We start from the raw sequence: 40,579 nt of genomic DNA on the forward strand, positions 1-40,579 counted from the left end.
ACTCAAATCAATTGACGACGACGTTACCGAATTGATGATCGCAAATCCTGAGATGTTCACTGCCGCTAAAGTGAGCCAGGTGGTTGAGCACATCCGGGACTTCCAGACAGCCGGAGTGGTCGCATTTGCCCGCGGCTGCCCGCTTTACGCTCAGAAACCCGGTCGCCTCGATGTTATGGGGAAACGAGTCCAAGTTAAGGGCGAGTACTTGGACTTGTGCGTCGAGTCAATGCAGGAACTCGTAGACGCCCTCTGATCGCGCTTCCAGGTGTGGGGCCTTCCCGGCGGTTGCAGGGAAGGCCCTTTTTCTGAGTAGCCATATAGCTCGGAACCAAATCAGGAATGTGTCCCCATCGATGTAGGTGACTGCAAAGCGCCTGTCTTCCGTGCCGACATCGCGCTGCAATCCGGAGGAGAAGTGCGTTGTCTTCCAACAGTCGGACGATCAGAAGAGTGATAGGCAACGTGTCAGTAGCGCGTCTGTCCCAAGGCGACCTTGACGGCGTCCCTGTACACGTTCGCCTCGGGAAGCTCAATGTTGTTGAATCGTTCCTGCAGTTTGTACACAGTCGTCGTGTGCTGGACCTCCAGACTGAGCGGCATAGGAACGCCCGGCTGCGCCAAGGAAGGATCGGCGTAGTCATATGCCATGAATGTAATAGCGGCAGGCTGCAGGGTCACCGTAGTCAACCCGGCTTCGCCGCCCAACCGGTTCATAACTCTGTTGTAAACGGGCGTGGGGCAGACGAAGAACAAGCCCTTCTTGCAATGCTCCTCTCGCTGGAGGACCTGACCCTTGTAGATCAGCTGAGGCAAGATTCGCTTGTTGACATTTTCCCAGTTCAGTCCGGTGACGCTTTCCGCGATGTGTCGCCCAGGTTGAAGCAAAGCAGTTCGACTCGCCCGGTAATTGCCGGTCGTGTCGATAGTTTGAACCTCGATCGCGACGAATTCCACTAGGCCCATCGAGGGGTCGACTAGGGCAAGAACCCAGTCTACGAAGTACCCTCCGGTTCCTTGTCTCTGAGGTAGTCGAAGTTCGCCGCCCCAGCGCTTGCCGAATACAGCAACCACCTGCTCACCCAATCGCTTCGCTTCAGACTGGGCTCTAGAGCCTGCGACTAGCTGGAGTCCTTGGGAGAACGCCTTCTCGGCAACGTCGCTGAGAATTCGATAGTCATCGGCGTAGAGCCTGATCGGGCACGAAATAACGGGCCCCGACGTAGCAGGCTTCATTGCACAGGCCCCGGAAATTAGTCCGTCGCTCAGTGTCTTTACACACGCTCCGTCGAGATGCGGGCAACGGCGCTGCTCGGCCGCGGCTAGGGCAGGGGCGGACTTATCCGTAGCCAGATATCCGAAGAATTCGGAGATGTGTGCCATGCGCTCAGACCGCCCGAGTCAAAGTTGTCTCTTTGACGCCTAGGGCGTTGGAGATCGACCGGCCAACGGCAGCGGCCAGTAGTGGTGGAACCGCATTGCCGACTTGCTCATACTGCTCAATCCGGGACCCTGTGAACGTGTATGAGTCCGGAAAAGACTGGATCCGAGCTGCTTCGCGGACGGTGAAGGTGCGGTCTTGATCATAGTGAAAATATGCGCCCCAGTGCGGATCGCACTTCGTCAAAATCGTTGATGCAAGGCCATCAGGATCGACACGACCGTATCGCTTGGTGTGGTCTGATCGACGGGCTTGTTTCATGCCGGCTGGTAACAGTTCGAACGGGATGTCTGTCCAGTTTCCACCGGCCGGAATGTGCGCAAGGCGGTCCAAATTGACCTTGCCTAGTCTCGGGGCATCGTGGTTCCGAACACCATCTGAACCGGCACGCAACAGTTGCTGGTAGGGATTCTGAGGAGCCAAACGGTAGGCTTTTACGTCGTTGCCGGTCTCCCCGTTCAACAGTTTGGGGAGGTCGCCGATCGCGTCTTTGACGGTGGTGTGAGGGGGCAGCGTGACCGACTTGGGCATGGCTACGATGTCTCGACCGGCAAACCGAGACGTGAAGTTAACCCGCATCGGCGCATTGTGGATAGGGTCAGGGAACGCTTCGCCAGCTTGGCCCTCCCGGAGACCGAGTACAATAGTGCGCCAGCGAGTCTGAGGCACTCCGAACAAGGGTGCGTAGAGGATCTGCACATCGGCGTCATATCCGAGGCCGCGCAGGGATTCAAGGATGGCTTCCAGCGTCGCTCCGCCTTCGAACGAAACGAGCCCAGGCACGTTCTCAATGAGAACCGCACGAGGCTGGAATTCCTCAACGAACCGCAGATACTCACGAAACAAGTGATTGCGTCGGTCGTCGCTACTGCGCTTTGGAGCGTTAATACTGAAACCCTGGCAGGGGGGACCCCCGGCAATGAGCGATAGCTCGCCGGGGGCCAGATTCAGACGGCGCCGCACGTCAGAAGCATCCACCGACCTGATGTCTTCGCTCTCAACGATCGTGTCGGGATGGTTCGCTGCGAATGTTTGCGCATAGGTGCCAACGAGCTCATTCGCGTACAGACTTCGAAACCCAGCCTCTTGAAGACCTTCGGAAAGACCGCCAGCTCCGGCAAAAAGGTCAATCATTGTTAGAGGGCTGGGAGGGCTGTTTCGGGTCCGAGGCATGGGAACGATTCTACAGAACCAGACATCGCACGCTTGACCGGACTCACCGTCAGCGAATTGGATTCCCTCGGTCAGAGACGAGTATTAGCCTGATTCGTCGTCCACGGGACAACCGTCGAATTGAAGGTCCCCGCGGGCTGGTCCAGGTGGCGGAGTTGTTCGACGACGCCGGTGTTCGGACAAAAACGACGGCAAGGTCCGCATGCCGTTTCGGAAGAACACCGTCCTTGGCTTGCGTTGTCCGTCACATTGGTCGACCGGTCCAGGTTGGTGTCACGACTTGCTCAAATTTGGTGAGTGAAGGGGGTCTCCATCGATCCAATGAAGCATCAGTCTAGAGAAGGGCCAACCGCTGGAGCCCGACGGTCCGCACGACGGGTCGCAGTCAGTGTTCACATCGTGAGCCATCGGCGGGAAGGAGACTGTTGGTACCAAACTGTGCTCTTCATCGATGTCATTGTGGTCCGACCGAGCAACCCATCTTAGGGACTACATCGACAGGCTTCGTGCAGATCGACGTCGGCTGCAGAGAGCTGGTGACTGTCGTGCTGTCTCGGGAGTCCTTCAAGCTCATAGACCAACGGGTCGATCTGTTTCTCCACATAGCGAAGGGATCGTTTGTGTCTGCGCCATTCTGGGGCAACCATTAACTCGATAGTGGAGGAGGTTTTCCTTATGTCTATTCGCAAGACCGACCAGGGACGCTGGCGGGCAACGTTGAAGAGCGGGGGCGACTACCTTGCGTCCCGCACTTTCGACCGTGAGGCGGACGCAGTTTCTTGGCTGGACGGCGAACGCAGGCTGCTCGGGGTTAGTGAGTCGTCGATCTCAAGAACGGCAGAGAGCGGTTCCGCGTTACGCCCTGCAGTAGAAGCCGTAGCGGACAGGACTTACCCAACTTGCGAAGGTCGGGACTTGCGCCACTGACGCGGCCTGCTGCTTTGCATCTCCGGTCGGGCCGCCAATATGCCCCCTCGTCCATCTCTCGATTCATAGAAGAGCCTGCCAATCTGGGGAAACACATAACAGGACTTCGCTGTGGCGACGAACGCGTGGCGTACGTCAACAATCTCGGTTGACTGAAATTGAGGGATGGATTGTCGAACTTCGTCTACGATCCCGGTAGGTCGACCATCGATTGCCGCTTCGTACCTAGGACGTCCGAAAGTCTTCTCTCTTAGATAACACTTCGTTTCTACGACCGTTCGTTCGGTGGTTTCCAGCGGCGCCATAAGTAGGCAAGTGCTATATCCTGGCTGAATGATTATGGGGGAGACCGGGAAACCATGGACTGACGATGAAGTTAGCGCAACGGTCAAGAAGTACTTTGACATGCTCATGATGGACGTTCAAGGGCAAAGTTTCGTCAAAGTGGCCGTTTATAGGGAGTTATCTTCCGCTTTTACTTCGCGAAGCTTGAAGTCAATTGGACTCAAGATGAGTAACATTAGTGCAGTTCTGGTTGGATTGGGTTATCCGCATTTGCGTGGTCTATCTCCCATGACTAATTATCAAGGAAGTCTAGTGGAGGCCGTGCTTAGCGAATTGAGCCGTCGCAAGTCACTCGATGCAATTCTTGAAGTATTCCTCCTCGACACGGCCCCGGTGGGATCAATTGACATTGTGAAGGAAGTTGGGGCGCCGCCGGAGGTAATTACGGATCTTCAGCATGACCAAGGAATCACGCGGATCTTTAAGCGCGACTACCTTGAGTTGGAAGCGGCCAACCGTGCCCTCGGTCTCGCGGGTGAGCTGGCTGTGGCAAAGCGTGAGCAGACTTTTCTGCACAGTGTCGGGCGGACAAGGCTTGCCGATCGTGTGGAGCACGTGGCGCAGACGAAGGGCGATGGCCTCGGTTACGACGTGCTTTCATTTGACCGTGAAGGGCGTGAAAAGTGGATCGAGGTCAAGACTACAAAGTATGCGATTGATGTGCCCTTCTTCGTAACACGGGGGGAAGTGCGGGTGTCACGCGCCTCCCCCGAGTTTTACCATCTCTATCGACTGTACGGATTCGGGTCACGTAGTGGGACGGGTCTTTACCGACTCCAAGGAGACCTGGAAAAATCTTGCAACCTGGACGCTCTCTCATATCAAGCGGCGCCAAGGCAGCCGCTGGGTGTCTGAAACATGTGTGTTCGTGTATGACTCGGTTGTTATGCCTCAGCCCTTAGCAGATTGACGAAGCTATGTTGAGGGATAATCGGAAGCCCACATGTTAGGCAATTCGGTCGCGAGAGCGAACGTGGCAAGATACCTACATGGAAAAAAAGAGGACGTTACGGTACGGCATCGCGGAATGGTATGGGCATCCGATTGATTCACTCGGGAGCGCAGAGAGGAAGCAGCTGGCAGCGCTGGCCAGTGGTGATGCGGTGAAGGGCTCGGATAAAATCAAGGCGAACCTGCCGTGCAGGTTTGCTAGCAAAATTAGAAAAAATGCTATGTGCAATAAGCCTGGCGGCGTATGTTCCATTAGACCGTACTGGATGGATGCTGAATCATCAGTTGTCGCATTTGATGACAGGCCCGTCACGATATGCCCGCGACGCTTCCTGGAAGAGGATTCTCTGTTTCAATGGGTCGCTGAGACGATGTTGGGTCGACCGGATGTGACCGTAATTGGTGAAGTTTCCCTTTTGCGCAACGCAGGAGCAAACAATACGAACACGGATGCCAAGTCTGGCAGAATTGACTGGCTGTTAATTGATACCGACACTAGTGAGCCCTCTATGGCTGCTCTCGAAATGCAGAGCCTGTATTTCTCTGGCCACAGAATGACCGACGATTTTAGACGCTATGAAACGTCTGACTCCCTTATTTATCCGGAAACATCTCGACGACCAGATTATCGATCCGGTGGCCCCAAGCGACTCGCTCCACAGCTGAGTGTAAAGGTGCCACTACTTCGAAATTGGGGCATAAAGACTGCTGTTCTTGTTGATCGATACTTTTTTGGGGAAATGTCCACCTTCAACGAGACCGTCGGCGATACGCTGGAGGATCGATTGGCGGCCTCGGATATCGTATGGTTTATTGCTGATTACAGTGAAGGAAAACTTATCCCTGGCGAAATCAAATTCGCATCCCTCGACGCATCGATCAAAGCCTTGAGTGCGACCGAAGTTATGTCTAAGGCAAAATTCCAGGAGAACATTCAACGTACCCTAAGCCGAGCGGCATATCGGCTGATGGTTGACCCAATAGATTTGATCGGTGTCGATTAGAGGAGGACTCCAACGGCTAAGACGCTCATCTAAGATTGACTCTGCTGCCCAGCTACTTTTTCCTGTTGGTGCTGGTCGAAAGCCACGCTTAAGTTTAGAGGAATACTATCGTGCAGCTTTCGCCGGGACGGCAGAAAGTGTGCGCCGCGGTATTCAACGCTTCGAGAACCTCGGATGAGGGGTGTCTCAGCCCGAGTCACTAATCGTTGTACCTGCGTTCCCAAGAATTGCGTTGCCGGCAGCAGCCGCCGCGGCTCGCTCCGGGGTGTCTAAGACACCAGCTCGTGAGGAAGGCCTGATTTTGCGATAAAGCCGAGAGTGTTGGAAATCGATCGACCAACCGCAGCACCTAGCAGGGGAGGGACAGCATTGCCCACTTGTTCGTACTGTTCACTTCGTGATCCAGTAAATGTGTAGGAGTCGGGGAACGACTGCAGCCGCGCGGCTTCACGAACGGTGAAGACGCGGTCCTGAGCGTAGTGAAAGTATGCTCCCCAATGCGGATCGCATTTGGTGAGGATAGTCGACGCTAGTCCATCGGGATGGACTCGGCCATATCGTTTAGTGTGGTCGGTTCTGCGCGCACGCCGCATGCCTGGCGGTAGCATTTCCATTGGAATATTGGTCCAATTTCCGCCGGGTGGAACATGACTAATTCTCTCGAGATTGACATGTCCGAGCCGAGGAGCTTCGTGGTTTATGACACCACTTGATCCGACGCGAAGTAGGCTTTGATACGGGTTCTGTGCGACCGTACGATACTCCTTAACCGAAGATCCAACTTCTCCGTTGGTGAGATGAGGTAGATCGTCAATTGCTTGGCTGACCGTTATGTGAGGAGTGAGGTTACTACAGTTGGGCGGAGAAAGTAGACTTGTACCATTGAAGGTTTGTTTGAAGTTTACATGGAAGGGCGCATCATAAGTGCCCTGGGGAAAGCTGAAATGCGCATTCGATGAGCGCCTAGTTCCGATAATAATGGTTCGAGAGCGTGTTTGCGGTACCCCGAAGTATGGCGCGTATAGTATCCTAACTTTTGCTGTATAGCCTAGATCATCCAGAGCTTCAAATATCGCCTTTAGGGTACCGCCCTGATCAAATGACACAAGCCCTGGCACATTTTCGATCAAGGTTACGCCGGGTTGGAATTCTTCTACGAAGCGAAGAAACTCGCGAAAGAGGTGATTCCTCCTGTCTTCGGTTGATCTAGCTGGTGCATTGATACTGAAGCCCTGGCAGGGCGGTCCGCCGGCCACAAGATCGAGTTGGCCCCTATCGAGTCCCAGTTTGCGTCGTACAAACGATGCATCAACGTTTCTGATGTCATTGCTATCGACGAATGTGTTCTGATTGTTCAGGGCGTACGTTCGGGCGAATTGGTCTTGGAGCTCATTGGCATAGAGGCTCTTGAATCCGACGGACTGAAGTCCCAGGGAGAGTCCTCCTGCACCTGAGAACAAGTCGATCATGGTCATCATTTGTGTAGCACTCCTATAGTTGATGGTGTGAATGGCGGTGCAGAGCGGCCCTTGCTTTAGCGCCTCTTGGAAGGATGTTCGGCGGGAGCAGGGCTCGAGCTGTCGCGTAAACTTGCCGTTCGGACATGTACTCGATTATGTACGGCACTACCGACAGTTCGACGTCCTCTATGGGTTCTCCTGCGACGACTGCGCGTCACCGACAGCCGCTGTGGAAAGCCTATTCTCGGGGGCGTGTATGAGACGTCCCCCGGCGTCGTTGGCCGGGAACCAATTAGCTAATGAACAGCACCCGCCTCCAACACGTTTTGCTCGCTGGGAGTGGTCGGCCTGAATACACAGGGGGCGGCTAAGTCAGCTTCGCCCATGGCAAGGCGACCGTCGCAGCGGATAAGGGTTCCCCAAACTTGGATCTCAAGTCAGCTACTCGAACCTGCGATGTGAAATCTGATTAGTACGGTGTCAAGCGAGCAGCTCGTGGGTGGTCCTGGATCAGCTGGTCTCAGTGGTCCTGAATCAGGTTGACCTACTCATATGCCTGTCCAACCACCAAATCACTGGGCCCCTCACACGCTTCTCTGAACGCTCCGCTCCTCGGAGGGCGCACCGTCATCCCCCAGCACGCGCCAGACAGGACTCATAGCCCAGCTAGGCGCAGCACTAAGACCGGGGCGGCAGACTGTGGGATAAGCCAAAGATTCGACGTCAAACGGGCCTCTGGCTGCGCCATCACATCACCTTTCGTCCAGTCTCAAGCAGACCGGCGGAGGTTCAAGCTTTGATTCCCAGGCTTCGGAAGAGATTGAGGACATGGCTTGGCTTGCGGTCAAGCATGAATGTATCCACGTAGACCACTCCAACCAGGTTGGGGTGTTCCGCGTTAATTTGTGCTGTTGCCTTTGCTAGCCTGTCCGACATCAGGGCAGCTTCTCCTGATTCCAGGGGATGCCGCAGAATCACCGCGATCCGGCCCTCGGCTGGTTTGTCCCACAATGCGCAAGCGGCAAAGTTGTTCTCTAGTATGGAGACGTTGTAGACGGCCGCCCAGTTCGTGATTGCCTGCCGCTGCTTGTCCAGCTCAATGGTCAAGTTCCGACCGTCGAGTACACCTTTCAGGTCTTTAGCCAGGCGCCAGTCAAGAAGTGCGTGGTACGCCATGTTCGAATAATCGCGCAGGCAGCGGTAGCAGGAAGACGAGCACTCCAGGGAGTGCTCACCTGCCAGTTCTTCCAGGTAGGTGTCAATTTCAGCGAGGTATTCGTGAAGGATCTCGGGTCTTCCCAGGTGGCTGCTGAAGCCCGCACCGTTCTCCAAGGTGTCGGCAAGGAAAGCGAACGTGGTTGGCTCGCCGTCCTTCAGTCCGGTATAGATTCCGGCGTTGAATTCTTGGGACTGAATGTCTAGTTTCTTCGCGGCCACCGTCCTCATCAGGAAGCTCAGCGAGTACCAAGCGGCCCGGCGGCCTTGAATAGAGTCATATGCGCCATGTTGTTGAGGCGTTCCGGTATTCAGATCCAGCCGTAGCCCCGCAGGCTTGATTACTGCTGACTGCGGTCCGTAGAACAGGAAGTCCGTCGGTTGAATAGTTCCCAGCGCAGCAGCGATGGAAGGTTCGGACTGGTCGGTGTGCACGGCGCTCGTCCCATCAGGAGCCATGGCTATGTAGCCGCCCCAGTAATCGTTCGGGAGGGCTTGCTTGAACTGGAAGGATTTGCCGGAGTTGTCATTGATCACATACCTCTTCCCGCGGCCCGAATATGCGACTGAACCGGGGAGGGATACGGGTAGCAGTTTTTGGAGGTCGGCCACGGCCCGGGTAGAGGTCGACTTGGGTGACCAGGAGAAGTTGCCGTCGAAGTCTCGGGGGGTGCCTGCGCGATATCCCTGGGGCTCCCGGAGATCGATGGTACTGAAGATTCCGGGGTCGGCTCCACACTGCGGGCAAGAGCCTGCTGCGTATTCTGAGCCTGTTGGTTTTTCTTCCACGTATGCACACTGCCTGCATACATCGATTAGTCGTTCGTCGCCCAATGCATTGTCTTCAGCCGTGACTGCGCGACCAGCGGGGTAGAAGGAGGCCAGTCCGATGACAGGATAAATCTTCCCGTCGCGTACCAGCTCACTGCCGGGAGCAAACTGGTTAACTGCCATCGCTGCATCGCGGTCAATCACATTGTCCGGCGGCCAGGGGAAAGCGGAGCTTGGTTTCTTGAGATAGAGGTCCCGAACCTTTGAGGGGAACCCGAACATCGGCAGGAGACCGCTTTCGGCCAACCGCTGACTAAGGTCGGAATGGCCGGGCATGTCACTGAAGGCAACCACGGAAATATCCTCAGCCAGGGAGACGATACTCGCACGTGCGATGTCCAAATCATTCTGGCTTAGGTTCGTGTACGTCGCTAAACCTGTCACAGCCTCCTCAACTGTTGACCAGTTGTCATTGAGCCATTGACTTAGCAGCGGCTTCACCCTGGCCCAGTCCGACACCAACCCGAACTGGCCATGTGTGTTGTTGCCTAATCCGGAGAATCCGTCATCCAGAGAAAGGGCGTCGGTGAAGGCGATGAATGCACGCCGAAGCGTTTCACTTCTCAAAGCACGTGTATAAATTTCGGGACGGTTAAGGGCCAGGTAAGGCTGGGGTGTTGGTTCATTGGTGATGAGTTCAGGCCGTCCAAAGTAATACTCATCGTGGCTGCGCCCCCTGCACACGGTGAGTGACACCGCCATGGGCGTTAGACGTCGGCCGGCACGCCCTACGCGCTGCTGGTAGTTGAAGCGGGTAGGTGGCATGTTGGCCAAGATGACGGAATCGAGGGCGCCAATGTCGACGCCCGCTTCCATCGTTGTGGTGACAGAGAGTAGCTCAATCCCATCGGACTTCTTGTTCTCTGTCTGGTTGAGGAAAACATTCTGGAACCGGGCCTGTCGGGATTGGGCGGCGAGCCGATCGGTTTGGCCGGTCAGTTCAGCCGCTGTGAGACGGAATTGGCCCTGTCCATAAGTGGCCTTATGCCCGTAGTAATCAAGATCTGTCCCATGAGCAGTTGCCTCTGGGAGGTCCTTACCGCAGTACGTGCACAGCCCGCACCCGTATATCAGGTGCCGCCGTCGGCAGTTCTGACATGTCCATTCGCTGCTGGCGGGCTGGTAGATAGTTGCCATGTCGGCGTGGATGAGGAAGTTGGATTCTGCGTCGCCCCATACCTTCCGGACCGACGTCTGAACGTCATCAATGTCCATGTCGAACTTCGCCGCGACCGCCTGCCAGAAGGTCTTCAGCTTCCTCGGTGGCGTGTCGGATACGTTTCGCATACCCGCGAATCGGCGCATGCCTGCAAGAATGCGCAGGCTGGACTGTGCGATGGCAGCCGGAGAGGATGGGACATTTTGAGCGGTGCTGAAAGATTCTACGAGTCCAACCCAACCTAAACCCAGAGACTCATAGTCGCGTCCTACCCCAGAAAACAACCCGTCAATGATCTCCTTCTGCAAGTTTTTGTCTATGGCATCCTCGAGCTTCTTCTGGGCAGTGGATAGGTCTGTTTTTCGTGCTGGTGAAGGATCCCAGCGGTAGATAAGCGACCAGGATGAGGGGGCCTTCTCGTCAGTTTGCTGGAGGGAAGCCGATGGACCGCCGGGATTCATACCCATCTCCACCAGCCGCTGACTAACACGGTCAGTGAGTACGGGAAGTGAAGGAGATTGAGCAAGCTGGCGGATGGCTTGCGTTTCCGGCACGTCACTCTCAAGGTCCCACACGTCCTGCAGGAGGGTGAATGCGTTCAGATCCTTGGCGCGCAGGCGTTTGATCGCTTCCTTGGACTCTGCGGTCTTCTTTCCGTCGACGATATGTTCCTTGGCTAAAGGAATATCGGCTGCAACCTGATCTGATGCCGCAAGTTCTGTACGGAGGAGCAACCGCAACAGATCCTGGTAGTGCCGGAGGCTGATTCCGGACGATAATTTGGCGGCGTCCTGTCGGCTGTCCGTGAAGACGATGGTTTTCCGGTTCGCGGGCTCGAGGTCTTGGAGCAGTTCTGTGATGAGCACCTGATTTATTTTTTCGAAACCGGTGCGCATGGCCCGAATGGGTGATCTTTGACGTTTTTTGTCTGACGCCGGCACGATCCCATCAGCAGTGTGGGTTATCTCCCAGTCATCGGCGCAATTAGGGCACCGCGTAGGGAACGGCGACAACTCCTCGGGGTTCCGTTTGAACACACCCGAGTTCTGGCCGCGCTTGCCTGCTGGCGTGGCTACCTGGAACGTCCAGCCTGTGTGGTCATTGCTACCGGTCGGACGGAGCTCGCCCGTCTCGGGCCTGAGGATCGAGCGTCGGAATGCGTACTCTACTTTTTTGCCGTCGGCAGTCCATTCTCGATCCTCCAGATCCGGGTTCTGCTTCTGGGGCCAGTAAAGAAGGTAGTTATTGGCTGTCCGTTCGAGACCCACCTGATCGGGTAGGTGTTCTATGTCGGACAGGTCCGCCAACAGGGTGAGTGACTTTCCCGGAGGCTGGGTCGAACCGGCGGGTACGTACCCTCCCAAGAAGACGTCTCCACAATTTTGGCAGTACAGGAATTCCAGTACTCTGGAGCCGCATAGGCACCGGCTGACCGGTTCGGAGTACAGGCGCCCTACAGGACGCTTCTGACTGCCTCCTTCTTGAACTTCAGGGCACGCCGGGTCGGTGCAGGCCCACATGCCCGGTACGTTGCGGAAAAAAAGATGGCTTCGTAGTAAAGGCCATTTGACCCCGCCTGTTTTTTCCGGAGGTGCTGCGGCGGCTTTCAAGAGCTTCTGTACTGCCTGACGGCGTGATCCTTCAGGCAGCGCTGGGAATAGATGATGTTCCATCTGCTGTAGAGACTTCGCCTGCGGTTTTGATTGGGGTTCCCCGTTTTCGGCCAGGAAGAAGACGTTACTCAGGGCACTGGATCCCGTGAGCTCGTCTGTGTGGCCCGGGACTCCCTCCGGGCTTGCGAATCCCGTTTCCGACAGGTCAAGAGACGGATCCTCTGCGCGAATGAGTTGTCCGGAAAGGAAGTCGAATGATTCGCGTGGAACACCAAAGAATTCCTCGACGAAGGCTTCGTCCCGGTTGGATTCCAAGGAGGCTGAGGCGGCGATGACTTGGAACTGGTCGGAGTCTTCAGCCAGTCCGAGCCTCATCTTCAGGTTGCGGATGAGCAGCGCGACTTCGGTGCCGGCGGTACCCCTGTAAGAGTGCAGTTCATCGACGACGAATGTGAATCGATGCTCAGAACTGGCTTGAAGCCACTCACGGGTTGAGTCGAAGTACCGGCTGTCACGCTCGCGCAGGAGCAGGACATTGAGCATCGAATAATTTGTGATGAGAATATCGGGGGCAGCGTGGGCCATGTCCCACCGGGAGACCATTTCAGCTCCGCCCAGATGAGGCATGAAGTACTTAGCTTCGTCATCGAGCTGCTGCATCTGCGTGCTGCGATGATCAATATCTTGAAGGTAGGAGCGTAGATTCCCCACAGCAACGTTGTTGTCCAGTGCTCCTGTGACGGGCGTAGCTCCGGTATACCGGCCGAAGTAAAAGCGGTGCCCGCGCCTGTTCTTATCCAACCATGTCCGGGCCGCGTCACTGTCCAGTGCCTTCCGCAGCCGGATGAGCTGATCATCAACCAGCGCGTTCATCGGATACAAAATGATGGAGCGGACAGCTTTGGTGCGTCCAATCTCTGTCTCCCGCTGTGGCACGAACGGACTGTTTGCCCCTCTCCACCATGTCGAGAAAGATGATCCATGACCGGTCCAAGAGGTTGATTCGGCCAGAAGGTTAGACATTAGAGGCAGAAGAAAAGCCTCGGTCTTACCTGCACCGGTGCCTGCGGTCACCACCACATTGCGTTTCTCCTTCACTACGGATATCAGCGCTGACTCCTGGTGGGTGTACAGGTCCCGACCGGCAGGGATGAGACCGGTCCGCGCGAACTCAACCAGGTCCTTCGATGCATGGGCCTTTTGGACTGAGTCCTCGAAGGACCGAGTGGACGCCACGTATTCGGGGCGCAGTTCGATGAAGGGTTCCCGATAGACGCCGTTGTCCTTGTCGAGGATTCTGCGTCGTTCCGCTTCGAGGTTTTTGTCAGCGAGTCCGAACGGTGTGTCGTAATAGCGAAAATACGACTCCCGCAAGTGGTTAAACGTCTCGACTATGTCCAATGGCACGATGTCGGCTTTCTGTAGAGAGAGCGGGAGCGCTGCAAATTCTCTAGCGCACTTGCAGGTGTTGATGAATCGATCGAGCGACGGCCAGAGCAACAGAGTTGGGCACATTCTCGTAGGTCCACGCTCGGCCCGGAGTCTTGACGGGGCTGACCCCGCTGCACAGGGCCAGCGCCTGCCGGTGTTGCACGGGAAGCGGCAGGGTGGCATTAACACGGAGTGTCCCGATGGGATCTTCGACATCTTCGAGGATCTTCAACTGGAGACACTTGCTGTCCACCTCGGACATGGTCAGGCACATACCTTCCGCGTAGCCGACTGAGGACCAGAAGCCAGATCTGAACAACCAGTATTGCCACCGTCCGTTCACCGTTTGCCTGAACAGTCCATCCCGGCGGAAAGCCTCAACGCGAGTGAACTCCCGGTGGAAGACGTTGAACATCTCAACTGCTGACCCATAAGTGTTGGGTCCCGCTGATCGAGGTCCGGGACCGAGCAGAGGAAGATTCGCGGCCACCGACAATGCAGCACAAGGGATGAACGATGCTCCTGCGTGGGCGGCAACCTCGATGAGTTCTGCTTCACTGTCGTATTCAAGGAGAAGGATCCCTGGGTCGCCGAGCGACGCTGTCCCGGTTTTCGTGGGTCCCACCTTGTGCAGCACAACCTCCGCTTCGAGCCGGTCCTCTAGTTCCCCTGTTCGTTCGCCTATGACCAATGCAAACGCCGAGGACCCTGGAAGTTGCGTCAACACTGTTGGCCGAATTCGCCATTTGCTCTCCGACCACAGCAAGTCCAGATGCCCCAACACTTCCAAACGCCGCAAATACGCTCGAGCCGCCTTCGTTCTGGCCCGCGGATGACCGTCCATCAACGCGGCGACTGATGACGTCACGTCAGAAAGGCGGCCATGACCACGAAAACTCAACCACTCCAGGACGCGATCACCGTCCATAGATGCTGTCCTCCATTGACTGTGACAAATACGATCTCCACAAGTGGTCCGGGTTACCGATGGTTTCCCTAGCGGCCCGGCGCCAAAAAGCCTGGGCCGGGCCGTCTATGAATCCGAAGTTCGGTGGATCAGCCGCAATCAGATGGGGCTGCGATAACTTTCCTGCCCGTTCAGTCAAAACCCACGTTGTACCCTTCGGGACAGAGATTTTCCACTGGTAGGACTCAGAGAATCCGAGCCCTGTAATGAAGGGGGGAATAGGAGGTTCGCCACACCTTCGCACTAGTCCCGAGGGCGCTACGAACCAAACAGCGGCATCCCGTCCTCGTCTACAAAGCACATACTCGGGAGCTCTCACTTCTGACACGGGAGCCGGAGGAACGACATCGTCGTGACCTTTGGTGTGGGCCGCCTTCCACTGAGCGGCAGAACCGGTGGAGTGGACGAAAAAATCCAAGGTGAAACCAGCGACAGAAACAGTGTGCTTCCCCTCCGTAAACGGCCCGGCGAGCCGAAGAGGAAAGAGCGAACCGTTGGCCTTCACTCGTGTGCCAGGCAGTCTGTTGTCAAGGACAACGTGAACGTACTCGTCAGAAGATTCCTCTGGAAGCCGCACATCCGGCTCTCCCCCGAGGAGGTAGTGGCGGCCCCCGACATCCGTCCGCAATTCAAGACCGTTCGCAAGTTTGGGCCGCGAGCTGGGAGTTGCCTTCAGGAGCTGGCCAAGACTGTTGAACGACCCTGCCGCTGACAAGTCAATCGGCTCCACCAAGGACACATCTACATATACGGTCCATCCTGGGAAGACCTTGCCGCGAAGCTGCCAGTACCCGGACGCGGCACTTTTGGTGAGAAGCTCGTCCATTTCGGCTACATCGGTGTCCTGCACAACGAACAGATGGGGCTCATCCGGAGTGGCCTCCGGCACCGACTGCCAGTGACCCGATGAAGGATCGATGCGCAAGATCCACATTTGATGCACATTCTTGGTCAGGACAGCTCTGCCTCCTGTTGCCCGAAAACGGTGATTAATCAGAGAAGCGACTTGGGGGAGGCTGCCCGTTACAACGTCGTAGACAGATCCGTAGTCGGGTTTTCGGATCGAGAATAGTGAACCGTTGTCCTGCCTAAGCTCGTCCGTTTCCAACCGCGAATCAACAGGGATCACCCAGCTGATCGACCAGTCCTCGGGGTCAATACACATGCTCAGGTCCAGCCGCACACGGCCCTTGGCCGCAGTCGGCTCGGAACTTTGCTCGGCTGCCAATTTAGCAATCACCGCCAAGAGCAACGGATTTCCCGAGCCCTTTTGAACAAGGTCCACGAATGCCGTCGAGAATCCCCGCGGTTTGTCCAGCCACAGGCGGAGTAAGGCCAACAACTGATCCGGTGATGACCCGGAGCTCCGATCAACACGGAGCCGGTCAAGAAAACCGGACAACCGATCCCGGTCGGACGCTTTCAGCACGGTTTGAGAAAGAGGATAGCCGATTCTGTTGAAGGTCTCATGAGTGCGGATAGTGCTCGGGCCTAAGAGATCGTGGTTTCTTTCTATCCAGTCATCGAGCGTTTGCCACATCTCAGCAACTACATCGAAGTGCTTATGAATCCCGGTGGCGGTGAGTCTGTTTTTACCCGACGTCATCAGGCTGACCAGCCGAGGGTAATAAGCGGCAGAGGAGAATTTCCCGTCGTTGCGCATTTTGGATCCTGCGATGACGGTGACGGCCAACAGAGGCAAGCATGGTGGGGGTTGTTCCTGCGGACCTTTCCTCCAGGAGGCGAGCCGCCGGTCAATAGGCTCGAATATTGTTGACTTGTCGGTTTGCCGGAGCTCCGCGAGAACAGCCGAGCGCAGCGACCCCACGGGATCAGGTAGGAGAGGGCAAATCCGCGCCATTTCCTCATCATCGAGAAACATGATGACAGGTTCATCGGGTTGGTTCATCGGGAAAAATTCATCGGACAGCTTCGACTGCCACCTGTCGTAGTCCATATGATTCCCCAAAAGTTCCTTGTCCCCCACGTCATGATTGTATTCACGTACCCGAGAAACAATGCGGAACGGCGCGAGCTTCTGGCTTGGATAGCCGCGGAACCTTTGCGGGCGGGGGAGAACCTCACTGAGTGGCAGGTCAATGAATGCCTGCTGAGCCACCGCAACCCCCGGGCCCCGAAACCATTGCACGCGGGAGACTCATTGTGCTGCCGGCCATGTCAGGGGAACTGTAGAAGCCGGGGAGGACCACGGAGTTGCGCACGTTTAGTCCACCCAGCCTTGCACGATCCGGTGGTGTGACGCGGCGTGGCCGTCGCACCCTTCCATGGAGACCTCGTCGATCTCCGCCCCTGCTTCCTGCCCTTTCGGCGCAGAACGTCTGGTGGGACAGGATGTCCCGGCGCTGGGTGGGTTGCCAAACGCCTCCTGTTGGCAGCCCCGCAGCCGGATCTGACGGTGCCGGGCTTCGGACTGATGGAGGTTCCGCACCAGCAACCTCCGAGGACGACCGATCTCGGCGGCGCCCACACGCGTCTCCGTACTAAATTAGGGCGGCATTCGGGGAAGAATCCGTTTGCTTCAACTGACAGTTGCTCGTCCCGGCTGAATTGGGGCGATCACCCCGCCGGCGTGGACATCGTCGGAAGTGCTGGCTTGATCAACGCGGCGACGCCCTGATGGCGCGGAGATCGGCAATACTGACCTTGACGCTTTTTCGAGATCTAACAGACCAAATACCCGGAGGCTATCTTGGAAGCCCTAAACCGCCCACTCAAGACGTGGTTCGAAGCCATACAAGGTCGACGACTACGGTTGCCTCGCTTTCAGCGGTTCGAAGCCTGGAGCCACAACGAGGTGGCTAGCCTAATCGAGACCGTATTGCGTGGGCTGCCAGCGGGTGCCGTCCTGACACTTGAGGTCGGAGCGAAAGAGCTCTTCGCTAGCAGAGAGCTCGAGTCCGCTCCGGTTCTACAGGCCGGCGACAGAGTTACCGAACACCTTCTGGATGGACAACAGCGGCTGACCGCGCTGTGGCGAGCGCTCCACGATAACTATCCCAATCGGACTTATTACGTGCGCTTCGACGAGGACGAAGACGGGGCAGAAGTTCCGCGCGTCCTGGGTCAATACCGATGGGATCGACGGGGAGCAACCTATCCGCTGTGGTGTGACGATGCAGCTGAAGTCCTAAATCGCGGCTATCTTCCTCTTCGTTTGTTGAACCCTCTTGGAACTGCCGAACGCGATGCCTGGGCTCTCCAAGCGACCGGGGGAGACTACGAACGGGCGTGGACCGAAAATAATCGCATTCATCAGCTTGCTGCCAAAATCGCCGCTTACAACGTCCCGTATCTCAGTTTGAGCGAGACGACCCCCAAGGATGTCGCACTGGACGTATTCATCAAGATGAATACGTCGTCAGTTCGTCTCACTTCTTTCGACATCGTCGTGGCGCAACTGGAAGAAGCTACTGGCCAATCGCTCCACGACCTTGTAGAGGAACTATCTACGGCGGTCCCAACTGCACATCGATACGTGGATGTCGGAACGCTTGCATTGGATGTTGCCGCCCTACGGTCTAACCGTCCAGCGAATCAGCGAAGCTACCAGCGCATGGACTTGGCGCAAGTGGCTAAGGAGTGGGAGGAAGTCGTGGCGGGGATAAAGTGGGCTATTGAGATTCTGGAGGAGGAGAGAATCTTCGATGCCCAGCGCTTGCCCTCGGTGACGTCCTTGCCGGTCATTGCGGCTCTCCACCAATATGTTCCGAAGGCGTTGGACGCCGCTGGTAATGCTCGTCGTCTTGTGAAGGCCTACATGTGGCGCTCGTTCCTGACGAGGCGGTATGACCAGTCGGCGCCCACCAGGGCGTTGCAAGACTACCGGGGGCTTCGCTCGATCCTTGCGTCTGAGTCAATGCTAATCACGCCCCCGATTTTCGATGATGATGCCACGCCGTTACCGCTGGCGGCCGATCTAGCGGCGGCGTCGTGGCCTCGGGGTCGTGAGGTCCTAGCGCGAGGAATCCTGGCCATTTCGCTGCGGCACGGAGCTAGAGACATCGCTGATGACGAACCAGCTACAGCGTTGAATTTGGAGAAACGTGAATATCACCATCTATTTCCGGACTCGCTCCTCGTCAACGTCGCGAAACTGGACCCCGGCAGGTCAATGCGTGCACTCAACTGCGCGCTGATTACGTGGAGTACGAATCGAAACATTTCAAACAAGTCCCCGCTGCAGTATCTGGAGGACCGAACTAGCCGGGCAGATCTTGGTGCCGATGCTATTCGCGAACGACTAGCCTCGCACGTCGTGCCGTTTGACGAGCTAGTCGGGGCGGGACCTTACGCCGAGGGCGATGGAGCACAGCTGATTAACGACTACGACGAATTTCTCGTGGCGAGAGCAGAACTTCTGCTGCCGATTGTGCGACAGCTGTGCGGTCCGACGGTCGTCTCCGAGACACTCTGAGCCGTAAGACTAGTGACTTAGGCAGGAAGCCCTTCGATGACTGGGCCTTTTGACGGGCTTTTGGACGGTGCCGGTCGACGTCGACACTACTGACGGTCCACGGTTCTGGAGCTCGACGGCGACTTCGCGCCGCAACTGTTAGAGGTGCTGCGGACGTTCGTGACGGTGCCGGCTGCCTGGCTGGTGTCGGCGGTCGCCTGGGCGGGCTCAGGACTGCAGGGACTGCATCACGGACAGATGCCCTGCACGGGCCGCGATCAGGCACTTGGCCAGGTAGAAGGGCAGGTTCGCGGGCCTGACATGCTGCGTCAGCACAAGGACCGGATCCGGGGCTCGCAGGTCGACCAACTTGGCTCGGCTGCCCCCCCCACCTGGCTCAGGCTGATCTGGCATTCGCCGGGCCCGAGGATCTGGCCGAAGCAGTGGTTCAGTTTGGCAAGCAGGGTGCTGCCGCCGTCGTCGACTTCCAACGGCGCGGCGGCAGCGGAACTGCTGCCCAGGCTCACCGGCAGGGCCGAGATGTTTTCCTGCAGGTGGGCGACGCCTTCACCGTCGCGGAGCAGGACCGACTCCCAGAACCGGCAGTCGGCGCCGGGCTCCACTCCCACAAAGGGGGCGACGAACTCCGAGGCAGGATGCCGCTGCCGTTGGACGCGTTTGATCTCGATGTGCTGCCCGGGGCCGCCGAGAACTTCCTCGAAGGGGCGGATTCGCTCGATGCCGATGCGGGGAGGGGACCGGCGGCGAACCGGCCGACGCCTCGGCGGGCCCGGATGAGACCGGCCTCGTCGAGCAGTACCAGGGCCTCGCGGACCGCGGTGCGGCTGACCCTCGTGTCTGCGCTGAGCTCCGTCGCGGTGTGGAGCGTGGAGCCGGGCGTCAGCAGGTTGTTGCGGATGGCCTCTGCGATCCGGGAGTACACGGCAACCCGGAGGGGCGAGCCGGGCTGGGCCTCCACCGGCTGGGACAGGAACCTGGCGGCGTCCCCGTGCACGTTTGCCTCGTTACGTGGTGTTCGGGAATTCCAGCGTACGACAACAAGTGCGACGCGGTTGTTGGACAAGGCCCACACACGGGAAGGGCCTCGCACCGAAGCGGCTCGCGCTGGCTGTTTCCTTAGGCGCCGAAGGTCCGGTTCCCCCAAAAGTGCGGGACACTGGAAGTCCCGACCACGAAAGCGGGCCACCTTGATTAGTCTCCAGCACGATGCCGACGGCTTCACCCGGCCGACTCCATGGGACTGAGCGGTGCCGGCGGCCCCGGCCATCTCCATCCGCTGCTGTATCCGTGGGACCCGCCTGTGGCCTCGGGGGTCATGGACGGCAATGAATTCCGGTTCCTGGAGCCTTCAGCCGGCGTGGATGAAGCCCTCGCGCAGGCCGGCGCGGCACCGCTGGCCGCCCGTTCCCTGGTGGTCTCCATCGGCTCGAATTCAAGCGCCGACGTGATGCGGCGGAAATTCGCCAACTACCGCCAGCCTGTCAGCGCGGTCGTGCCGCTGGTCCGGGGCCAACTCCACAACATCGGCGTTGGCCACTCCGCCCACGTGAGCAAGGCCGGCTACATCGCCGCCGCCCCGTATCCGCTGCTGGGGGAGAGCACAGCGGTCTGGCTTTCGTGGCTGGACGATGTCCAACTGATGGCCCTCGACGAATCGGAGCCCAACTACCGGCGGATCCAGATCGACGGCGACGCCTGCCCGCTCGCGGCGGACCACGGGGAACGTCCGGAGGAGTTTTCACTGTTCACCTCGCGCTGGGGCGTGCTGACCGATGGCGACGGCGGGAAGCTTCCCTTCCTCGACCAGCCTGCCCTCTTCGGGCTCCTCGCCGGCAGCGGCACTGGGGACCTCCTGGAAGAGGGGAAGTCCGTGTTCGACGGGGCACCGGAGCTTGTAGCCGAGCAACTCGCCATCCCCTCGGTCCAGGCGTGGGCCAGGGAATGGTTCAGCGCGGCGGACCTCGCCGCGCCCGTGGACTTCGAGGGGTAGCCACCGTCTGGAACGTCGCTATCACCGGGCGGCGGTGTTCCCGGCAATGTGCTGAGCAATGTATTCGGCATCTCGGCCCACGCCCGCCACGATGGCCGAGCCGTGCCCGGTCAGCCACGGCAAACCGACGGCGTACAGGCCCGGGTGTTCGGTGACGCCGCGGTGGTGCCGGGGGTAGTTCCATTCGTCCAGCACCGGGATGTTCAGGATGCTGAAGTCCAGCCGGTAGCCCGTGGCCCAGAGGACCGACGTGACGTTGGCGGCCTCGAGGTTCAGCCGCGCCGGCTCCGACGGAAGCCAGTCGTCCTTGCGGTACTGGTGGTTGGTGGAACAAAAATGAGGGTGCACCTGAGTGTGGGCAGGACCCACCCGGGCTACTCTGGGCCATGGTCCCCGCCGAGGCTCGCATAGTGATTCCCACGTTTCCGGGCGGAAGGATCGTGCTGCTCAGTACGCAAGTCTGGCCCATGGTTCCCAGGCCGACGCGACCGGGTGGGGGCAAGGACAAACCGTCACCAGTCTGCCTTCGTAGACGTCCTCTCGTCCATCGAGTGACGACAGTCATCTAGTGCTACTCGGAATCCGGAAGTATCGGCATCCGCAATGTACCGGCATTCACGTGCAGCAAAGGGAGCGTTATTGTTTGAAGCATCTAGCACTAGGTAATTGCTTGGATCGGCGCTTTTTGGGACTACCCAGTCACTGAAGAATTCAAGTCGCGCCCAGTTATGATACTGTGCTGCCCATTCGTACTTTGAGCGAACTCTTTCGTTGTTTCTGAACGCGTTGAGACCCTTCGTCACCGCTTGGGCGTGCATCTCCAAACCTTCTCCAACGGCGTCTTCTCGAACGGGTGAATCACTCTCTATAAATGCGAGGTAGTTTATAAAGAAACAATTATCCTCATCGATTATGATGTAATCGTTATGAGGGGTTCTTGAAATCTGCCCATAAAATCTAGTGAGCATCGGGACGGCCTCCATCGCTTTCGCTGTAACTAACACTCGAGGATAAATTGCGCATTTTTCTTCAGCCTTCACTGCAGATAGCAAGGCGGGCCCAGTCACATAACCTTCTCCCATGTATAGCAAGCCTCTATCGATTCCCCCTCTCAGGAATCTGCCCCGAGAAACAAGATTTAGTTGGAACATACCCACGCTTAGGATTGTTGGCAGCAGCCCGTCATCATCCAATGTTGAATCAATCGGACTTCCGGTTATAACATTATCGCTAAAAGAAAGGAACCGTTGGTAGCGTAGCTCGCGACTATCATCGTGCAGGAATGCGCGGAGAGCGCTTTGATTTTCAAGGCTGGCTATAAGCTTTTCGTTGTCGAATTCTCTCAGTGAGGCACTGGTTCCGAGCTCGTCGAGATAGGCCACAAAGGATTCTCGCAAGGTAGGGCTGCCATCCGCATCGCTGTACAGGGCATCGCTCTCCCGTTTCAGCGCCTCTCGTAATTTAGAATTTTCCCTGGAAAAGTTGCTTGGCTCGGATGATTCGTTATTTGTCATGCGCGCCCCTCAAAGGTGGTTGGTCGGTGACCCGGCGCCTTCCTGGCGGAATCGGGTTGGAGCTTCCAGGAAATAACAAAAAGTCTCCCAATTGTACACATGCAGCAGCGGTTTAGGTGCCTTCCCTGAGCTCTCTAATACCAATCAAAGGCGACGAAAATCATTCCTGGGTCGGCCGGTATCGCCATCGTTCGCTCGGCCGGAGGTCCGTCGCAGGATGTAGAGGGCCCGGGTTCCGCCGCTGTCGTTACGGAGCGAAGCTCGGACCCTATGGTTTCAAGGAGATCGCCCTGGCTGCCGTCCCAGATGGCGATCTGTTCGCGGACCTGGCGGTCCAGTTCCGGAAGTTCTGTTCGACCTCGCGGAAGTCCGAAAGCAGGTCCTTGGCCAGGGAGGTCAGCTGCTGGAAGTGGTCCAGGGCCTCCGGGGCGGTTATCACCCTGATGTTGCCGTCAGCGATTCGCTGCATTTCCGCGTTGATGCCGTCGCGCTTACCCCCCGGCCGAGGTCCCGCAGGTAGATGTCGTGGCCGCCGCCGGACACCAGCGGGTTGCAGGCGAACCTCGTCGCGGGGGAAGGCAACTGCCCCACGGTGAGGCCGTTCAGTCCGTAGTCGAGACCGAATTGTGCAAGCTGATTCATCCAATAGAGGAGGTCCTGGCCGCGGTACCCGCGCGGCGCTTCCGGGCACGTGGACACCGCCAGGTGGATTTCGCGGCCGACGTCGAGCAGTTCCTCGGCGATCTGGCCGCCGGACTGGCCGGTGCCGACGATGAGCACGGCACTCTCGGCAGTGCGAGCGAGAAGTTCGGCGTGTTCAGGCAAAATGCGTCCCACCGATCCTGCCACCCCGCCAAGCGTTTGGCCCCGTTCCAGCAGCTGGTGTTCGACCCGACCAGTTACCTCGCAGCGGTCTGATATGAAGCCCCGGCCTGGTATCCGGCGGGCCCTAGCTGTCGTTTCTTGACTCGCCAGCGCCAATCATCGGGCAACTGCCGTTGCCCTAATGCAATGGGGACCAGCAATGCTCCAATCAATGGAAGCGGGAGCGAAGGTAACCCTCCTGCTCGGGTGTGAGAGCGCCCCAGCGGTCGCCCTCAAACGGCAGCTTGCCGTACTTATCTCGCAGTGCCTGCCGGATCGTCTTGGGGCTCTTGCCGACCTCGCGTGCTAGCTCGACCGGGGTGAGTCCGCGTGCTCCTGCGGCGGGGGCGGGGGCAGACTGGCGGGGCGGGGGCCACGACCGCGGACGCCTCCCCGACTTGCGAGCCTGACGCCTCCAGGGTCATCGCCTCGCGCGCCCGGCGCAGCCGAGGAAGCGGCCGGGGGTTGTGCATAATGTTCAGCGGCGGCATCCAGCGGTGGATGACTGCGACCTCAACCTCTCCGAGCGCCTGCGCGAGCAACGGCGGTCGCTCCCACACTGCGAGTGATAGGCGCTCGTACATCCAGGCCGTGAGCCGGGCATCTCCAACCGGCGTGAGCCCGTAGTTCGAAAAGTGGCTTGGCTTATCGGGGTTGCGGGGAACCGCGTGCAGGTCGAGCGTTTCGCGCAGCAGTGCGGCGAACGACCGCCTTACCGTCGAACTGCCCGTACGCGGCTTCTTGGTCGGGCTGGCCGCGAAGTGCGTGTCGATTTCCCGGCTCACAAGGTCGTCCTCGCTCTTGCCGACGTAGAGCGCGGAGTCCGGCTCTGGGTCGAGTCCCAGGGTGGCCCACGCCTCGGCGTCGCCATAAATGGCGTACAGGCCGGGAACGGGTCGCACGCGGCCCTTCGCCCGTGCGACGGGCCAACGCTCGCCCGAGAGAGCGGAGATGGCCTCTTCGACTTGCGGCGGGAGCTCGGATGGGGTCATGAGGGGGATCCTAGCAGGTGCTCCGCGCCCTCTTTAGTCGAGGTAGCCCGGCGCATGCGGGGGTGTTGGAGGAACCGAGAAGAACTGGTCGACTTGCTGAAACGCTAGAGCCATCGCTGCGCTGGGTGTTGATGCATGATGCAGTCGCATGATGCGCGAAAGGGTCACAGAACTCGCTCGAGGGCCGGTTTGCGTGTTGGACATACTGCGTCAGCACGAGCAACGGATCCGGGGCCGGCAGGTCCAGTAGCTTGGCTCGGCGCGGCCCCACCGGGCTGAGGCTGATCTGGCACTCGCCGCCCCCAGGACCCGGCCGAACCGGGAATTGAGCGCAGAGAGCAGGGTGGCGCCGCCGTAGTCGTCCATTCCCAACGGCGCCTGGGCAACGGAACTGCTGCCTAGGCTGACGGGTCCGGCGGAGATGTTCTCCTGCAGTTGCGCGATGGCTTCGCCGTCACGGATCAGTTCGGATTCCCAGAGCCAGCAGTCTGCGCCGGGTTCGACGCCGATGCCCGGGGGCAGCGAACGCGGAGGCCGGCTGCCGCGCCACCTGGACGCCCTGTAATTAGACCTGCTGCCCGGGGCCGCCCAGGACTTCCTCGAAGGGGCGGATCCGCTCGATCCCTATGCGGGGGAGGGCTTGGACCGTTGAGCTGTCACTTGCCACGTCTAATGGTTTGGTCCGCTGACTGGTTCAATCACTGGGTTTCGGTATGTTCAACTTCCGCAGCGCCCAGTCCCAGCGGATCAGCTCCTGTTCGAGGCGAACGGCCGCACCGTAGGCATTGTTGCCAAGCGCCTCGTAGAGCGCACGTTCTGCGGGCGTGAGCCTCGTCAGCTCAGCCCTCGACGGTGACGGCTCCTGTCCCCACCCATCGCGGTGGGCCAGCAGCGTCTCCTCATCCATCAGGACGCTCACCACGTCAGGGTGGACTGCCCTGAGCTCATCCAGGATCCGGAAACCGTGCGTATCCAGGTCCCCCCAGTACAGGACTTCGCAGTCACGCAGCCAGGCGGCGTCGCGCAGGGACGAGAATCCGTAGCCGCCGCCATAGATCGCCAGGGAGCCCGTACGTTCCGGCAGGGCAAGGAAGTTCACCAGGTTCTCGGTGACGATCACCTGCGTCACCGGCAGCCGCAGCGAGCTGAACGCCCCCGCTGTGACGGTGACGTCCCGGGCGCCCCCAAGCAGAGGCACAGCGGGGTCCAGCATCCGGAACCGGACCAGCTCGGGTGGATGCACGAATCCGTGCCGTGCCGCGAAGCGGGCGGCAGGCGTCCGCGCGGCAAACTGCCCCAGCAAGGAATCCGGTTCTGCCGGGACTTCCGGCAGGTCTTCGCCACCGGACGGTACTTCGGGGAGCGCCACCGGGCGCAGGGCCTCCGCCAGTTCATCGATCACCCTCCGGTGGTTTTCAATGAACTTGGTGTGCACCCCGGGCAGGCTGATCTGCCGGACGTATAACCCTGGAGCAGGATTGTCCCGCAGCCAAAGCGCCACCAGGGCGGCCGTCAGCGCATCGGCCCCGAGGTCCAGCAGCTTGAGCGGCTTCCGCAGCACCCACTGACGAAAAGACGGGTCCAGGGCAGCCATGCGCCCGGCAAGCTCCAGGAACCGGGAAGCGTCCCTGGCTTTCCCGGCAAACCCAACCTCATCGCCGGCCGACTCGAACACCGCAGCGGCGGGCAGCACATTGGTTCCGATGGTGCTCCGGCCCACCTCCGCGGTCTCCAGGCTGAACGGACCAGCGGCGGCAAACAGTTCACTGGCCCACGCGCGGGCCGCAGCGTAGTCACTGAGGAGGGCCGCCGCCGTCGGACGCTTCAACGAACGACGCCGGGGGTACAGTCCGGTGGGTTCCAGCAGCTCGCGGAGGAGCGAACCGGTGCTCCACGCCTTGAGCGAAAGGACCCTCAGGTCAGCGAGCGTTGTCCAGGACTCAGCCGGCATGCCGCTCCTTCTCCTCGTGGTACTCCTGGATGGTCATGTTGCGCAGCTGCGAATCGTCGCCGTTGGTGTTCGCCACGAACCCCACGTGCGAGACGAACGGCTCGATCACGTGGATTTTCTGCAAGGGAGTGACGATCAGCAGCTGCAGTTTCATCCGCTGGAATAGCTCCAGCCCGTACCGGGCGGACACGTCCGAGCCCCGGCCGAACGCCTCGTCAATCACCACGAACCGGAAACTCCTGCCGCTGCCGGCATTCCTGCCCGCTCCCTTGCCGGACCCCAGCCCGAACTGGAACGCCAGGGCCGCCGCCAGGATGGTGTAGGCCAGCTTCTCCTTCTGCCCGCCGGACTTGCCCCCCGAATCCGTGAAGTGCTCGTGCTCCTCGCCGGTCTCCGTCCACTTCTCCGACGCCGAGAACGTGAACCAGTTCCGCACATCGGTCACCTTCGCCGTCCACTTCCGGTCGAGGTCCGTCAGTCCTTCGCGGCCCCGGAACCGGTCGATCAGCCGCTCCACCTGCAGGTACTTCTGCTCGGAGTACTGGTCCGTCTCACCGATGGTCCCCTCCGAACACGCCCGCAGGTCGCTGCCGAACTCCCGCACGTCCTGATCCGACGTGGCCTGGTGCTCCAGCTGGATGTGCCGGGCAGTGTTGTAGGGAATACCCGACAGGGACTGGTTGATCTCCCCGATCCGGTCAATGATGTTCTGCCGCCGGCTGTCCAGGAACGCATTGAAGGCCACCACCTCGCGGATGGTGTTCTGGTTCAGCAGATCCTTGAACTGAGTCTCGAACCGGGGCAGGTCGTTGCCCACCAGCTGCTCCAGCATCCGGTTGTAGTCCGCCGCGGCCTCCAGCGAGGCGTCGACGTCGGTGGTTTCGTTCGGGTACTTGTTGCGGAAGTCCGCCATCTGCCGGACCGTGCTCTCCGCTGCCCGGGCGATCCGCTTGGACAGCGCGTCGATGGTGTCCGTCAGCCCGTTCCGCACGGCGCTTTCCACGGTGGCCGTGTTCCGGTAAGTGAGCGGCTTGTCCCCGAGCGCCGCTTCGGCGAGGCGTCCGACGGCGGCCAGCACCCCGGCGTCGTTCGTCACCGGCGTCTCAGCCAGGACGGCCCGGCACTCCTCGATTGCCTCGGCGATGTCCCGGGCGTCCTTTTCGTTGGCGCCCAGCCGCTCCCGCAGCTTGCCCGCCTTGTCCTCCAGCCGCTCCAGCTCGTCCGTGACCTGCTTTTGCTTGGCCATGAGCTGCTGCAGGACGTCGCTGGTGGTTTCCAGGGCCCGCTTCTCCATCTTCAGGTCCTCGATGCTGCGGGCCGTGGCCTGCCAGCTGATTTCGCCGAATTCCACGACGGAGCGGACGGTGCCGAGCTGCTGGTTGTGCCGGCCCAGCGCCCCCAGCTGTTGGTTGACGCGGTCCAGCTGCCCGGCCACTACCTTCAGCTTGCCCTGCACCTCGTCCTGTTCGGTGCGGAACCCGGCGATCTTGTCGTGGTTGTCCCAGCCCAGCACGTAGTTGCGCCGGTCCGCCAGGTCCTTGCGGTCGTCCTTCTCATGCCGGCCCCGGCCGCCTTTGAGCTGGCCGTTGGCCGTCAGCGCCTTGGGGTAGCGGCGGAAGTCGGTCAGGTTTTCGCAGCAGAAGTAGTCGTACCGGCTGCTGAGCTCGTCCTGCAGGAAGTCCCGGAACGGTGTCCCGTGCTTGATGGCGATCTTCGCCGCCAGCGTCCCCGGCTCGGCGGCCCTGGGCGTGTAGGAGTCGCCGATTCTCAGGTACACCAGCCGGCCGCGAAGGTTGTTCGTGTCCACCCAGCTGCTGACCGCGGCGTAGTGCTCCGCGGGGACCAGCAGCGAGAGTGCCAACCCGTGGAGGGTCCGCTCAGCGGCGCCCTCCCACCCGGCCTCGCCGTCACGGACCTTGAGCAGCTCGCCGGCGTACGGCAGCTCGCTGTCCGTAATCCCGGTGCCTTCGCACAGCCGGCGGCGGATATCCAGCTGGGGGAGCGGGATCAGGTTGCGCCGGGCCTGCAGGCTGGTGAGCTCGGCTTTGATCTCCTCGGACCTGGCTTTGAGCCCTGCCTGCTGGATGGACAGCGTGGTGCGCTCCTCATGCAGCGCGTCCGACCGGGCCGCCAGGTCCTGTTCCACCCCGGCGAGCCTGGCCCGGTTCGCGTCGAAGAGGACACGGTCCTCCGGCGCCTGCAGGCCAAGGTCCGCTGCGGCGGCCGAGTAGGCCTCGAACCGCTGCCGCTGCTCGGCGGACTTGCTGGCCAGGGCTGCCAGGTCGGCGTCGATCGCTGCGAGCCGCCCGCCGCCGTTGGTCCGGATGTCCTCCTCCACACCGGCCAGGTCCCGGCGCAGCTGCTTGATCTCACGGGTAAGCCGGTCCGAGTCCTCCTGCAGCCGCACGCCCGTGCGCTCCAGCTCGCCTTGGTGCTCCAGGCTCAGCTGCAGCTTCCGGTCCGTGAACCAGGGGTGCAGCTGGTCGCGCTGCTTGCGGGCCAGTTCGTCGTCGGCGGTCAGCCCGGCATGCAGCGCGGCGCCCTCCTTGATGGGTGTCAGCAGGGCGATCTGGTCCTTGGCGCGGAGGACGGCGTCGTGGGCTTTCTTCAGGTCGTCGAAATGGTGAATCAGGTTGGTGATCCGGGTGGCGACGTCGTCCTCCTCCAGCATGTTGGTGCGCACGAACGAGGTGATGTTCTCCACCTGCTTCATGGACACCGTGCGGTGGAACAGCTCCATGGCCTGGTTGCCGCTGATCCCGAACTGGCGCTTGAACGCGGCCGAGTAAGGCTCGAAGGAATCATGGACCGATGCCCCGGCGGCGCGGAGCTTCTTCTTCAGCTTCAGCGGGTCCTGGCCGAAGTTGCTGAAGTCGGCAGCGATGGTCTGGTCCGTTTCCGCGAGCGAGTAGAAGCGGCTGGGCTGCCCCGCCTCCTGCGCGGCCCACAGCGTGATGCCGAGGCTGACCCACTTGCCCAGCACAGCGTTGTGGAAGACGCCCAGCACCACGGTCAGTTGGCCCGAACCGCGCAGGGCCACCGGCTTGGAGTACTCCCCGCCGGCGCTCCGGGCGCTCTTGTGGAAGCCCCGGACGTACGACATCAGGGAGCGTTCCTTCTTCTGCGCCCCCGCGGCCTTGTTGTACTCGATCCTGTGCGCCGGAAGAAGCAGTGTGGTGATCGCATCCACCACAGTGGACTTGCCCGAGCCGATGTCGCCGGTGAGCAGGCTGTTGGCACCATCCAGCCGGAACGTGCGCACCCCCTGATGGAACGTGCCCCAGTTGAGCAGCTCCAGGCGGTGCAGCCGGAAACCCGGGGGAGTGCCGCCGCGCTCCGCCGTGTCATCCAGGCTGAACAGGCTCTCCTGCAGGTCCGTTGTGAGTTCCGCCGTCACTGGTGCTCCCCGGTCCCGCGCCCGGCGGGCGCCGCTGCGGCGGGCGGCTCACCGGCGAGTGTCGCCCGGTAGTCAGCCAGCCGCGCGTCGAACTCCTCCAGCCACTGCGCATCCACGTACGCCTTCAGGATCCGTGCCACCTCGTACGTGTCCGCCTGCCCCTTCAGCTTGCGGAGGAACCCGAGCTCCACCACCTTCTTGATGTCAGCCCCCAGCCGGTCCAGGACTCGGGCCTCGTTGCTGGATTCAGGCAGGAACACCGAGACCATGTCCGCGATGTCCTGTTCGGTCATGATGAGCCGGAGCTCGCTGCTGTTGACGTCGAACTCCATCATGCGCCGGCGGAGCAGGGCCAGGAGCAGGCTGACGTGGAAGGTCAGAGTGCGGCGGGCGATGAGCCGGGGGAGCGTGCCGTCCGGATCATCCTTGGACCGCAGGAACGCGAAGCCCTCCGGTTCGTCCAGGACAAGGTCCAGGCCCAGTACGGAGACGTAGTCGCGCACGTGCGAGGTCAGGCCGAGAAGGGACTGCCACACCTTCTCATCGTTCTCCGCGTACAGCACGCCTTTGAAGAGCCGGGTGACGACGCCGGGAAGTTGCTCCGGCGTGCGGGTTTCAGTATCAGCAGTGGGTGGGGTGGCGGGGTTCATGCCGGCCTTCCGAAGATGATCTGTTCGATGGTGGCTTCGCGGATGGAGCCGTCCGGCAGCTGCCAGGACAGGTGCTGGGACTGCTCCGGGTTGATGGTGGCCCAGTCCGATTCGGTGGCCAGCTGGTAGTACGCCACCACCTCCGCCAGGCCCTGGGAGAGGGGGTACGCTTCCGTGACGTCGGCCAGGGTGGCCTGATCCGCCTCGGCCAGAACGGCGTCAACGTTGGCCCGAAGGCGTTCCTTGTCCACGTGGAATTGGCTGAACAGGGCGCCGGCGTCCACATCTGCGTCGTCGGCCGTGAGGACATCGTCGTCCACCATCACCCGCCGACTCGGCTCATACAGCGGCCGTTCGAAAGGCAGCGTAATGTCCACTGACGGGGCCGAAATGGTCATGAAGTCCCCCGACGGCGGCTGCTCCCGGGTGGCGAGGGCGCCGGACTCGATGCTCCGGATGAGCTGCATGGTGCGCTTGTTCTCAAGGAACACCTTGTCGTCGAGCAGCCGGCGCATCTGCTGGGACAGCTGGCGGACGGTGCCCTGGGTCTGTTCGACGGCGGGCAGCCAGTCCTGGTGCAGGTTCGCCACGGCGTGGAGGTTGTCCGCGTGGGCAAGGGCCTCGATCTGGGTGGCGCGCTGGAGGAGTTCCTGCAGTTTTCTTCGGGATTCCGGGGACATGAGGTAGTCCCAGAAACCCTGGAAAGTACGCCCTTGCAGGGAGCTGCTGATGTCCTGCTGGTTGGCGAAGATCGATTCCAGGAGCTCGCCCTGGGTGCCGTCCCAGGTGGCGATCTGCTCGCGGACCTGGCGGTCCAGTTTTCGGAAGTTCTGTTCGACCTCGCGGAAATCCGAGAGGAGGTCCTTGGCCAGGGCGGTCAACTGCTGGAAATGGTCCAGCGCTTCCGGGCCTGTCATGACGCGTATGTTGCCGTCCCGGATCCGCTGCATCTCGGCGTCGATCCCGTCGCGCTGCCGCTGGAGTTCGGCGAGTCGTACGTCGGGATCGGTCTCCGACTGCTGGACCAGCCGCTCCAGAACGGCAAAGATGCTGGTGAGCCGGGACTGGGTGGCCACGAAGTCGCGTCCGCTCAGGCCCTCCACCCAGCGGACAACGTCCTCCGCGGCCGGGGTGAGATCGTAGCGGGGCTCATCCTGGCCCTGGATGTAGTACTTCCGCAGCCAGGCCCTTTCGGGGGCGGCCCAGTCGTCTAGGTATTCCGAGGCCTGGCGCGGAAACTTGTCTTCGCCGTAGGCATCCCACAGGCCGAACAGCACATCGTCCAAGCTATCGATGAGTTGCTGGCGTCCAAGGTTGCGCTGGTTGGGGCCGGTGAAGGCGGCCATGAAAAAAGCGACGGCGAGCGGCGCGTTCTGTGCGCGCAGCAGGGACCAGCCTGCATGGTTTTCACGCAGGGCGTTGATTGCGTAGTAGTCCATCCGGTCCTCGTGGTGTTGCACGCCTCACGTCCTGTGTTCACTCTAGAGGTCGCTGCGGACATTTTCTGTGGAGGAAGAGTCCGCGCATGACCCGCAACGTGTGCCGGCAGATGGCGGAAGACGGCAGGATGCCGCTAGGGGAGCGGCTGCCGTTCGCCGACGGCGACCGCATCCTCAAGCGTTACGTACGTCCGCCGCCGTCGTTCCAGTCTTTCCTGCTGGCCTGGCGACGGGATGTGGGCGCCTTTCACGCGGTTGCACCTGCTGCACGCGGCGACGAAGTTCCGCAGGCTGGTGGATCCGCCCTTGGACCACGGGTAGAAATGGTCACCGTGTTCCGCAGGACGGGAACAACGGCGGCGGAAGCCCGCCTCCATCTCGCACTGGCCCTCTGCCCGCGACATGCCTTCGCGGCGCTGCTGGCGGCTGAAACGCCGGACCGGGTCGCGGCGCCGGACGTCCCGGCCGCGGATGATGGCGACGGTCATGGTCAGGACGACGGCGAGTAAACCAGGAAGCGCGACGGCCGCCAGCACGCCGTCGAACATCCCTGTAAAAATGGCTGTGACGGTCTTGGGTGGTCGTACCGCAGTTGCGTTCCCGGAACGCGCCACGAGCGACAGGATGGCTCCGGCGAAGATCCACACCGTCAAAGCGGCCATGGCCAACCGGAGTAATTGGCGCGTCCAGTAGATGCGTTTCAATTCAAGCATTTGGTCTCCCCCATAAAGACTCCGGCAAAATGACGGGCGGTGTCCCGCTCGCTGAGACAGATCGTACCTTCGCTGGCAGTACGGGGAGGCGGTGCCTCTCCAAGCGTGGTGTTCGTCAAGGGTGTTCTGGTTCAGTGCGGACCGCTACCTTTTTATATGGCCATGGGCAAAGCAACGGTGCTCTGACCCCCTATAGGAATTTCTACTCAGAAGGTGTGGGAACGGTCATGAATCGACGAACCAAAATCTTCTTTGGGGTGATCGTCCTGTTGCTGGTGGTTGGCGGGGTGACATTATTTGCCTTCGACAACACAAAAAGGAGCAGGGCCGCGGCGTACAACCCGCAGATCAACCCAGCAGATTTCACCACCGAAATCACCAATAAATACTTCGCCCTCCCTGTCGGCAAAAAACTGACGTACGAGACCGCCGAGCAAGGACGAGTCACCGAGAGAATCGAGATCGAAATCCTGCCGGAGACGATGACCATAGAGGGTGTTGAGACGGTGGTATATCTGGACAAGGAGTACAAGAACGGGCAGCTGGTAGAGGAAACCCGGGATTACCTGGCGCAACACAAAAACGGCGACGTCTGGTACTTCGGCGAGGACGTAAACAACTACCTGAATGGGATCTTGGTGAACCACTCGGGCAGCTTCCTCCATGGAAAAGACGGCGCAAAAGCCGGCATCTGGATGAAGGCCGAGCAGCGCCCTGGCGACTCTTACCGGCAGGAATTTTACGTTGGTCACGCGGAAGACATGCGGGACACCGTCGCTACCGGAGAGACCGTCTCCACCAAGTCAGGCACGTACACCGACTGCGTCAAGGTCTACGACTGGACGCCGCTTGAAAAGAACTCCCGGGAGTATAAGTACCACTGCCCCCAGATCGGTGCGCTGGCCCTAACAGAGGACCTGGAGACGGGCAGCCGGTCAGAACTCGTGAACGTTGTCCTGCCCTAGTCTTTCTACTTTTTGGGCCGGGGCTTAGAAGCCTTCGGCTCCTTGGGCGGCAGTCCGGCCACGTGCTCGAAGGCTTTCTCCACCCAGGCCCTGGCCCGCGCCTCGTCGCCGTCGCCCTCGGCGTTCCAGACTTCCGGCAGCCCGGTATAGCCGCCCATCGGACGTTCCGCGGGCCCGAACGGGACGGTCCGTTCGGTGCTTTCGAGCAGCTCCTTGTCCGCCTCGGCCAGCTTCACGCCGATGGTGGGGCCGAACAGGCCGGCGAACATGTTGCCGTGCACGAACGCCCCCAGGTTTCCGAACATTGGCTTGATGACCACGTCGGGATGGTCCGGGAGCACCGAGCGGAAGTGTTCCTTGTCGGCGTCGGACGCTTTCGGCATTTCCATGGGGGTTCCTCCGGTAACTGACGGTCGCGGCCTGGTCTTCCTGCAGGATATGCCCGCGGCCGGGCACGGGACAGGCGGGGCGCGCAGTCGGTTGGCGCGGTGCCGGACGGGTTGCCGCGGAGGGTGGCTCGACGGGGCCGTGGTAAATGGCGTCCGGAATCTCCTGTACAGTTGATTCTGTTGTTGTGTTTATGCAGTTCGTAGTTCAGGCAGTACGCAAGGTTGCAAGACCTTGTTCTTCTGAAGCAGCGGTTTTGAGCACCCCAAACAGGAGGACCCGAAAGTCGGGACAGTTCCTCCACCTTCACGAAGGACAAAAATAATGGCTACTGGTACCGTCAAATGGTTTAACGCTGAAAAGGGCTTCGGCTTCATTTCCCCCGATGACTCCTCACAGGACGTTTTCGCACACTACTCTGCGATCAACTCCTCCGGCTTCCGCTCCCTCGAAGAGAACCAGAAGGTCTCCTTCGAAACCGAGCAGGGCCCCAAGGGTCCCCAGGCCACCAACATCCAGGCTATCTAATTTCCTTTTAGATACCCGGGACCGTTAGGTTTCGAGCAGGGCCCGTCTTCGGACGGGCCCTGCTTTTGTTTAACCCACCTGTGCCTCCAAAACAGGGATGACGACGGCGGCGCGGCACCGACGTCGTCCGCCCACGGCGCCGTCGCGGTCCTCATGCCGGCCAGCTCCCTGCGCCGGGTCCCGCACCACAAGTCTGCGGCTAGTCGTCCCGGGGGATGAGGATCCACAACGCGATGTAGACGAACTCGCCCACGCCGAACAGGCCGAAGAACATAAACCCGAGCCGGACAAATGCCCGGGGGACTTCGAAACGGTCGGCCAAGGCGGCGCACACGCCTGCGAAGATTTTGCCGCGTCTGGGGCGAACCAAAGTTGCTGACATTTCGCTACCGTAGCACCAGGCGCCCGTCGAGTCAGCAGTGTCTTTCGCCCCTGCCGCCCAGTACAACAGCAGGCGCCGCAGCTGATCAGAGCTGGCCCCGCCGCGCTAGGTACGTGTTCAATGCCGGGTTGTCGATGTCCTTGGCCAGCCACGGGATGGTCTCCGCTGCGGCAGCATCGCCGAGGACGGCCCGGTGCGAGTGCGCCCGGACCACCAGTTCGCGCAGTGCGCCGCGGCTGGCCATGATGCCCAGCCGGTCGGCGTAGTCCCCGGCTGCGGGGGAACCGGCGTCGATCGCGACCTCGGCGGCGGTGTCCAGCAGCCGCGCCCGGTACCAGAGATACCAGGGCGTGGTGTCGAGCCCCCGCTTCAGCCACGACTCGGCCGACGCCTGATCGTTCAGCGCCATGCTGAGCCGGGCCTTGGCACCCGCGGCCAGGGTCAGGTAGCAGTGGTCGCCGGCGACGTCGGCCATTACCCACGAGCGGTCGATCAGGGGAGCGGCGTCCTCCAGCCGGCCGGCGGCGAGGAAGGTCTCGCCGCGGAGCCCGGCGACAAAGGGTTCGAATGCCGTCCAGTGTTCGGCAGCGATCAGTTCCTGGGCCCGGTCCAGGCATTCAGCAGCCAGTTCCAGATCCCCGCGCAGCAGATGCACCCGTCCGGTCAGGGCCGTACTGAACGCCAGTAGGCGGCGGCCGCCAACGGCGGTGGCGAGCCGGCTCGATTCGGCCAAAGCCGCCAGCGCCTCACCGTAGTGCGCGGTGTCCGAAGCCGCCATGCCCTGGATGGCCAGGATCCTGGAGCGTTCGTCGTCGAACCCGTCCGCCGCCCGGGCCGCCTGCTCCAGCCAGCCGGCCGCACGGTCCGGAATGCCCCGCTGCACGGACAGGTACCCCAGCTCCCGGTACGCGGCCGCCGCCACCCGCGATGCCGGCCGCCCGGGGTTCCGTCCCTCCACCGCCAGCGACTCCGGGTCCAGTCCCTCGGATTTCAGGGCCCGGTGCAGGAGATCGGCCACCTCGGCGCCGCGGCCGCCGGCCTGATGGATCAGCGCCCCGGACAAGGTGACCAGGGATTCGGCGAGCAGATGGTGGTCGCCGGTCCGTTGCGCGATCTCGGCCGCGAGGCGCAACTGCTCCAGCCCGCGGTCCACGGAGCCTGCCGAGAGCGAGGCCTCGGCGGCGTCGAGGTAGGACCGCACGGCGGACGAACTGGCCGGCAGCCCGGGCTCTGCCGCGGGCGGCGCGTCTGCCAGCGCCCGGCGCACCTCCGCGGGCACACCGAGCCCAAGCTCCCGCCGGTAGAGCTCGCGGCACTTGTCGGCCTGCTCCCGCGCCCGCCGGTAGTCACCCAGGGCGAGCAGGGCCTTGATCAGCACGGCGTGGCAGTCGGCGTTGAAGGGGTCCAGGTGCAGTGCGCGGGTGGCGAGGTCGACGGCGTCGTCCGCTTTTCCGGCCGCCAGCGCGGCGAGCGAGGCCTCGTAGAGCAGCGTCAGGACAGCGTTCTCGAGCCGGTGCCGCTGGTCCTCCAGCCAGGACTCGAACGCCGGGCATTCTTCGAAGGTGAGACCCTCCAGGAGGTCGCCGTCGAAGGTCCGCGGATCGGCGTCGCCGGCTGGCTGCAGGGCCGCCAGCACATCGCAGTTCCAGCCGGCCGGCAACACCAGCCGCAGCGGGTCGCCGCCCACCGAATCCGCGCCGAGGGTCCGGCGCAGCTCCGAAAGGTTCCAGCGCAGGGCGCCGAGCGGGTCCTCGGCGTCGGGGAACAGGAGGGCCGCCGTCCGGGCCCGGCCGGTGCCGCCCGGTTGCAGCGCGAGGTAGGCCAGCACAGCCCACGCCTTGCGGCCCCGGGGCTGCCGGGGTGCGGTGCCAGCGGACTCGATCCTGGGCGGACCGAGGAGCCGAATCCAAGTCTCGGCCATATGAGTCATGCTACGCCGCTGGTGGGGGAGCGGGAGGGGCAGACGGTGAGCGTGCGGCGGGAGAGCGACGGCGCCTGGCCGGCGCATGATCGGAGCCGAAGGGAGCCGGAAGCGGGCGGAAACCACAGCGGAAAATGCTCACACGGTGGCTCACACGGTGGGTGCGGAAACTGGACATGTCCCCACAAAAGGACCGGAAACCTGAACCCCAGCCGCAAACTAAAGCCGCACCGACCGCCCGGGATTCCGGCCCAACAAACCTGATCCATCATCAGCCCCAACAACCAGCTCCATCACTCGCCCGAGGTGCTCTTCACATGGAATTTGCCGCTATCCTGCTCGCCGGACTCCTGGTCTTCGCAGCCGTCGCCACCATAGTCGCGGTCGTCCGCGACGGCCGGGGCCACACCCCTCCCATCCGGTCCACCCGCCCCTGGATGGCAGGCAACCTGCCCAGCGAACCGTACGCATCCCTGCGGTCCCTGCAGGGCTGACTGAATCCGGTAACCACACGCCAGTAACCGCACGGGCCTGACCCCCACCTCCAGCATGGGAGGCGGGGGTCAGGCCCGACGTCGTGCGGTGCCTTTGTGGAGTTCAGCGCTTGGTTGCGGCGTTCTGTGATCGCCGGGTGTCGCTCAAGTGGGCTTTAGGTGGGATTGAATCGCATGCCATGAGGGTTCCAGGGACGTTGATGGTGCTCTTGAAATCTGAAGAGTGCCGGATGTCAGATGGTCTCAGACAAACACACCGGAGGAGGTCGCCATGACGGTCGCTTTCAACCACACCATCGTCTACGCAACGGATATGCGTCGGTCGGCGAAGTTCCTGGCCAACGTGCTCGGACTGCCGGAACCCCAAGCCATGTGGTCCTTCATGACCGTGCCCCTTGACCACGGGGTGGCCCTCGATTTCGCCACAGCGGACCGGCCCATCGCCCCGCAGCACTACGCCTTCCTGGTCAGCGAGGAGGACTTCGACGGTATCTTCGCAAGGATCCAGGCCGAGGGCATCCCCTATTGGGCGGACCCGGGACGGTCCCGCCCACAGCAGATCAACCACAACGACGGCGGACGCGGCGTCTACTTCGCGGATCCTGACGGGCATTTCCTTGAAGCAATCACGCGCCCGTACGGATCGGGTGCTGTTTGACGTCCCAGGTTCGCCGTCACGGCCACCGGGGCCGCCGAGACCGTTGCGCGGCACGATGGCATCGGCGAGGATGTATGCGGTCCACCGAGCTGCAAACCGTGCTGCAAACAAGGAGTCGACGCGAATGACGAAGTATCTGATCTCGTTTCCGAGTGCCGCCATGGTCTTCCCTGACGAAGAGCTGCAGGCTGTTTCGGATGCGTCGCACGCGGTCGTCCAGGAGGCGAAGGACGCCGGCGTCTGGGTGTTCGGCGGCGGCATCGATGAGACCATCCCGCCCGTCATGGTGGATGGCGATGGGACCGTGAGCGAGGGCACTTACCCGCAGACGACGCAGCTCGAAGGCGGCTACTCGGTGCTGGAGCTGCCCTCCTACGATGCTGCCTTGGAGTGGGCCGCAAAGATCGCGGCCGCCTGCCGTTGCGCGCAGGAGGTGCGCGCTTTCCAGTACGACCCCGCCAGCTAGGTGACTGCGCGGCGGGCGTGGCTTACACTGACCTCGGCTGGTGGGCGCCGGGGGAGGGCACGTGTCAAGACGACATCTTTGTGGGGCGGTAGTGGTGGCTTTCGGGCTGGCCTTGGCCGGATGCTCTGGATCCACCCAGCCCGGTCTAACCTTCACTTCGCCCACCGTGCGTGCGGCACCCTCAACCCCGAGTCCTCAGCCGAGCCCGTCCATCGCCCACGACGGCAACGTGAAGGGAAGCAGCGCGGTGAGCGTAACCGTGGCACCTGACATCTTCGACCAGCAGGGCGAGAGGTACGAGGAAGGACTAGGTGACGGATGGGAAACGTCACCCGCGTTCCTTGTCGAGACCGACAACCAGGACAAGGCCGCCGCGGCGTTGTATGCCGCGGCAGGGCGCTTTATGTCGGTGGACCAGAACGGCAAGGAACTGAGCCCCGCCGAAATGACTGGCGACTACCCCCAGTACACGCCAAACTACGTCTCCGATGTCTATCTGACCGAACTTGGCCCCATGATTTGGACTGACACCAAAGGCGAACTCTCGATAGGCATGGCGGAGAGGATGCTGCTCATACTGGAGGCCGAACTCCGGTCCCAGGGGATCACGGCCCATGTGACTGCTCCACCGGCTGACCTCTCACTCGACGGCACGCCCATCTGGCGGCCTCCCACCGAGACCGCCGTGCACGCGGGAGCTGACGTGAAGGCGCCGGCGAACGAATAGCGGCGGCGGGAGACCTCGGGGCACCGTTCCCCGCCCCGGACCGGCGGGGAACGCCGACGTCGTCGATCAAGTGTCTAGACACCCGCAGTGGCGCGGGAGCATCCTAAACGTGTGCGCGTTTCGGGAGGAGAGCGGCCACGGGGCGGGGAGATCCCGTCCCGGCTGGGGAATCCTGCGGAACCGGTGGACCGCTGGCAGTCCCACTTTCCAGGCGTGCGGACACGATCGGCGAGGGAACCGGGGACCAGATCATGGACGAAACATCCGATACGCGGCAAAGGCTGTCCAACCGCATCGACCAGAAGCAACGGGACCTTCAGTCCTACCTCGGCAGGGAACGACCACGGCGCTCCCGGCTGGCCGGCATCAGCATCGTGGGCAGTGCGCTGGCCGCCGCGTTCACGGTCGGCCCCGCCGCCGGTGGCACGGGGTTCACCGAAGCGGTGGCGAACATCTTCAACCTGGCGGACGACTCGATTGTGTGGCGCGGGCTGTGTCTGCTGGCGGTGATCTGCTCCGTTGCCGCGGCGCTGGCCACGAACTTTGCCACGTCCCGTTCCGTGGCGGACCGTGTGAGCGCGGCCGAGACCGCCAGCGCCCAGCTGGAGGGGCTGCAGGTCGCGCTGAACTTCGGCCACATCGAGATCGACGAGGCCGTCAAGCTGTATCAGCAATACGCCACGCAGGTGGCCTTCGTGGAGGCGTCTCCGGCGGGGTGAACTGTTCTTTCAAGCAGCGGCGCAGCAGAGAGCAGAAGCGTTCGGGTCGCTCTGCAGTTACCCCTGCAATCCAGGCCTTGTTGTCAGCCCTCAAGAATCAGCTCGACTTCCACGTCCACCTCATCGCCGGCGTGGATGCCGGCTGCGGTTCTGATGGCCTTCTTGACGGGGAGGAGGTACGAGTTGGTCCTGCTGTCCGGGAAGAGCGACGTCGACCACCGCTGCCCGGCGATGCATGCCTTCACCTTCACCGAACCGAAGCCCCTCCGGAACGGAGCGGCCTGGTCCTTGAGCTGCTCCGCCAGATCTGGCGGCAAGGTAATGAAGTGCCAGCCGGCCTGCTCGGGGTAGTGCCACAGCTCGGCACGGAACGTGTACGACGTCGTCACGCTCTGAGTATGGCACCGGGAGCGGAGTCCCGTGATGTGCGCGTGTGACCCACTCCATAAAGCCCGACGCCGGCCGGCTGGCCTTTGGGGGCGGCTGCGGCGGGCCGGAATCCGCATGGTTCCGGGGAATGTGACGCCATGGGACCCCCTCAGGGGGCCGATTTGTGCAGGGTCCTCCCGGCGTGTAAAGTAATTCGAGTCGCCGCCGCTGATGCGGAAAGAAAGCGACCGACCCCCTTCTAAACAGCCTGAAAATGGTTCGCAAATTTGCGCGCTAAATAACGGCGGGGACCTTCTTGGATGAATGCAAATCGCAGAAATGCGAATTTGCAAAGACTTCCGGACTCGGGTAAGTTTGAAAAGTTGCTCCGGAGCGATCCGCGACTGTTTGTTGGTTGTGGTGGTGCCGGGTGTGTCTGTTGTTTGAGAACTCAATAGTGTGCCAAGTTTGTTGATACCAATTTATTGTATTGAATTGGTT

The 40,579-nt window shown here is 61.1% G+C and carries 35 protein-coding genes and 1 pseudogene (1 of these 36 running past the window's edge); 13 read left to right on the forward strand and 23 right to left on the reverse strand.

Annotation, left to right across the window (positions count from 1 at the left end):
- Nucleotides 1–256, forward strand: partial view of a ParA family protein gene (locus tag AC1DNG_RS13050; RefSeq protein WP_476887518.1) — the 3' end only. It extends 764 nt beyond the left edge of the window; only the last 256 of its 1,020 coding nucleotides appear in the window; its start codon lies off the left edge, out of view; its stop codon occupies nt 254–256.
- 212 nt (nt 257–468) lie between these two features.
- On the opposite strand, the gene AC1DNG_RS13055 is transcribed toward AC1DNG_RS13050, so the two are convergent.
- Nucleotides 469–1,383, reverse strand: a complete 915-nt coding sequence (locus tag AC1DNG_RS13055; RefSeq protein WP_476887519.1) for a NotI family restriction endonuclease — start codon at nt 1,381–1,383, stop codon at nt 469–471.
- Nucleotides 1,384–1,387: 4 nt separating this feature from the next.
- Nucleotides 1,388–2,575 (reverse strand): DNA cytosine methyltransferase, encoded by a 1,188-nt coding sequence (locus AC1DNG_RS13060; protein WP_476887520.1) that lies wholly within the window; start codon nt 2,573–2,575, stop codon nt 1,388–1,390.
- A 714-nt stretch (nt 2,576–3,289) separates the two neighbouring features.
- Here AC1DNG_RS13060 and AC1DNG_RS13065 point away from each other — a divergent pair.
- The 3 genes from AC1DNG_RS13065 (at nt 3,290) to AC1DNG_RS13075 (ending at nt 5,841) form a co-directional block, all read left to right on the forward strand.
- Entirely contained in the window at nt 3,290–3,541 is a 252-nt protein-coding gene (locus AC1DNG_RS13065; RefSeq protein WP_476887521.1) for a hypothetical protein, read from the forward strand.
- 333 nt (nt 3,542–3,874) lie between these two features.
- Entirely contained in the window at nt 3,875–4,741 is an 867-nt protein-coding gene (locus AC1DNG_RS13070) for a protein NO VEIN domain-containing protein (protein WP_476887522.1), read from the forward strand.
- A gap of 134 nt (nt 4,742–4,875) precedes the next feature.
- Nucleotides 4,876–5,841, forward strand: coding sequence for a NotI family restriction endonuclease (locus AC1DNG_RS13075; protein WP_476887523.1), 966 nt, complete (start codon nt 4,876–4,878; stop codon nt 5,839–5,841).
- 269 nt (nt 5,842–6,110) lie between these two features.
- Here the strand turns inward: AC1DNG_RS13075 and AC1DNG_RS13080 are convergent, their stop codons facing one another.
- The 4 genes from AC1DNG_RS13080 to AC1DNG_RS13095 form a co-directional block, all read right to left on the reverse strand.
- On the reverse strand, nt 6,111–7,319 hold the full coding sequence (locus AC1DNG_RS13080) for a DNA cytosine methyltransferase (RefSeq protein ID WP_476887524.1): 1,209 nt from the start codon (nt 7,317–7,319) through the stop codon (nt 6,111–6,113).
- Nucleotides 7,320–8,090: 771 nt separating this feature from the next.
- A complete protein-coding gene (locus AC1DNG_RS13085) occupies nt 8,091–13,526 on the reverse strand; it encodes a DEAD/DEAH box helicase (RefSeq protein ID WP_476887525.1) in 5,436 nt (1,811 codons plus the stop codon).
- 43 nt (nt 13,527–13,569) lie between these two features.
- Nucleotides 13,570–14,478 carry a hypothetical protein gene (locus AC1DNG_RS13090; protein WP_476887526.1) on the reverse strand — a complete coding sequence of 303 codons (909 nt, stop codon included), beginning with the start codon at nt 14,476–14,478 and terminating at the stop codon, nt 13,570–13,572.
- Nucleotides 14,468–16,636 carry a hypothetical protein gene (locus AC1DNG_RS13095; RefSeq protein WP_476887527.1) on the reverse strand — a complete coding sequence of 723 codons (2,169 nt, stop codon included), beginning with the start codon at nt 16,634–16,636 and terminating at the stop codon, nt 14,468–14,470. The genes AC1DNG_RS13090 and AC1DNG_RS13095 overlap by 11 nt, the downstream gene beginning before the upstream one ends.
- Before the next feature lie 591 nt (nt 16,637–17,227).
- Between AC1DNG_RS13095 and AC1DNG_RS13100 the strand changes: the two genes are divergently transcribed.
- Entirely contained in the window at nt 17,228–18,952 is a 1,725-nt protein-coding gene (locus tag AC1DNG_RS13100; protein WP_476887528.1) for a GmrSD restriction endonuclease domain-containing protein, read from the forward strand.
- 207 nt (nt 18,953–19,159) lie between these two features.
- Here the strand turns inward: AC1DNG_RS13100 and AC1DNG_RS13105 are convergent, their stop codons facing one another.
- The 3 genes from AC1DNG_RS13105 to AC1DNG_RS13115 are packed head-to-tail and all read right to left on the reverse strand — an operon-like array spanning nt 19,160 to nt 20,225.
- On the reverse strand, nt 19,160–19,300 hold the full coding sequence (locus AC1DNG_RS13105) for a hypothetical protein (RefSeq protein ID WP_476887529.1): 141 nt from the start codon (nt 19,298–19,300) through the stop codon (nt 19,160–19,162).
- A complete protein-coding gene (locus AC1DNG_RS13110) occupies nt 19,261–19,554 on the reverse strand; it encodes a hypothetical protein (RefSeq protein ID WP_476887553.1) in 294 nt (97 codons plus the stop codon). Before AC1DNG_RS13110 ends, AC1DNG_RS13105 begins: the two co-directional genes overlap by 40 nt.
- Entirely contained in the window at nt 19,455–20,225 is a 771-nt protein-coding gene (locus AC1DNG_RS13115) for a winged helix-turn-helix domain-containing protein (protein ID WP_476887530.1), read from the reverse strand. Before AC1DNG_RS13115 ends, AC1DNG_RS13110 begins: the two co-directional genes overlap by 100 nt.
- Between AC1DNG_RS13115 and AC1DNG_RS13120 the strand changes: the two genes are divergently transcribed.
- The gene (locus AC1DNG_RS13120; RefSeq protein WP_476887554.1) at nt 20,187–20,942 is read left to right on the forward strand and encodes a hypothetical protein; all 756 of its coding nucleotides are present in this window, start codon (nt 20,187–20,189) and stop codon (nt 20,940–20,942) included. The two genes, AC1DNG_RS13115 and AC1DNG_RS13120, sit on opposite strands and share 39 nt — an antisense overlap.
- Before the next feature lie 21 nt (nt 20,943–20,963).
- Here the strand turns inward: AC1DNG_RS13120 and AC1DNG_RS13125 are convergent.
- The 10 genes and pseudogenes from AC1DNG_RS13125 to AC1DNG_RS13170 all read right to left on the reverse strand — a co-directional run.
- Nucleotides 20,964–21,248: pseudogene (locus AC1DNG_RS13125) on the reverse strand (FAD-dependent oxidoreductase); the annotation flags it as partial.
- Between the two features lie 206 nt (nt 21,249–21,454).
- Nucleotides 21,455–22,456 (reverse strand): hypothetical protein, encoded by a 1,002-nt coding sequence (locus tag AC1DNG_RS13130; RefSeq protein ID WP_476887531.1) that lies wholly within the window; start codon nt 22,454–22,456, stop codon nt 21,455–21,457.
- Between the two features lie 268 nt (nt 22,457–22,724).
- Entirely contained in the window at nt 22,725–22,925 is a 201-nt protein-coding gene (locus AC1DNG_RS13135) for a DUF3375 family protein (RefSeq protein WP_476887532.1), read from the reverse strand.
- Nucleotides 22,892–23,293, reverse strand: coding sequence for a hypothetical protein (locus AC1DNG_RS13140; protein ID WP_476887533.1), 402 nt, complete (start codon nt 23,291–23,293; stop codon nt 22,892–22,894). Before AC1DNG_RS13140 ends, AC1DNG_RS13135 begins: the two co-directional genes overlap by 34 nt.
- A gap of 281 nt (nt 23,294–23,574) precedes the next feature.
- Entirely contained in the window at nt 23,575–24,312 is a 738-nt protein-coding gene (locus tag AC1DNG_RS13145) for a GIY-YIG nuclease family protein (protein ID WP_476887534.1), read from the reverse strand.
- A gap of 694 nt (nt 24,313–25,006) precedes the next feature.
- On the reverse strand, nt 25,007–26,263 hold the full coding sequence (locus AC1DNG_RS13150) for a Wadjet anti-phage system protein JetD domain-containing protein (protein WP_476887535.1): 1,257 nt from the start codon (nt 26,261–26,263) through the stop codon (nt 25,007–25,009).
- Nucleotides 26,253–29,660, reverse strand: a complete 3,408-nt coding sequence (locus AC1DNG_RS13155) for an ATP-binding protein (protein WP_476887536.1) — start codon at nt 29,658–29,660, stop codon at nt 26,253–26,255. The genes AC1DNG_RS13150 and AC1DNG_RS13155 overlap by 11 nt, the downstream gene beginning before the upstream one ends.
- Entirely contained in the window at nt 29,657–30,310 is a 654-nt protein-coding gene (locus AC1DNG_RS13160) for a DUF4194 domain-containing protein (RefSeq protein ID WP_476887537.1), read from the reverse strand. The genes AC1DNG_RS13155 and AC1DNG_RS13160 overlap by 4 nt, the downstream gene beginning before the upstream one ends.
- The gene (locus tag AC1DNG_RS13165) at nt 30,307–31,770 is read right to left on the reverse strand and encodes a DUF3375 domain-containing protein (RefSeq protein ID WP_476887538.1); all 1,464 of its coding nucleotides are present in this window, start codon (nt 31,768–31,770) and stop codon (nt 30,307–30,309) included. Before AC1DNG_RS13165 ends, AC1DNG_RS13160 begins: the two co-directional genes overlap by 4 nt.
- 113 nt (nt 31,771–31,883) lie before the next feature.
- Entirely contained in the window at nt 31,884–32,462 is a 579-nt protein-coding gene (locus AC1DNG_RS13170; protein WP_476887539.1) for an HNH endonuclease, read from the reverse strand.
- A 227-nt stretch (nt 32,463–32,689) separates the two neighbouring features.
- Between AC1DNG_RS13170 and AC1DNG_RS13175 the strand changes: the two genes are divergently transcribed.
- On the forward strand, nt 32,690–33,427 hold the full coding sequence (locus AC1DNG_RS13175) for a hypothetical protein (RefSeq protein WP_476887540.1): 738 nt from the start codon (nt 32,690–32,692) through the stop codon (nt 33,425–33,427).
- Between the two features lie 5 nt (nt 33,428–33,432).
- On the opposite strand, the gene AC1DNG_RS13180 is transcribed toward AC1DNG_RS13175, so the two are convergent.
- The gene (locus AC1DNG_RS13180; RefSeq protein ID WP_476887541.1) at nt 33,433–33,816 is read right to left on the reverse strand and encodes a TfoX/Sxy family protein; all 384 of its coding nucleotides are present in this window, start codon (nt 33,814–33,816) and stop codon (nt 33,433–33,435) included.
- Nucleotides 33,817–34,138: 322 nt separating this feature from the next.
- Here AC1DNG_RS13180 and AC1DNG_RS13185 point away from each other — a divergent pair, with 322 nt between their 5' ends.
- Nucleotides 34,139–34,342: a cold-shock protein gene (locus AC1DNG_RS13185; protein ID WP_011690916.1), complete on the forward strand. Its 204-nt coding sequence runs from the start codon at nt 34,139–34,141 to the stop codon at nt 34,340–34,342.
- A 199-nt stretch (nt 34,343–34,541) separates the two neighbouring features.
- On the opposite strand, the gene AC1DNG_RS13190 is transcribed toward AC1DNG_RS13185, so the two are convergent.
- Both AC1DNG_RS13190 and AC1DNG_RS13195 read right to left on the reverse strand, forming a co-directional pair.
- Nucleotides 34,542–34,724, reverse strand: a complete 183-nt coding sequence (locus tag AC1DNG_RS13190) for a PspC domain-containing protein (RefSeq protein ID WP_223915840.1) — start codon at nt 34,722–34,724, stop codon at nt 34,542–34,544.
- An 85-nt stretch (nt 34,725–34,809) separates the two neighbouring features.
- On the reverse strand, nt 34,810–36,645 hold the full coding sequence (locus AC1DNG_RS13195; protein WP_476887542.1) for an AfsR/SARP family transcriptional regulator: 1,836 nt from the start codon (nt 36,643–36,645) through the stop codon (nt 34,810–34,812).
- 317 nt (nt 36,646–36,962) lie between these two features.
- Here AC1DNG_RS13195 and AC1DNG_RS13200 point away from each other — a divergent pair, with 317 nt between their 5' ends.
- From AC1DNG_RS13200 to AC1DNG_RS13220, 5 genes are all read left to right on the forward strand, one after another.
- Nucleotides 36,963–37,139 carry a hypothetical protein gene (locus tag AC1DNG_RS13200; protein WP_476851686.1) on the forward strand — a complete coding sequence of 59 codons (177 nt, stop codon included), beginning with the start codon at nt 36,963–36,965 and terminating at the stop codon, nt 37,137–37,139.
- Between the two features lie 271 nt (nt 37,140–37,410).
- Nucleotides 37,411–37,797: a VOC family protein gene (locus AC1DNG_RS13205; RefSeq protein ID WP_476887543.1), complete on the forward strand. Its 387-nt coding sequence runs from the start codon at nt 37,411–37,413 to the stop codon at nt 37,795–37,797.
- Between the two features lie 124 nt (nt 37,798–37,921).
- Nucleotides 37,922–38,263: a YciI family protein gene (locus tag AC1DNG_RS13210; RefSeq protein ID WP_476887544.1), complete on the forward strand. Its 342-nt coding sequence runs from the start codon at nt 37,922–37,924 to the stop codon at nt 38,261–38,263.
- A 247-nt stretch (nt 38,264–38,510) separates the two neighbouring features.
- A complete protein-coding gene (locus tag AC1DNG_RS13215) occupies nt 38,511–38,990 on the forward strand; it encodes a hypothetical protein (protein WP_476887545.1) in 480 nt (159 codons plus the stop codon).
- Between the two features lie 251 nt (nt 38,991–39,241).
- Entirely contained in the window at nt 39,242–39,709 is a 468-nt protein-coding gene (locus AC1DNG_RS13220) for a hypothetical protein (RefSeq protein ID WP_223915857.1), read from the forward strand.
- 83 nt (nt 39,710–39,792) lie between these two features.
- Here the strand turns inward: AC1DNG_RS13220 and AC1DNG_RS13225 are convergent, their stop codons facing one another.
- A complete protein-coding gene (locus tag AC1DNG_RS13225) occupies nt 39,793–40,098 on the reverse strand; it encodes a DUF1905 domain-containing protein (RefSeq protein ID WP_476887546.1) in 306 nt (101 codons plus the stop codon).
- Nucleotides 40,099–40,579 lie beyond the last annotated feature (481 nt).

The sequence above is a fragment of the Arthrobacter sp. 01T425 genome, from assembly GCF_056398725.1.

Bases quoted from the DNA above. Each gene is read 5' to 3' on its own strand.
- AC1DNG_RS13065 (WP_476887521.1), top strand. From the start codon at position 3,290: ATGTCTATTCGCAAGACCGACCAGGGACGCTGGCGGGCAACGTTGAAG.
- AC1DNG_RS13205 (WP_476887543.1), top strand. From the start codon at position 37,411: ATGACGGTCGCTTTCAACCACACCATCGTCTACGCAACGGATATGCGT.
- AC1DNG_RS13130 (WP_476887531.1), bottom strand. From the start codon at position 22,456: ATGACAAATAACGAATCATCCGAGCCAAGCAACTTTTCCAGGGAAAAT.
- AC1DNG_RS13150 (WP_476887535.1), bottom strand. From the start codon at position 26,263: ATGCCGGCTGAGTCCTGGACAACGCTCGCTGACCTGAGGGTCCTTTCG.
- AC1DNG_RS13180 (WP_476887541.1), bottom strand. From the start codon at position 33,816: ATGGAAATGCCGAAAGCGTCCGACGCCGACAAGGAACACTTCCGCTCG.
- AC1DNG_RS13115 (WP_476887530.1), bottom strand. From the start codon at position 20,225: ATGGAGATGGCCGGGGCCGCCGGCACCGCTCAGTCCCATGGAGTCGGC.
- AC1DNG_RS13170 (WP_476887539.1), bottom strand. From the start codon at position 32,462: ATGCTTGAATTGAAACGCATCTACTGGACGCGCCAATTACTCCGGTTG.
- AC1DNG_RS13210 (WP_476887544.1), top strand. From the start codon at position 37,922: ATGACGAAGTATCTGATCTCGTTTCCGAGTGCCGCCATGGTCTTCCCT.
- AC1DNG_RS13135 (WP_476887532.1), bottom strand. From the start codon at position 22,925: ATGCAGCGAATCGCTGACGGCAACATCAGGGTGATAACCGCCCCGGAG.
- AC1DNG_RS13190 (WP_223915840.1), bottom strand. From the start codon at position 34,724: ATGTCAGCAACTTTGGTTCGCCCCAGACGCGGCAAAATCTTCGCAGGC.
- AC1DNG_RS13200 (WP_476851686.1), top strand. From the start codon at position 36,963: ATGGAATTTGCCGCTATCCTGCTCGCCGGACTCCTGGTCTTCGCAGCC.
- AC1DNG_RS13060 (WP_476887520.1), bottom strand. From the start codon at position 2,575: ATGATTGACCTTTTTGCCGGAGCTGGCGGTCTTTCCGAAGGTCTTCAA.
- AC1DNG_RS13055 (WP_476887519.1), bottom strand. From the start codon at position 1,383: ATGGCACACATCTCCGAATTCTTCGGATATCTGGCTACGGATAAGTCC.
- AC1DNG_RS13175 (WP_476887540.1), top strand. From the start codon at position 32,690: ATGAATCGACGAACCAAAATCTTCTTTGGGGTGATCGTCCTGTTGCTG.
- AC1DNG_RS13145 (WP_476887534.1), bottom strand. From the start codon at position 24,312: ATGACCCCATCCGAGCTCCCGCCGCAAGTCGAAGAGGCCATCTCCGCT.
- AC1DNG_RS13160 (WP_476887537.1), bottom strand. From the start codon at position 30,310: ATGAACCCCGCCACCCCACCCACTGCTGATACTGAAACCCGCACGCCG.
- AC1DNG_RS13120 (WP_476887554.1), top strand. From the start codon at position 20,187: ATGGGACTGAGCGGTGCCGGCGGCCCCGGCCATCTCCATCCGCTGCTG.
- AC1DNG_RS13185 (WP_011690916.1), top strand. From the start codon at position 34,139: ATGGCTACTGGTACCGTCAAATGGTTTAACGCTGAAAAGGGCTTCGGC.
- AC1DNG_RS13195 (WP_476887542.1), bottom strand. From the start codon at position 36,645: ATGGCCGAGACTTGGATTCGGCTCCTCGGTCCGCCCAGGATCGAGTCC.
- AC1DNG_RS13070 (WP_476887522.1), top strand. From the start codon at position 3,875: ATGATTATGGGGGAGACCGGGAAACCATGGACTGACGATGAAGTTAGC.
- AC1DNG_RS13220 (WP_223915857.1), top strand. From the start codon at position 39,242: ATGGACGAAACATCCGATACGCGGCAAAGGCTGTCCAACCGCATCGAC.
- AC1DNG_RS13075 (WP_476887523.1), top strand. From the start codon at position 4,876: ATGGAAAAAAAGAGGACGTTACGGTACGGCATCGCGGAATGGTATGGG.
- AC1DNG_RS13090 (WP_476887526.1), bottom strand. From the start codon at position 14,478: ATGGACGGTGATCGCGTCCTGGAGTGGTTGAGTTTTCGTGGTCATGGC.
- AC1DNG_RS13080 (WP_476887524.1), bottom strand. From the start codon at position 7,319: ATGATGACCATGATCGACTTGTTCTCAGGTGCAGGAGGACTCTCCCTG.